Genomic DNA, 55,809 nt, shown 5'->3' on the forward strand with positions numbered 1-55,809 from the left:
ACTATCGGAGCCGCCATTGCCGTTCAGGTTCGTAACGCCGTAGAACTTATACCCGGTGTAAGTGTCGACGCTCAGAGTAGCGTCGGCAGCCAGATCGAAGGATTCCTGGTTCGTTGAACCAGTCAGTGTGCCGGTGGTGATCTCTGTTATGCCGGTAATAACCAGTCCATCGGCGTCCAGCTCACCGGCGGTGTCGGTAAGACTGACTCCCACACTGAAGGCACTAGCGTCAATAGTATCCAGGCCCCCGAGACCATTCACAGCATCGAGATTCTCAAAAATCACGTCATCGTATTCAACTTTCCCATCGACAGATAGGATGAACGCATCGTCGGCAACACCATCAGCTCCGTTATTTCCAAAGAGCGTGACTCCTTCACCAACCACAACGCCATCGGCATCTGTGATAGATGCAATACTTGTTGACGAATCACTTTTAAGGTTTGTTACACCGCCGCTCAATTCAATTTCCGAAATTGAGGAAATGGCGCTGACATCAAAGTGATGATTTCCGCCCAGGTTGGTTATGGCCAGAGTATTTGCGGACTGGAGATCGCCGAGGCTACTAACAGTTGGTGAGCTTTCATCTGCAACATTTAGCGCGCCCACATCCAATGAGAAATTTCCGACATCAACATCTGCGTTGTTGCTGAAACCATTAACTGCTATTACATTCAGGCTGCCATTACTAGCGGTTACTGCCTGACCGGCGGCCAGCGCCACAGTGTTTTCAGATTCGAGTTTAAGAGAGGATTCCCCGCTCCAAACCACACCCGCCTCAACGGTAAGAGCCTCGGCATTCGCATCAATCGTTACCGTTGCGTTGTCATCCAGTGCGCCAACGACTGCGGCAGAGCTGATACAGTTGTCGGCGCAGTCAACACCGTCCAGTGCCACGGATTGGGCGGTAACCTGCCACTCACCACCGTCAGCAGCGTCCCCATCTTCGGTAACCACGGACACCGCGGATGCGCCAGAAATGGACGATTCAGAGATGGTTTTGACGGTACCGCCGGTGCTACCCGAACCATTACCGGTGCTACTGATAGTTCCATCCAGAGTAAGACTCTGAGATGCGCTCACGGTGATATCACCACCATCCGCCACCGTATCAATCACCGTAACCGGGTCGGTATCGGTATTGGTGTAGGTATTTGCGTCCGCAATCAACGCACTATCGGCCCCCAGAACAATTTCCTTGGCGGCAACGTTAATTGTTCCGGCAACGGCATTCTCAACTTCACCGTTACTGACGGTCAGGGATCCATTATTGTCAATCGTTGCAGAACCTGGCCCGTAGGCTCCCAGGGTGATCGTGCCTCCACTGGTATCGATGCCGGTCGCGATTACAGTGCCTGTGTTGTTTACCGCTGCACTTAGCAGTGAATCAGCCGCGCGCGCCTCCATCACCACCTGGACTGCTTCGAGACGGCCGGAGTTTATAACCCCAAAATCAACGCCAAACTCGTTTACGGCAGCCTCTTCGCTGATAGCAACGCCAGTAACAAGCCCCCCTTCCAGGGTAAGGGTCATTTTCTCGCCGGCATGGAAATTGATATTACCGCTGACCAGCTCGCCATTTTCTGCTGCGGTCAGATCGCCGGCATTGGTCACACTGGCGCCAATTAACGTGATACCGCTAGGCGCGAAAATTTCGCCACCCGCGGCCACACTTATCTCGCCTGCGGCTTCGGCAAGAGAGAACTCGAAGCTCCCATCTGGACCAAAATTATCTGCGTCCATCGAAGCCACAGTAAGTGCAGCTACATTAACAGAAGATTTTTCACTAAAAAGTACGCCCCGCGGGTTTATCAATACCACGTGACCATTTGAAGTAATTGCCCCCGCGATATCGGTTGTGCCATTCAGAACTTTGTTTATCACCATCGCGGAAGGATCAAAAGTGGCTCCGTTATTAAACAGGAACTCAACAATTTTTCCTTCTTCAATTCCAAACGATGTCCAGTCGATTTTTGCAAAATCACCATCGATCGTGTATTTCGTTTTGTCAGTAACACTAGTGTCGGTTAGAGCCGTAATAGCATCCGCATCCAGGTCTGCACCGTCGATCGTAAAATTTTCAATGGCACCCGGTTCAGCACTCGCCGACTGGGAGGCGAACAACCCAATTCCCGCCAAACTTACTGCAACAGAAAGCAAATTTCTTTTCATATTCATGATTCTTGCCACTTAGCTCCATGGCGGCGCCGCAGCGCTGCCGATATCATTAAATTCGAAGTCTGATTACTGCAGGAAGTAGGAAAAGTCTGCGTATACCGTGGGATTGTCGGCATCGTCTCCGGTGCCCTCAATGGATGATTTCGAGGTCGTCGGCCAGGCCACTGACAACTGGCTCGCCCAGTTTTCACTCCAGCTGAACTTGAACAGGAAACCGGCGCCCGCGAGGGCTGCCCAGTCGTTGTTCAGATCTTCTTCAAAATTGTTCACGACGCCATAGCCGGCATCGGCAATCACGGCCACCTGCAGCATATCATTCAGGCGGTTACCAAAGATTCTGGGGTTGATTGCATCGGGGAAGGACGGATACCACTCGGCGGAGACCAGACCAGCCTGATCGGCAGAGAAATCGCGTACATCAAACGCGCGCACGCCGTTGGCGCCGCCCAGGGAGAATTGCTCAAACGACGGCAGGGTATTTTCACTGTATTGCCAGCGGCTTTTTACGATCAGACGCGACTGGGAATCGGTCAGCGGCATCGGTAAAAACAGCAGCGAACTAGTTTCCGCTGCGAACTTTTCAAACTCAGAGTCCGATTCCAGATCAGTTTCACCCGAGTAACTGTTCAGCTCACCGTACTGTATTTTGGCGTTGACCACGTTCAACATGGGGATGCTGCCACCGGAGAGGTGATCCACATAGATACCGGCTTCGCCACCGAGCGCCTGATCCCAGCGCTCAAGGATAGGAGTGGCAGCCATTATTTCGGTTTTCTTATCGGTAATTGCGAAGTTGCCGGTGATATTGAAATCTCGCGAACGTCGGAACTTGTGCTCCACATTCAGGCCATAGTTTTCGTTGATACCTTCCAGCTCGAGCAAGTTGATGAAGTCATCTTTATTTTCAGAATTATGGATTTTGAACTTGTTGTAATCAGCAGAAAGCTGCACGCGTGTGCGCGGACTCAACAGCGGCAGACTGTATTTCAACTGCCCCAGATTCGAACCGAATCCGGAGTCGAATTCATCAATACCGGAAGATTTCAGATAACCCACCGTCAGCTCATCACCGATTCCAAGTGGGTTGAACCAGTCGACGGCGGTAAAAATCCGGTTGTCTCCGGTAAAGGTAGACCCGTGGTTATCCATACGGGTAACCAGGCGCCAGTCGCTCTCGTCGCGCACTTTAAGGTTAAGACGGGTCTCACCCGGGTTGTCGCCAGGGCTGAAATAGCCGGTGACGTTCAGTGCCGGCAGGTCATTCAAGAGGTAGAGGGATTCTTCGATACTGTCGTGATTGACCAACTCACCTTTTTGCGAAGAAAAGGCGGCAGCCAGCTGCTTCTCACTGTACTTCTGGTTATCGTGTACCGACACCTGCCCGAGAACGCCCTCCTGGACAGAAAAGGTCACCACGCCATCCTGCACTTCCTGTGCAGGAATCTGTACCTGCGCAAGGAACAATCCCTGCTGGCGATAGAAACGGGTGAGTTCAGCGGCAATATCTTCCAGATCGACATAGCTCAGGCCGCGCTGGGCGTTCTGGCGCTCCAGTGTATTGACCAGCTTGCGCAGCTCCCTCGGCCCCAGGTTTTCCGGCGCAAACCGCGCGCCCATACCGTCGAGCAAAAGCGCGATTTCCTTCAGATTGTCGACGGTGTAACCGGCTGCGACGATCTTGTCTTCCTTCATGTACTGGACGCGCAGCTCTTCGGCTTTCGCTTCCACGGTTTCGCGGTCGATACCGAATTCCGGGTACTCTTCCAGGCGGTGGAAGCGAAATTTCTTGACCGAGATACGCGGGCCGATTTCACGCCCGGAGACCTCTGGAATATCGGTATCCAAGTTCGGATCCCGGGCTTCCTTGGCGCGACGCTCGAATTCTTCCGACACATCCGTGTCGTTTACATGGGGTACATCCTGTTCAAAAGCCTGGCGCACCCGACTGCGGAAACCGCTGTCGCCGTCCTGCGCGCTCGCTTCTGCCGCAGTCAGCAACAATCCCGCCACCGAGACCGCTAATAATCCCTTATTGAACAAAGCCACATTTCCCCCCTTGGAATATGCCAGATGTATCCACAGACTGATTTGCCACTCGCAGCGCTATTCTGTCGTCGGCTGATCGCTATGTTTTTTTGCGGTGCTCAGCGCACCAGATCGCGCACGATACGGAACCCGGTAATCTCGTCACCAGTACCGCTGTGCAGTGTTTTTGAGGTGGCCAGACAGCGGCTCATGGCATCCAGACGGCTGCCGCCCGCCGCAATCAGCTGCTTGTCCATGCCGATAACCCACTCCTGGACGTTACCCACGGCATTGACAATGCCGAAGGGGTTGGCCTTACCTGCGTTGGCGGCAACCAGCTCCAGCCCTCGCTCGATACCGCCATATCGCAGCGAGCAATTGCGGTCGGAAACTTCCGGCTGGCCATTAGCACTGGCTGCCGCAAACCATTCGGTTTCGCTGGGCAGACGGTAGCTACGCCCGGTTTCCGCGCTCAGCCAGCGGATATACTGTTCGGCCTGCTCTCGAGAGATGTTATGTACGGGCAGAGCGCCGTTATCGAGCTGCAGACCAGTACAACTACTGGTGGCCTTACAGAAACGCGCAAACTCACTGTTAGAAATTTCGTAACGGCCGACTGCCAGCGGTCTGCCAGAAGCACCAGCGACAACCACCATTTGCGGCCCAAACCCTCCCGCCTGCATCGGGTCGGCACAGGTGTAACGATCACCGCGTGCGCCGCTGCCCGGGCGCAGATGCGCGCAATAGTCGATATCGAATTCATTCAGGGGGCGCTGCGCAGGCAGAATCGCGCGCGCTTCCTGAAGCAGCCCGGCGGTGCGCTCGGGACTTTTCACCGCCAGTCGCCCGAAGCAGGCGGTAAGCTCGTCAGCCAGTACCGGGCGGAGTACCGCGGCCTTGGCGCTATCCAGCTCGGCGAGACGGCCAAGTGCGCTGTCGATCGCTGAGACCTGCATACCGAACCCACAATTCAGTGCGGACTCCATATCATCAAGCACGACGTCGACCTTGCGCTGCAGGGCGGCGGCGGCGAGTTGCCGCTGCTCACGGAGCTCTTGCTGGCGCAGGCGCTCGGCTTCGCGCTCTGCAGCAATCCGCTCATCTTCGAGACGTTGGCGCAGCTCTTCACGCTCCTGATCCAACTGTCCGCGAATTTCTTCAGCACCTTCAACCTGCTCATTCCAGCTGGCAGCGCGACCAAGCATTTCTTCTGCCGGCTCCAGATTACCGAGGGTCAACTGACCAGTGGCCGCCGAGATAAACAGGTCGGACACCTGTCGATGAATGGACTCGGGGAATGCCACATCGGCAGGGTTAAGATCGACGTACTCATCAAGCTCTACGCGCAGATCGCGCTCCCAGGACGGGGTAAGAACACTGAGTCCCAGCAGGCGATTGATCGCCTCGCGCTTGTCCGCAATACGGCGCTCGAGCAGCTCGCGCTGCAGCTTCTGCTCCAACTCCACCTTCACCCGCTGCTGCTCGGCCACGTTTTCCTGCTCGAGGTGGGAGTAACCGACGCCCCCCGCTACCAGGGTGGCTATGAAGAGACCGCCGAAGGCCCATTTCCAGCCCGCCTTGCCGAAAAACTGATGGACAAATTTATCCACCGTTACCGTGCGGTGCTGCCGCTCGAATGCCAGCGCGGATTCCAGCGCACGCCACTGGCGGCGACTGAGGGAACGAATGCGCTTGGGCTTCAGCTTGCGCTCGAACGCCTTGTCAGCAGGGACCTTGTTATACGGATGCCGGCCACTGAACAGTTCATACGCGACACAGCCAAGTGCATAGACGTCATCTGTGGGTTGCGGCTCACCACCCTTGAGCATTTCATAACTGGCATAGGCCGGCGTCAGGGCACCCAGGGTGCCCGCATCAAATATGGTCTGCTCACCGGCCTTGCTGGCAATACCGCCCTCCGATACCGCCCGTGCGATACCGAAATCAATAACCTTGGCGCCCTTTTTCTCGGTAACAAAGATGTTTCCCGGCTTGAAGTCCGAGTGCACGATCCGGTGGGAGTGCGCATAGATCAGGGCTTGCGATACATCGTGCAATATCGCTGATGCGCGCTCTTTGTCGAGACCCACATCCGCATACTCGCGCAAAAGCTTGTCGAGGGGTGCCCCTTCGAGAAACTCCATGGTCATGAATACCCGGTCGCCTTCGCGGTCGAAGTCGTACACGGTCACAATATTGGGGTGCGCCAGGGTCTGGGATTTACGCGCTTCGCGCTGGAGGGAAATGAAAGCGTCGGGATGTTTCTGGAAGTCTTCGTTCAGCAGCTTGATCGCCACATAGGGATCACTATCACTGGCTTCCAGCTTGCGTCGATCGAGCGCCTTGTAAACAGCACCCATACCACCGACACCCAGCAGCTTGTCCAGCTCGAAGCGGCCTTTGATGACGGTTTTGGTTACCGCCCCTTCCCGAGAGGTGGAGGGCTCGAAGTGTACGGCGCCATAAGGCTTGGCGCGTGCCGACGACGGATTTCCGGAATCAACGATAACGGTCGCATCGGTGCCTGGCGGGGATTCCTCCGGGGCTCCGGAAGGTACCAGCCCCGGATTTGAACCGATCGGGGGATGATCATTCGCCCCGGTATTTTCATGACCGACAAAAACCGTCACATCAGAATCATCGCACGCAGATAGATTCTCGCCGGCTTTCTTGACTATTCGGGTCTTGTCACTCACTACCATCTCCCTGGCGTAAACGTTGCAGAAAATCCCTTTTCCACTTATGCGTGACACCCGGCGCGATCATTTACCGCTTTAAATCGGTAAAGGCTAATGGCACGGGCGGTCCAGACTGCACAAAAGAAGCGCGAAGTATAACGGAGGCATATTGCCGCAACAATTGAAGGACCGCGAGAAACCGTCGAAACCTCATTACATTTTCTTACAGCATACCCACACACCTCCGGAACTGATACGGCCGTACCAATATGAAGGAAAAAACCTTCGCTTTTATGGAAATGCGTACCAAGTATTTTCGTTAAATCGTGCCAGAGTCGGATAGAAGCAGAAATCATCCTAAACCAAACAAGGTCAAGAAAATTAATTCGTGCCAGAGTGCATTTAGCCTACGCCACATACCATGCAGCCCTGTATTAGTAAGCCAAACAATTCGTGCCAGAGTCGATTAGCAAATTGTATCCAACGGTTTTTTTTTGCATTTGCGTCTGCTTAAATCCATCCCGCTTGCCAATTCGGCAATACCCAGGTTACTGCTTTACGGCGGTAAAGGAATATCCACCATCGTGTCCATAAAATATTGAGGGATTAACAATGGCTATTTACATGAACTTCAACAGCAATGCTCCTGCCGGCAACGTAACCGCCAAGGGCTATGAGAACTGGATTGAAGTTGACAGCTTTAACTTCGGTGTAGGCCGCGGCATCAGCATGGAAGCGGGCGCAGTTGCCAACCGTGAAGCTTCTCGCCCGAGCCTGAGCGAAGTAACCGTAACCAAGCGCATCGACGCAGCTTCCGGCGGCCTGTTCAAGGCTTCCGTGACCGGTGATGAAGGCGTTAAGGTAGAAATCCACGTTGTACAGACCGGTGCAAACTCTGTTGAGAAATTTGCGGTTTACACCCTGGAAGACGTCATCATCTCTTCCTACAGCATTTCTGCTTCTTCCGGTGGCGCGCCCCAGGAAGCTATCTCCCTGAGCTTCTCCAAAATTGAAGCCGACCTCAACCACGCCGACAAGACCAACAAGAACCCGAAAAACATGCGTGTGGGATACGACCTGTCTACTGCAACTCCGCTGTAATCGGTTTATCCGACCCGAGCCGGCGTGTGTGGCACTTGCCACGCACACCGGCTTTTGACGTTCGCACGCTTCAATAGTGCAACGATTTACCTGTGCGATTGAATCAAAGTACCTGCTGGCACCTATAGGGATTTGGGGCTGTTATGTCTTCCATAAATCAAGACAAACGCATGATCCGAACAAACTGTTCGATCGGCAAAGACACTTTTATCGCCACTGCATTACACGGCGAAGAGCACATATCCAAACCTTATCGTTACCAGCTAAAGCTACTCTCCAAGAATCACGATATCGAGCAGGCAGATATCGTGGGAAAACCATTCACGGCAAGTATTCACTACGCAGAAAAAGAACGGTATATCGACGGATACGTCACGCACTTCTCAATGCATGACGTGAATTCAGAAGGGATGCGCCTGTATATTGCTGTAATACAGCCTGGACTCTGGTTCACCAACCTTGGCGGGAAAAACAGGATTTTTGAAAAAAAATCAGCGAAGGACATCATCAAGGAGGTCCTCGGTGAATACAGTAGCGTGATCAAATTCAGCGATAAAATGAACGCAGAATACATCACCCGAGAGTATTGCACCCAGTTTAATGAAACAGACTTCCAGTTCATTCACCGGCTGATGTCTCAGGAAGGGATCTCCTACTATTTCACACAAAAAAGTGGCGCACACGAACTGGTTATCTGTGACGACCATAAAGATTACTATGACTGTATCACTGATAAGGTCGAATACGATGGCGGTGGCAGCCATCCGCGCAAGAATTCTGTAAGCAGCTGGCACCGGGACTTCAACTATCACGGCGGCGGCTATGAACTGAAGGACTACAACGAATTCACCCCGGGTAAGGACAACGTTCAGTCGGTCAAAACAGCCAGTAAACTGAATGGCGTGACCGACTACATCCAAAATATATACGGCATCAATCACTTCAAGGTGTCCGGCGATTCCGAGCACGCATTTCAGGACAGCTACCACAAAGAACTCGCAAAGCGGGCGATTGAGGCCCAGGAAAGTCGCTTTGACATCGGACACGGCAGCAGCGACTGCCCGGCGTTGGCCGCAGGCGGTTGTTTTCAGCTCGATCACACCATCAAGTCTGAGAAAGGAAAATACCTGCTCACATCTGTACGTATCACCGCCACGGACAGCAACAGCGATGATACGCACTTCAAGAACACCTTCACCTGTATCCCGGACAAGGTGACCCCACGCCCCGATCCATTTATTGGCACCAAGCAAATACATGCCCCTCAGGTGGCCGAAGTACTCAGTGTGAAAGCCACGGAGGCAGCGAGTTCCAAAGACCCCTATACACAGGTCAAGGTAAAATTCCCCTGGAACTCCAAGCAGAACAGTTGCTGGGTACGGGTAATGCAGTCGTTTTCCGGTAAGAACTGGGGGGCGAACTTTGTTCCGCGGGTGGGCCAGGAAGTTGTGGTCACCTATATCAACGGGGATATGGAACGCCCGCTGGTAACTGGCGCGGTGTACAACGGCGATAATACCGGACCCGGTTATACGGCCACCCAAAGTGGATGGAAAACCCAGTTCGACAGCAGCAAATTCAATGAGCTTCGCTTCGAGGACAAGAAGGACAGCGAAGAAATCTATATGGAAGCAGGAAAAGACCACACCTTCCTCATCCATAATGATCAGAGCGGCAAGATCGAGAACAATCAATCACTGGAAGTAAAGAATGATCGAGAGATCACGATTACCGATGGCAACGAGACCGTCACAGTGAAAAGCGGCAACCAGTCAATCTCGGTCGATAAAGGGAATCAGTCAATCGATATCGGCAAGGGGGACCAGTCTGTCGATATCGGTGGGAAACAGACGATCAAGGCTAACGGAGCCATTTCCGTCACCTCCCAAAAATCAATCGAGTTCAAGGTAGGCGGTAACAGTATCAAGATCGAGCAAAGTGGCATCACTATCAAGGGTATCAAGGTGACATGCAAGGGCACTGCAACTGCTGAAGTCAGCGCCTCGGGAATGTTGACCCTGAAAGGCGGCATTACAAAAATCAACTGATGGATTGCTAGCATGACTGACCTGGTTAAAGTGCAGGCTGCCACTGCCGCCGAGCTACTTCAATTCCTCGAGATCACCGAGGAAGCGGAACACCTACTGGTTCCCGACACAGCGCCCGAGGTGAGTATCAACCGGCTCGCGGACGCCGGATTTTACCCGGACGCTATCAAGCTACTGGCATTGGGGCTACCCAAGCGTGAATCTGTCTGGTGGGCATGCTTGTGCGCCAAAGACAGCCAGAACGCCCAAACGGACGAACTCAATCGCAATGCACTGGCGGCCACCGAGGGGTGGGTGAGAACCCCGAGTGAAGAGAGACGCCAGCTTTGTCGACAGCTGGGAGAGCAGACTCGCCACAAAACGGCAGCGAGCTGGGCGGCCACTGCCGCCGCCTGGTCTCACGGTAGCTTGTCCGCCCCGGGAGAGCCAGCGATTGAGCCGCCGGCGCATCTGTATGCCCATGCAGTGGCCGGTAGCGTTACTTTGGCCGCAGTACATACCGATCCAATCAGCCCGGAGAAACTGCTCGCACAGTTTTTACAGAGAGGCTTGGATCTGGCGCGCGGTGGTACCGGGAAGTCCGCGTAGGGATTATAGAGCGCAGCAGGCTCTAACTTTTTCAATAGAGTGCAGGAGATCATTATGAGTAAACCCGCAGCCAGGCTTACCGACATGCACACCTGCCCGATGGTTACCGGCACTGTGCCGCATGTGGGAGGACCTATCCTCGGCCCCGGCGCTCCCACGGTATTGATCGGCAACATGCCCGCCGCCAATATGGGAACCACCTGCACCTGCGTTGGCCCACCCGACTCTATCGTGAGCGGCAGTGCCACGGTGCTGATCAATAACAAGCCCGCCGCCCGCATGGGTGACTCCACTGCGCACGGTGGTGTGATTATTCTGGGCTGTCCGACGGTATTGATCGGCGGCTGACCCGTAAAAAAAAGCCCTGCAGAGCAGGGCTTTTTACTACCAATCTGACCTCAGCTCAAAGAATAGCTGAAATCGCCTTCCTCTGTGGCTCCCACGTGTACCTGTCGAATATCTTCACCCTTTGCCATTCTATCGAGGCATTCGCTAGCCAGTGCCGGCAGCAGTGTCCGGTTGAGAATTACCTCGATATTCCGGGCACCGGTATCCGCTTCCTGACAACGTGCAACGATATTGACCAGCACATCGTCGTCGTAACTGAAGCCAGCTCCGTAATGCTCCTTAACACGTTTCTCGATGCGTCGCATATTGATCTTGCAGATTTCCACGAGGTTTTCATCGTCCAGTGGATAATAGGCGATCACATTGGCGCGACCGAGGAATGCCGGTTTAAATTTCTGCAAAAGGTGCGGGCGGATATTATCCAGAAGCACCTCGGGATCCGGCTTTTCTTCCACCTGATTAAAGATCGCACGAATCGCATCCTCACCGGCATTTGAGGTCATGATGATCAGCGTATTCTTGAAGTCAATATCGCGGCCTTCACCATCCTTGATGGTGCCTTTGTCGAACAGGTTATAGAAAATGTCCTGCACCCCGGGATGTGCCTTCTCCATTTCATCCAGAAGAATCACAGAGTATGGCTTGCGCCGTGCGGCCTCGGTCAGTACACCGCCCTCACCGTAACCTACATAGCCGGGAGGTGACCCGAGCAACATGGAGACTTTATGCTCCTCCTTGAACTCGGACATATTGATGGTGGTGATATTCTGCTCTCCACCGAACAATTCGTCCGCAAGCGCCAGCGCAGTTTCGGTTTTACCCACACCACTGGTGCCACAGAACAGGAATACACCGACCGGTTTGCGTGGATCGGTAAGGCCTGCACGGGAAGTGCGCACCGCCTGCGCAACGGCATCCAGCGCATGGGGCTGACCGATAACCCGACGGTTGAGTCGTTCAGCGAGAGTCTGCACCGCTTCAATTTCATTGCTGACCATTTTACCGACGGGTATCCCGGTCCAGTTGGCAATAACCTCCGCAATTGACTGCTCATCTACCGCCGATTGCATCAGCGGTGTATCCCCCTGAATCTGCTGCAATTGCTCGGTGAGCGACTGTAACTGCTGCTTGAAATCTTCCAGTGCCGAGGTATCGACAGTGTCTTCACTGCCGGAGAGTTGCTTTGAATACTCTTCGTCAATGCGATCACGCAGGGTGCGGATCTCGGCGGTCAACTCCTGCTCCTGCTGCAGTTGACCTTGTAAGCGGTCAAGCTGCTGCTGCGCTTCCTGCTGCTCCAGTTGCAGTTGCTGGATCGCATCTTCGTATACGCCGCTGGCGGCATTTTCGCGCTGCAGTTTTTCAATGGTGCGTGTAGTGCTGGCAACAATGCGCTGAATATCTTCGATCGCCCCGGGGGTAGAGGATTGACTCAGCGCAACGCGCGCGCATGCCGTATCGAGCAGGCTCACGGATTTATCGGGTAACTGTCTTCCGGGAATATAACGGTGTGAAAGCTTGACCGATGCGACAACCGCCTCATCCAGAATACGTACCTTGTGGTGGGATTCGAGGCTGGGCGCGATACCGCGCATCATATCAACTGCCTTCTGCTCGTCTGGCTCTTCGACTTTAACCACCTGAAAACGACGGGTAAGAGCCGGGTCGCGTTCAAAGTATTTCTTGTATTCCGCCCAAGTGGTCGCGGCGATGGTGCGCAATTCGCCTCGCGCCAGAGCCGGCTTCAGCAGGTTAGCGGCATCGCCCTGCCCTTCCTTGCCGCCAGCTCCGATCATGGTATGGGCTTCGTCGATAAACAGGATAATCGGTGACGCGGAGGCTCGCACCTCTTCGATCACCGATTTCAGGCGGTTCTCGAACTCGCCTTTTACACTGGCACCGGCCTGCAGCAAACCCAGATCCAGGGTCCGCACGGTGACGTCACGCAACGGTGTCGGAACATCACCGCTGGCAATACGCAGCGCGAATCCTTCGACGACGGCGGTTTTACCCACGCCTGCCTCACCGGTGAGAATCGGGTTATTCTGGCGGCGGCGGGTGAGAATATCGATACACTGACGAATTTCCTCATCGCGCCCAAGTACCGGATCAATTTCTCCGTCGCGCGCGCGCTGAGTCAGGTTAACCGTGTATTTGTCCAATGCGGGAGCTTTGCTCGCGGCGACCGCAACCTGGGCGCCGTCCGCGGTATGCTCCGCACCAGCTACCGCACTGGACTCTCCGCTGTGGCCGAACATGGCCCGTGCGGTTTCACGAATCGACTCGGGAGCGATACTTTTCAGCTCCGGGCAGGACTCCAACAACTGACGGCGGGAGGCCTCTTCCAGTAATAGAGCAGCAAGCAGATGACCGGAACTCACCGCGCGGTGGCCGAAGTCAATGGAAGCGAGTATCCAGCAATTTTTTGCCGCCTCTACAATACTCGGCGACAACGCAGCAGGGCGACTGCTACCGGATTTAAAGCGCGCAATCGCAACTGCGAGTTGCTTGGCGAGATTCGAGGGGTTTACATCGTGCTTTTCCAGCAAATGGTAAAAATCGGTATCAGACTGGTCCAGGAGTTTCAGCAGCCAATGCTCAAGCTCGACATTATACTGACTTTGTGCCAGACAGAGACCGGCAGCGCCCTCTAGTGATTCGCGCATGACCGGCGTCATGGTATCCACGAGTCTTTTTAGATCTACGTTGATCATAATATTATTTCCCTCAGTTTATTCCCTGTTATTTTCACAAGTTACCGCTGTCGCAACTGGCTTCCGATTCTAAGCCGCAGGCAACGCCTCTTCCGGTGACATCTGGTCTGCACTCAAACTAACCACCACTTTTTCATCCTGATCCTGGTCGCTGGCCATATGCGTATTCCAGCCAAGGAGTGGTTGATGGCAGTCATCTCCGGTGAGCTGAACCGGTGATACCTGACTGGTATACAAAGTGGCTGAAATCTCGAAATCCATCTCAATACCGGCACTCAACTGGATAAATGATTTCAGCGCTTCCAGTTTTTCAGAACCGGGGGCAATGGCCATATGGTCTTCGTAGTCCAGAGGCTCGATGACTATGCGAAATTTATTCTGAGCCTGGAAGCATTGGGTTCCGAGAATGGTGTCGGTGCCCAGGCGATTATTGACCCCCAACGGATACTGCGGGCCCGGCAGCCGGGTAAGCACGTCCTCCGGCAAATCATCCCACTGCCCCTGGAACTGCTCGACCGAAACCTTCAGACCGAAATATTGGCGAATCATGCTTTCCAGCGCGGCGGCAGAGCATTGTTGCCGACCCAGGTGCCCGGCCATACCGTAAAGTACATCATCCGGGATTGGCATCCGGTATCGGAGTTCACTGGTACCCAGCCCGGCAATGGATGCCAGCGCCTGGCTGAATAAATCCGGCTCTCGCGCCTTGCGCAGTTTCGCCGATTCGAAATTTACGGGTAGCTGGTATTTCTGCCACGCGCGATAGAACAGGGAAATATTGCGGTGGTGAAAGATATCCAGAAAATCCCGCAGCGCCGTGTTTTTTTCCCGAAGCTCACGGTGCACTACCTCGGTCAGGTAGTACGGCATAACCCCCTGGCTACCCACCAGTCCACCGAAGCCGACTTCCATATTCCACTGTTTCTCTGGTGCCGATTCGTCAGCATACAGCGGATCCCGATTACCCTTGTCGCGCTCGCCATCGCTTCTCTGTCGGGTAGAGAATGGTGCCGAGATTTCGCGCTCTTCTATTCGGATCACATCAGAGGCGACAAACGATAGCGAGGTCTGCGCCTTGAAACGCAGCACTTCCCTCGCTGGCGGTGCAGCACTGGCCAAAGGTTCTCGAGCAAATACGGCGCCTGCAGCAGCGTCGGAATCTTCCCGCTGCTGCTCGATCAGAACAGCGCGCTCCAGGGTCCGCACCGCCTGAAAAAACTCAAAGCGATACGGCTCCTCGCGCAGCCGCTGGATTACACTAACGCTTTGTCGCCGGCGCGTGGAGGCCATCTTTTCAGTTCTCCATCTCGATCACTCAACTTGGCAATCAGTCTGGTAAAGGAATTAATTGAGCAATAGAGCCCCAGGAAGCGCTCGATCACACTGGCAAATAGCAGCGGGGATGTACCCGAAAGCATCATCGAATCAAACTCGATCGTCACCTCGGTACCACGACACAAAACCACACTGCTATCCACCTGAATCGGCGCCGTTATGGGACGGGTTTCAAGCTGCAGAACCGATTCAATCATGTTCCTGGTACTGCCGGAATTACGGAAATCGTATAACCGCAGTATCTCTTTCAGCACATCCACACCGCCGGTATTACTTAGGGACAGATGATTCAGGTTTAGATGGGAAATCAGCCGCCAGTAAGCGCGATCGCGTCTCGGGGGGCGAATGGTTGCAGTAGGGGCAACCGGGCAACTGATCCGTTTAGCCGGCGCATCACCATCGACGATAGACAGATACGGCTGGGCATTTCCGGATGGAAGCTTTTTCGGCAGATTGCGATTGGTACAGGTCAGCTTCAGGCCCAGGGTCTGCTGATCAGCGTCGTACGGGTTGAAATCCAGATCCACCAGCATGATATCCACTTCAGAAGCCTGTTCATTGCGGTGCTCACCCTCGACGACATCCCGCCGACGCGAATACCAGAATGCGGACTTTCCATCCGAAGCGTTACTGTGCTGAATCCCGTAAAACGGGCGGTATTGGGTGGTTTCCCCTCCGGCGTTGGTGGAACTCACCTCATCTATTGAATACACCTCGAGGCCATCACTGCGACGTACATCGGGAATAACGTGATAGCTGTACTGTTCCTGAGTCACCGGAATCGGATCGGCGCTGTGGTTGAACAGATTGACCACCGGTGTGCAGCCGAGGCAGAACATGGTCGGCGACAGCTGTTTCTCCAGCTCGTCGTGAGACTCCGACAGGTAGATATACAGGTTCAGGGTATCGCCGTACTTGTCGTTGATTACCCCTTCGAGACCATCTATATCGATAAACTGGAATTTCTCCGGGAACGCGAAGTACTCGGTGAGCAGCCGGTACCCGAGAAATGCCGAATCCGGATAGGGCAATAACCCTTCATCTGCACCCAGCCCAACCTGCTTCAGGGAATCCGCATCGAGAAATACCGGGCTGGGGTCCCCCTCCCCGGTTGCGATGACGAGCTTTACACATTTCGTCAGAATCAGATCGTAGAGATCGTAGATATGACTCGGCTGGCCCTTCAGGAAAAATCGCAGACGGTTTGGCTTGAGCTCACCAAAGCTTACATCTTCGCTGAAAGTTTTCAGCGATAGTTTGAGCACCGCGTTGGCGCCAGCGACATCATTACAGCCCGGTGCGATAAACGGCCTCGGCATCAGACTGGCGCTCTCTGCCTGAAACGGACATACATCTACGGGGTAACGGCTGGTAAATCGACAGGTCTGCCCCTGGAAACTCTCGGATTCCAGTACAAGATCCTTTTCCAGATGGACGATGCCATCCAGGTCGGATTCGGGCTCAAACTGAATGATCGAGCATGAGGGTATCGGGCGCAGGTAATGGGGATACAGCGTCTCCAGTATTGCGTCCGTCAGTTCCGGAAAATCATCGCTCAGCTTCTGCTGCACGCGCGCATTCATATACGCAAATCCGGACAGCAGACGCGCTACCAGCGGATCATCTACCGTGTCCGTATCCAGCTGCAGGCGAGACGCCGCGGCCGGGTGCATACGCGCAAACTCGCCGGCAGTCTGCTGTACGAAAGCCAGCTCGCGCTCGTAAAGGTCTATCAGTTTTTCAGTCATTATCGCACCTCTGACACGTCGACCAGTTGCGTGACCGGATTCAATGCGGAATCGAACACGATGACCTCCGATGCCGGGTTTACATGTAACACGGCCTCAACCCGGAAGCGGATACTCGGATCCTCGACGTCGATATTTTCCTGGGTATTCACCTTCACCGAGCTGATCCTTGGCTCGTAGCGGAGGATGGTGCGCTCAATATCCCGGCAAAATTTTCGGCGACTTTCTCCGGAAGTGAGGTTTACCGTGGATAAATCCGGCAGGCCGTAATTGATATTTGAATCGTCGAGATGCTCGTGTCCCTCCGGGGCGGACAGGCATCGGTAACGGGTATTGAACAGGAACTCCAGGTCTCGCCTCACACCCTCGCGCAGCTGTCTCAGCACCTGATGGGGGCGGTGAATATCCATATTGACTGAGGAATCCAGTAAGCGATCCAGTAGTGGTGCCAACAATCGCTTTTCTTGTGTGGACTGACTCATCAGCTGGTCGCTCCCACGCCGATCTGCGACAACGCAGTGGTCAACTTCAGTTCAGACACCAGGTGATCGACGGTATAGTGGCTCTTCAGGTGAATGACGCTTTGATAACTTCCGGGTTTTCCGGGCTCATCCATTACCCGAACCCGCGCCTCGCGCAACGGATAGCGTGCCAGCATTTCCCATGAGAGATCCTCTCGGCCGGTGGTATACCGATCCATCCAATGCTGCAGTTGTCGCTCACAATCTGCCGCATTCATGTAGGCGCCTACCTTGTCGCGTATCATTACTTTTATGTAATGGGCGAAGCGTGAAGCACACAATATCTGCTGAAGCATCCCGCTGATTCGGGCATTGGCTGTTGCAGATTTGGAGCTGTACCGCTTTGGACGCTGCAATGAAGGTACGCTGTTAAATGCACTGTAAGGCGAGTCATAGCAGTGACACAGGCAGGCAAAACCGAGTTCGCTGAGTTCTCGCTCGGCAAAATCGGTGATCAGGATGGAGGTAGCCATCTTGATGGACTGGGCACTGCTGTCGACACCGTAGGGGACATTCGGTAACTGGGTAACCAGACCGCCCCCCAGATGATCCCGCGCTACGCCACGGATATGCGAAAACCAGCCGACTTCATCAAACTCGCGAATCAGTACGCAGCCCATGGCAAACACCGCATTGCCCCACAGATGGTTTCTCGCATCTGAGGATTGAGCACTTTCGCCAAAGCGAATGCCCCGGTAATTGGAGAAACCCCGGGTATGTGGTTGCCGCATCAGAACCTGCGGTAGTAGTACGCCGATAAACCGGGAATCTTCCAGATCCCGAAGGCTGTTCCAGCGAATGTACTGTTTCTGGCGGAAAACCTCGGAAAAATCGATCGGCCGTGCGACATCATCAAAACTGTCGACGCCGAAAAGCTGCGGCGCCGCGCTACAGATAAACGGCGCGAAAGCAGCAGCCGCAGTATGGGCGATCCCCTGCAGGGTAAATACGTCGTCGTATGGATGGCCTTCAAAGGGCTGATGGGAAATATAGTAGTCACCGATCAGCAGGCCAAAGGGTTCACCACCGGGGGTACCAAATTCTTCGTTATAGACGAGATGAAACAGTCCGGACTGATCGTAATCCGGGGCGCGTTCTATATCCCGAGAGAGATCTTTCCAACTGACATCCAGCAGCTTGATGACAATATTGTCCGCTGCCGGCGTCTCTGAGATCAGCATCGACAAGCCGCGCCAGCGCGCTTCCAGCTCCTGGAATTTTGGGTGATGGAGAATCTCGTTCACCTGATCACTAATCAGGAGATCCAGCTCCGCAATTACCTGATTCAGCCACTCGCGCACAGTGTGCCGACTGGTATCACCAGAGCCGCTGAACGCATCCAGCCAATATTCAAATGCAAACAGATCGTCCGGTTCGTCCAGAAATTTCTGCAGCGGGTTTCCACCACCCTGAAGCAATGACTCGGCGAACAGGATAGGGTCACCTGGCTTCTGGTGGGAAGACATCGAAGGCAAGGCAGGCACTCCCCAGTGGGTATGAGAGGTGTGTTAACAGACGGAGGCTGGTGGAAAAAGGGCCGATCAAAGGATCGGCCCTTCGCCAATTACCCTGCGCTCGGGATATTGGCCACCATACGCATGGAAGTGGTGAGCTCTTCCATCTGCAGCCAGGGCTTCAGGTATGCAACGGCGCTGTAGCAACCGGGCTGACCTGGTATCTCCTTCACCTCTACCCGCGCCTCTGCCAGGGGATACTTCGCCTTCATTTCGGCACTCGCATCCGGGTTGGAGTTGGTGTACTGGGAGATCCACTTGTTCAGCCAGCGCTCACAATCGCCAGCTTCCATAAAGCTGCCCACTTTGTCGCGCGCCATTACCTTGAGGTAGTGGGCGATACGCGAGGTTGCCATCAGGTAGGGCAAGCGAGCGGAGATGGAGGCATTTGCGGTCGCATCCGGGTCGTCGAATACTTTCGCCTTCTGGGTGCTCTGAGAACCAAAGAACACGGAGTAATCGGTATTCTTGTAGTGACACAGCGGCAGGAACCCCTGGGCACTGAGCTCCGCTTCACGACGGTCGGTGATACCGATTTCGGTCGGGCATTTCTGGTCCAGGTCGCCATCATCACTTTTGAACAGGTGAGTGGGCAGGCCTTCTACCTTACCGCCACCTTCGGCACCGCGAATCGCCGTACACCAGGAGTTTTCAGCAAATGCCTTGGTCATGGTGGTACCCATCACGTATGCGGCATTCATCCAGCAATACTGCTCGTGATTGGCCGGACGGGAGACACCGTCCTCGTCTACCTCGAACTCTTCGTAATTGAAGGATTCAACCGGCTTGGTATTGGCACCGTACGGGGTGCGCGCCAGGGTGCGGGGCATCACCAGGGTAACGAAACGGGAATCATCGCTATCGCGGAAGCTGCGCCACTTGATGTATTCACCGGACTCGAAGATGCCGCCCAGATCGCGGGGCTTGGAGAGCTCGGTGAAATCATTGAAGCCGAACATACCCGCACCAGCAGCGGAGACGAACGGACAGAAACCGGCCGCCGCCACGTTGGACATTTTGCTCAGCAGCTCGATGTCTTCCGGGTGACTGGTAAACTCGAAGTCGCCAATCATGCAGCCGAACGGTTCGCCACCCGCAGTACCGAACTCTTCTTCGTAAATCTTTTTGAAGGTCTGGCTCTGGTCGAACTCAACCGCCTTGTCCAGATCGCGGAACAGCTCGCGTTTGGTAATGTTCATCATGCGGACCTTGAGGGTCGCGCCGGTTTCGCTGTTCATTACCAGATGGTTCAGGCCACGCCAGGAGCCCTCAAGCTTCTGGAACTTCTCATCGTGCATGATTGCAGCGAGCTGCTTGGACATTGCCGCATCAATTGCCGCCACTGCTTTATTGACGGTCTGGGTAAGGTTGCGATCCCAGGTGACGGTTCCCTGCAAAACCTGCTGAGTCAGGTTGGCGATCAGGTCCTGAGCTTCGTCTGGCTGAGTCTGCTTGGTCGCAGAAATAGCCTGTTCCAGCAGGCTTACCGACTGCTCTTCCGCTTCCTGTTCCGCTACATTTTCAACTTCGGTGCTCATTACGCGTCCTCTCCCTTGTCTTCTCCCAGCCCCAGCTGCTCGGAGATTGCAGTGACGTTTTCAGTACTCTGGAGAATGTCTTCCAGAACTTTTTCCAGTTCCTCAGAGCGGTCGGCTTTGCTCAGCAGGTCACGCAGTTTGCTGCGCGCTTCCAGCAGTTGTTTCAGGGGCTCAACCTGTTCCACGATCTGCTCTGGAGTAAAGTCATCCATGTGATTGAAATCGAGGTTTACCGCCATCTTGCTGCCGTCGTCAGACAGGGTGTTTTCCACCTGCAGCTCGAGTTTCGGATTTACCTTGGCCATCACATCGTTGAAATTATCGCGATCGATCTGAACGAACTTACGCTCTTTCAATGCCTTGCGGTTTTCCATGTTGTCGCCGGAGTAATCACCCATGACGCCAGTCACGAAAGGCAGCTCTTTTTTTACTTCCGCACCATTGGTTTCAACATCATAGGTAATGTGGACACGCGGCTTACGCACACGCTTCAGTTTGTTGTGAATACTCTCGGACATCTGGGTCTCCTTTCCTCAATACAGGAATCGTGGTGTTTTCTAGGGATTTACCAACTGGGTTCTGCGGTCGGCTCCGGAGCCCCCCAGCCCGCATCTTCCTGGGCGGGTTGAGACTCGGTGCTGGCAGCAGGCTGCTCGGCAGGGGTAGATTGGGTAACAGGTGGTGCCACGTAGCGCTGGCTGTCGGAGCCATCCAGTCGCACACCGGTCAGCTGTGAATACATGGCGCGGGACTGGTCGTCCGGCAGGAGTTCGCCCATCAGCTCAGCCACGGTCATCCGGCCCCAACCAATCAGTCGTTCGAGGCCAGGCGCCAGCGGTGTATGTGGTTCGTATGTGCGGAAGTACTTCGCGGCCTTTTCCAGCAATTTCAGGGCATCTTCCCTCGAGGTGATAGCACCGGTGGGTACAGCGACCATCTGCATCGCGACTCCTCCATTCTCAGCAGCGGCAGCGGGTGTCTGCCCGGCATCCGCCTCAACGGGTTCAGGCTCTTCGGCCGCGGCAAGTGACTCTAACTGCGGTTTGTAGACAAAACGGACGGTGCGCAACACCTCATCCAGAAGGCTGGTGATATTGGTCGAGGGCGGCGCATCGCTGCCGCAGGATTCCCGCAGCACAGCATTGGTGGCCTTGAAACTGGTGAGACACTCTTCCAGCGTCTCCACCAGATCCGAGGCCCATTGCGGCGCCGCCGGGGTGGCACAGGCATCAAACTCACCAATGCTGTAGCCGAGCGTTTCCACCCGCGCCGCCTTGGCATCCGGGTCGGCGATCTTGTCTGCATCCCGGGCTTGCTGGTAGTGGAAGAAGGAGTAGCTACCGTAATCCCCTTCCGGAGTGATATCTGCGTTGCGGATCGGCATCAACAGGGTGCCATCTGCGCCATCGCCGTTGAGGCCGGTAAGCGGAGCTACCTTTGTTTCGATGCCGTCTTCATCGGGTTCGGGATAGAGATCATCCCAGTATTCCGCAATCAGCCGTTCGATGAGAGTAAATCCGTCGCGCAATCCGGGAAAACCGTGCAGTCGAATGAGCGCTTCGGTATACCAGCTGGCAACCTCGAGATCCTTGCTCTTTTCCTTGAGAATTTTTTGCGCTGTCTTTGCCACCTCGCGCCATGGTGCAAGCAGGTCGGCGTCGCTCTCGTCGAACATCGCCGAGCGCTCGGCGGCACGCGCGCTGTTTCGGGCATCCTTGATGGTGTAGTAATCGGAGGTGGGAGAGCGATCTGCGCGGATATCCTCACCCTGCCGCTGCTCGCCAGGAATATCCTGCAGAAGAGAATCCAGTTCTATCGCATTCGGAAATGCCATGAAAATTCCTTTTCATTATCGGGCGTAGACAATTTTTTCTACGCGCCTGTTGTTTATCTATTTTTCAGGCCAGAGCCACCCGAGAGGGGACATCGTCTGCAGCGATCTCCGGATTTTTTGCTGTTTTAGGCGAATCCGCTTCCGTTATGAACGAGAAGCTGGAGATCAATTGATCGAATTCGTGCTTGCGCTCTGAAAATACACTCTGTTCACTCCACAGGAACAGGGTATAGATTTTTTCACCACCGCCAATACAAGCAACCAGGTATTGAACCGGTACTGTGTCGACTTCGGCAAGTAATTCGCCAAAAAAACCTGTACCGCCATCGACCTGCAGTTGCTTCGCAGGGCTACTAACCGATGCCAGATAAAGTTGCGCAGCACACTGGGATAACTGCGCCTGACAGTACTCCTCCACCGTTGGTGCAGAAGGAAAGTCTTCCACTCTCTGTGGGAGCACCACTAAAAATTCATTCTTATCCAGGCTACCCGCCTGCAAAACTGCCCGCTGGTTCAGATCGTCAAATACCTGCCAGTCATTCGGCACGTGAACGGAACAACTACCATCCGTAGCGTTCAGCCTGACCGTTGTAGATGGAGATCTGACGGCTGTGGATTCCAAAACGGTTTTATCGGTGCATCGGATCTCAGCGCACCAACCGGCTGCCCAGAAGGCCCGCACCAGTTTCTCGCCTTCTGCGACCTGGTCACAGACTTTTACGACGGTAGATTTACCATTCAACAGTTTTTTTATCCGGGTAAAATCCAGGCCGAACTTCTCGGCCAACAACCGGATTCCCTGCCGACGATCAAACCCTTCCCTTAGAACACCGGTAAAGACTACCTGGCATTGCCTCGCTAACATTTTCAATCCCTGAACGTGCTGCCACGGGTGCCTGTCGGCGATCCCCGGCGAGGTCGCACATCAATGTCCGACCTGAAAAAGCTTCCACAAACCACACAGTAGTGTTTGCGTTATTTGGTAACGACGCACAACGAATGCAATCCCGCAATCCGGCCGTGCAAACGGTACGCCCGTACCGATTACTGAAACACCAAACCATTATTTTATCGGAATAGAATTCCGCTTGAACACCGATTTAAATGTATCTACTCAGAAAAACCGAGTTTTTATTGGTACGCTAATACCAACTAGACAGAAGACTCTGCTAATTCCCTCACCAGTGCAATTTCGGCGCACCGAGCATTGCGCAATAATTCCCCGGGTCTGGCAGTCCCGGGCTCAACAGAGAGGTCGGGGCAAGGTGCTGTGAACCTTCACACCACCAGAGGCTAAAGCTGTTATGTTTTTCCTTCACGAGAAATTCGAGCATCGACGGATAATGCTGTGAAATCCTCGAAGCACCACTCAGGGATAACAGATCGCCATCATTGTCTGCAGCGAGTGCATTGCCCGGCAAATCCACCAGTGGCGGAAACCTGTCCAACACCTGGTCAGCAGAAAGTGCGTTTTGCAGTGCGTCTATCGCCAGTGCGGAGGCCTGCTCATACCACTCCCCTGCATCGATCTGTACGGAAAATAGATTCGCGCCATTTTCCAACGGTGCCGCCAAGGTGACAGGAAAATAGCGTCCTACACTATCCACGCTGGGAACCAGAATGCCTATCCAGCCCTGCTGGTTGAGGACACCGGGACTCATTGCGAACCGCCAGATTGGACTTGTCAGGTAATACTCCAACCAGCGATCACCTACCAACTCCCGGGAACCGTGCACTGCGCGCTGCAGCCATTCGTCCCAGGGAGTGACAAAACTTGCCGGCAACTCCCGCTGAATGAAGTCGCCATGTCCCGGAAGTTTTCCAAACAATCCGCTGTGTGACATATCTGCACCGCTTAAAGTACTTGCGGGCAGCGATAGCCGCCCAGCAAACCTTGATCGAAGGGATTACTCACACCGGCAGCAGAAAGCCTGAACTGTGCCGAGCGGCCGGATTCGCGGAAAGTAACCAGATATTCAGAGCCATTGCGAGAAGACTCGAGCTCCGAATTCAGCAACAAGCGGTACCAGGCCCAGTCGCCCTCGAAATGTTGTCGATGCACAGTTTCATTCAGATCCTCAAATAGAATCCGCACGCGGTTTGTTTCCCCACCACGCCAGTCCAACTTGGAGCGAGTACGCGGACCATGTGAGTAGGGAACTCGCTGACTGCCCAGCTCAAGGGCAAACAACCTCACGCTGGAATCCAGTTTTGTCGGCTCTATACGGAAACTGTATCCGGCCTCTTCGCCCTGGCTGAAGAGGGTTTTTCGAATGCGCTCCGCACGCTGCATCTGGCGCAGTGCGCCACTGGAAATCCCCAGGGTTTGCCCTTCCAGAGCCTTGAGTTTCCAGTTGCGCGTATCCACGAACGGCTTCAGGTATTCCTGAACAAACTGCTGCTCGATACCACCGGGCTTGAAGTACTTGTTGAACTCCATCACCGGTGTTTCCTGATTACCACCGGCTCGGAGAGGGAAGCGATCCGCCAGGCTTCGGCTGTACACGCTGTACACTTGCTCCCGCCATACGCGATCGGTGTGGCGTTTGGCTTTGGCCATTACCAATCCCCAGGTGCTATCTGCAATCTCTTCCAGCCAATCATCAAAGGGTGCCGGTGCATTGGCGGCCTTTACCCGCAGCTGCTTGATTGCATCTCCGGCGCCACTGAAGCGTGCTTTGGCCTTGTTGAACGCAACCTCATCGGTATCTACACCGCTGTCGATTTCCGCCAGATACTCCTGCAGCTGAGTGATACTGGACAGGTAATCCTGTACACGAGCCGGTCGGCCTTTTTCACTGCGCGTCAGTCTCTGCAGCTCCTCAAACCTGAGGTCTACCACCGTCGGCTGGAATTTTTCTGCCAGTTTGCTGGCAGCGCCACTGACCGCAGCAGAGCCGAGGCGACGGGTCGTGCTGGAAACCGGTAGCGGTACGCCACTCGCATCTACGGGCACTTCTGGACGCGGGGTCAGCGCCGTGTTGTCCGACGTGATTTCAGCAATGGCCAGCAGGGGTGAATACACCGGATCGGAGAGTTTAGACAACACATCCAGTGCCTCAGAGGTAGACTGGAATCGCTGAATTGAAAAACCGGAAACGAACTGCTGCCAGCGCTGCTGGTATTCACCGAGATAGATGCGCTTGACATCCTCACCCAGTCGCTTGCGGTCCTCCTCATTGAAATCTTCCCCGCTTAGATCGCCACCGTATATCCAGCGTTCATCCGCCAGCTGATCCAGCAGCGGGGAATCCGCATCGAAGTCCAGTTCTTTATAACCGGCCTTGGTATACAGGTAGGGGATATGAAAACGGCTGTCACCCGGGTCAACACCGAACAGTTGTGCAGTGTCTCCACCGACTTCACCGTAGAGGTCAATCTGTGTCTGTCCCAGGTCGCTGCGCAGCATCTGCGCATAAAGGCGCTGCGGTACCGGAATACGGCGTAATTGCTGTCGCGCCGTTGCAATTACCCGCTCATTGGGCTCGAGATTTTCCGGCAGCGGCCGGGAGAAAAGACGCTCCAGATGTGCCAGCATCTGCTGCTGTTTAGCGGCCTCGCCAGACAGTGTCTGCGACCACTCATCACTGAAATACGCGGTCAAATCCTCGAGGCTTCGCTTTTCCGGATTAAACAGCATCAGGTAGGTCTTCAGCGTCTGGGTAAGTGCCGGATCTGCACTGTCGAGTTTTACCAGTCGCTGCTCCAGTGCACGCTGCAATGCGGGCAGGAAGGTGAGCTCCAGTTGCTCGCGATAAAGGCGATCCGCCGCGGCATCGACTCGTTCATCGTACAGACCGAGATTATTCAGCCAGGGGTGCTCTTCTTTCTGATACACGCGAGAAGCCGCCTCCAGTGGCTCGAGCAGCTCCAGGGTTTGCAATGGTGAGATTTTGCGGTCCCCCAGTTTTTCCCTGGCTTCCTCGTAAAGCGCAATATTGTCGCGGACCTCCCCCATATACCGCTTGTTCTGCGCAATACTGCCGGTCCACAAGAATAGAGCACCGACAAAAGCCGCGGCGGATCCAACGTAGACCGCGCCGCGCAGCCAACGGGTAACACTTTCAACCTTGCGGTTCACTCCGACCAGATCGGCTTCCGGGAAAATGACATCTTTCAACAGACGATGCAGAAAATAACTCTTGCCCACCCCCTGGAATCGCTGCGCCACGTCGCGCTCGAGGCCGAAATCGGAGCTCACTGAGGCCATCATCCGGTCAATCGGACTTCCCTCCTGAGTGCCACTGGTAAAGTACACACCGCGTACCATGGGTACGGTGTCGTAGCGATTGGCACTGAATGCCTGCTTCACAAAATCGGACAATACGTTTTGCAGGCTCTCCATACGCGCAGGGAAACCCTGTAATAGAGCGCGCTTCTCTACATTGCGCTCCTGATGCACACGCCACAGGACCCGCTGATTGAGCCGCTGGATCAACGCCTGGAACTCGCTGACAAAGTCATCCAGTGGTGCACCCGCCCCCGTGTGTGCCTCTGCCGGAAAACTGATTCCCCACACCTGCTCGCGCTCGGCCTGCGAAAGGTTGTCGAAATATTCGCTGAAGCCGGCAACGAGGTCACACTTGGTGAAAGTAAGATAAATCGGGAAGCGGATTCCCAGCTGCTGCTGCAGATCATTGATACGCGCGCGGATAGTCTTGGCCTGATGTACGCGCTGCTCGGTAGTCTGCACCATCAGATCCTGCAAACTGACCGCAACCAGCACACCATTGATAGGACGGCGCCGACGATATCGCTGCAGCAGGTTCAGGAAGGCTTTCCAGGCACTGTTGTCGTATACGCGGTGGCTATCCTGTGTGGTATAGCGCCCGGCGGTATCGATCAGCACCGCATCGTTGGTAAACCACCAGTCGCAATTCCGCGTACCGCCTACACCACCCAGAGCCTCTTTGCCATGACTCTGTGCGAGCGGAAATTCGAGGCCGGAATTGACCAGCGCGGTCGTCTTACCGGATCCGGGCGGGCCGATGATGATGTACCACGGAAGCTGATAGAGGGACACGTTACCGCGCTGGGATTTGAAACGCGCCTTGCGCAGCACCTGCATGGCATCGCGAAAACGTTCGGACAGTGCATTCAGCTCTTCACGGCTGCGCTCCTGATCCGGATCCGCTTCGTCCTCCTGCGACTCTTCAATACCCTGGATCAGCGCCTGGTTCTGACGGCGCTCTACCAGCCACTGGCTCAGGTTCCATACCAGCCAGATCGCAAATATAAATACGATGATGGTAAGCCGGACGCCCGTGGACAGGGTCGCATTATCGCTGCCAAATTTTATGTAATCGGCACCAAACCAGATCAACAACGAGAGCGCACACAGGCCGATCAGGCCCAGCACCCATTTATTGGTAAAAAAATTCGCCAGTCGTTTCATGAATTACTCCAGTCCCCGCGACCATTCTGCGCCGGGCAATCAGCAACCGTGTTCAGCGCGGCTGCGCAATGTTTTCCTGCGATTCAGGCATCAGCGCCTGTATCTCTTCTGCTACCGGCGTTGCGCTCTGGTACAACCACCAGCGGTACCCGCTGAAGGTTGCCGCGAGCACACCGAGTACCACACTGGCAATGACCCACAGGGGCACGTACTGGATCAGCTTTGTCTTGCGATCCACACATCCCTGCCAGCGCGGAGAGAGATCCCGATCCATGGCCGGGCGATGGCTTTCAATGGTGCGATACAGGTTGTCCCGGATCTGTTCCAGTTGCTCGTGACCGCGCTGCGCCAGACGATACTTTCCCTGGAAGCCGAGACTGAGGCACAGGTAAAACAGCTCCAGCAATTCAATATGCGACCCTGGGGTTTCCAGCGTGCGCTGAAGGATCAGGAAACATTTTTCACCGCCGAACGTTTCCTTGTGGAACAGGCTCAACAGGGAATGCTGACTCCAGCCACTCGCGGTCCCCCAGGGCGTGGACAGCACTACTTCATCGACCACCGTGCACAGCAGATATCGCGCGGTCAGCACTGTCTCCTGAGACAGCGAAAGCTGCCTGGCTTCCCGCTCAAAACTCTGGATCTCGCGCGTCAGGCGTTTGTGCAGGTCCGGCACATTGGCGTGATTCATGGTGGTGCGAAGCTTGACGATGGCCCCGAGTACTTTGGACGCGGCGGAAATCAACGGGTTCAGGCTGTTGCGGATACGCAGGTCACCTGCGGCCATGTCCGGGGCAGCGGGTTGCTGAGGCTGAGGGGAGCGTCCACCCGCGGGGGCAGCTGCCCCCGGCGTTGGGATCATCACTGTGCGATCTGCAGCGCCCGGCGCTGAATAAGCATCGTTACTCATTTTCAGTTATTCCTTATCGCCCACAGTTCCATGGTCAGGCCCGGAAACTCCGCTCCCAGATGTACCGCAAAACCACCGGAGCGCTGCATCGCCTGCCACAGTTCTCCGGTGCGCTCGAGTTCAAAATAGGTAAAACCGGCGTGGTAGGGAATCTGCCGCGGTGCGACCGGCAATGCACGAATAGAAAGACCCGGCAGCTGCGCGGAGATAAGTTCGCGAATGGCCTCCACCGGAGCGACTTTTGCCTGGCTGGGGAAACGGCTGCGCAGCAGGTCTCCGGGCATATCCGCTTTTGCCGCCATCACAAAGCTCGCCGTCTTGACCAGGGATGGATCGGTAATCGGCGCCACATAAATACCAAACTTGCGCTGCACCAGATCCATGGCGATAGCGGTTTGCTCGAGTACCGTGGAGAGAGATTGTCGCAGGGCGGAAAAAAGCCCCACATAGCTCTGTTGCAGGTTTTCGTGCATGTAACGCGGGATTTCCGGCGGCCGCTTGTTGGCGGCGGTAAATGTCGAGAGCTCACCGGCGAGCTGCAAAAGCTCCAGGAACAGGCTATGCGGATGCAGCCGCGGCTGGCCGGTAACCTGTTTGAGCAATGGCTCGAATCGGTTGATTACCTGAAGTAACAGATAATCCGCGATCTCGGCGGAACCGCTGCGACCACTGTCCGCCAGGCGGTGCCCCAGTGCGGTACCGCGGTGATCCAGCAAACCCTTAACTTCTTCGATATACGCCTTGATGACTGGAGATGCATCGGCGTTCAACAGTGGAGGAATGTAGTCGGGATCCAGCTCAACCGGCTTTTCCGGCTGACGCTCGCGAATGCGGGTGATACCGATTGCCGCATAGCCACTGAGGTCATCGCTGCCGAGTTTGAGGCAAGCCCGCAGTTTCCCCACCTGAATTCGCGCGGCCTCACCGGAAGTAGAGGCACTGTTGCGTGCATCGAAGTTATTTGCCTGGTAGCGCGCCTGCGGGAAATCTTCCTGATCCCTGACCGATTCCTGGCTTCCCGGCCGTTTCATCGGCACGCACAGGTAGACAATTTCATCCCGGGTATTTACCGGAACATCCAGTACATCCGGAAGGTTTTCATTTTCTGGCGCCAACACCGGAGTACCATCGGGGAAAATACCGCTGATCCGGGACAGCGAAATTTTTCCCATTGCCAGTGGCTCGCTGTCGATGGCCAGTTCAATCAGTCCCCAGGTATAGGGCCCCAGGGCGCCCGTGCGGGCCTCTACCAGCTGCTCCAGGTAGCGGTCCTGTTGCTGGAAGTGCTGCGGACGAAGGAACATTCCCTCGCTCCAGATAACCTTATTATTCGCCGACATACGCTGTCCTTGTTGCGGCGCCAGGCTGAAGCCTTGCGGATTGTATAGGATCGATTTTCAGAATTATTTTCCGGACTGCTGCAGTTTACGCAGACGTTCGTACTCGGCACTGGAAATGGTTACTGTTTTGTCTTTTTTGGGCTCCTCGCGTGCGGCGCGCCGACGCATATCGAGAGCTTCGGTGGAGGCCATGCGCGTGCCCTCAAGGGTGATCGCGTATTCATTTTTTTTGTGGTCGGTAATCGGCAACAGCATCAGCGCATCGGCATCCTGGTACTGGACAAACTCCGCCAGCAGACCAATATATTTGACCTCGGGGGTCAATGCCAGCTGCTCGATCCGCTGTTCGCCCGGAGCAAACTCCTTGAGGATGATGGTATCGATCAGGTCTTTACCGAGACGGGAATCGGCATTCTCGTACAGATTCAGAAAGTCTTCCCGCGAAAACTGCCGGTCATCGGCAAGCATGAAAACCCGTAAAACTACCGGTGATGCACGTCCGTCACTATCCGGATTTACGTCATTTTCTATCTCCACCGCCAGGGCAATGCTGGTATCCAGATTCAGTGTGCGGCGCGTTGTCTGGCAGGCCGCAAGTCCGACGACCAGAGCCACGACTACCAGTAGTTGAACAATCTTTTTACTTTCCACAGCGATCTCCATATTCTCTTCTGGCAGCCCTTCGCGGGTACCTTTTGGTTATTACGGCCTTAGAAAAAGCGTTTCTTCTGTTACTAACTTTTGCCAAAACTGCGTGCGCTCTTGAGCTCGGATAACTGACTTTCGTAAGTCGATGCGAATTCATCACCAAACAGACGCCGGTAGCACGCTTCTGGATCGCTCACCAGCTGCCGGTACATCTCTACGAAATTGTCCCAATTGCGCGCCCCTTTACTGGAAAAGACACCGCCCTGGGCACCATTGCGTCGCTCTATACTCTCGGGGCTGAAAAAGCGCAGCATTGCATCGTATCCGGCACGCATCCCGGCGAGCACCGCTACCTGGTGATCCGATAGATCGTCGAAACTGTCACGCACCGCTTCCACGGGCTGCAGGAATGCGCCATTGCCCGCAAACATCGCGGCCAGTGCATCACCCGCACTGGCACTGAACTTGAGTGGATTATTGGCTTCTGTCTGGATCATGGTGCGCTGTACACGCAGTTCATTTTTGATACTGGTCCTTGCACGCAACAGGTCGATCAGGCGCGATACCGTTTCTTCGATAATCTCTGCGGATTGCTGGTCCAGGTGCTCGAGCTGCTCGGCGCTCAAATTAAGACCGAGCTTTTCCACCAGCTTGCTTCCACGGACGGCGCCTTGCGGCTGCGGCTGCGGCTGCGAAGCCTGCGATGGCGCCGGCACAGGCGCAAACTGCTGGGAAGCTCCCGCGAATCCACCAGCTGCCGGCGGTGCGGCAACAGCAGGGGCCACTGGTGGCTCCATCGCAGGTGTCGCCGGCGCATCAAAACCCGGCGCACCCTGTACCTGCTCGCTTACCAGTGCCGAGAGAGAATCAGCGAAGGGATTGTTCGCTGCGGGAGCCGGGGCGGCCGACTCCGGCGTAATGGAGGGCTGCGGGGTCTCCGGTGCGGTACCGAAAGATTGATGTTGCTCGACTCCTCCCATGGGGTTCGCATGTGCGGGCGCTACCGGGGGTGCTTGCACCGGGGCCACATCGGGAACCAATCCGCTCGGTGGCGCTGCGGGAGGGTTTTGCGGCGTGGCCTGCGCAGGCTGCTGTATGGAAAACTGCATCGCGTGATTGTGCGCGGGAGCGTGATCCTCCGAGCTGCCCTCTTTCCACCAGGCATCATCATCTCCCCACTGATCACCCGAGCCTGCGGCCGGCGCACTGCCAGGGAAAGCACCGAGGGGATCTGCGGCGAGACCGCCCGCACCAGAAGCATTCAACATCTCCAGCGGATCACTGGGCGCATCCTGACCGAGAAAGCCATCCATCGAATCACCGGAGTTTCCACCGGTCAGATATCCCCATTCACCACTTGGATTACCATTACCACCCGTGCTGGTGCCCGGGCTTGACCTGGTATTACCCGCCGCGGGTTCCAGCCAACTATCGAGCTGTTTGGCCTCCTGAGCGGTTTGCATTTTTGCCGCAGCCGCGGGGCTGAATGTGGTCCGATCCGCACTATCAAGGAAGTCAGCGCCACCAAGGCCATCGGGCAACCCCGCGTCGGCCTTGTCCTGCCGAATACTCACTTTCAGCTGGTAATCACCCAGGGTAATTGCATCGCCATCGTTCAGGGCAATACGGTTCCCCTTGCCCAATGGGTCGCCAGACTGGTTGTGATAGGTTCCATTGGTACTCTGATCCACCAGATAGAACTGGTTGTCTGCAAACTGTATCTCCCCATGGCGCGAAGAAACCACACGCTGTGGATCGGGCAGCACCCAGTCGTTGCTGTCGGCACGCCCAAAGCTGCCTCCGGCGCTACTGAACAATTTGGTGTGCTTGATCATGTTGGCGCCTTCCGGGTCGGCAACCACAGATAGCATTAAATCCATGACGTTCAACTCCAAGGCCCGCTGAGCGGGGTTCCGGCAAGGGACTGTAGTTTTGGCAACAGGATTTCATCCCGGCCCTGCACTGAGCGCAGGGTAGAAAGTCCGGCAGACTGAAAACGCGCCGCGCCTGTATCTGTCATCAGCGCTTCCGCACAGGGGGTCATCCACTGCCCCTGGGGCAGGCGCCGCAAGTGCAGGGGAAGATCCGAGTAGATGTCAGAAGCGACGGCACCGGGCTGGCCGCGGGTGACAAATTCGCTGCACAGGGACAGCGCCAGCAGATAGGCACCGTTGCCCCACAGATAGTACTGATGCCCCAGCTCCGGGGTGAGTTCTTCAAATTTGAAAGTCTCGGTACGGGCGGTGTCCGCGCCGTAAGGCAGGCGCAACATGAATCGGGGCGCGGCCAGCGCCACATGTGCGCAGGCATCGTATTCGCGCACGGCCTGCCAGCTGCTGGCAAACTCTTCTGACAGCGGATAGTGCCAGTCGTCGGGATCCATGGAGCCTGCGAGACTTGCACAACCGGCGAGGCGACTGTCGCCACCCATCACCAAAGCGCTGCCTGCCGCCTGGGCGATGGTGGCCAGGTCGATCAGCATGTGCAGATCCCGCTCTTCATCCTCGATAAAGAAATCTCCCAGGATCAGGTTGTAGGGCATTCCCCCCGCCACCGCCTCGCGTGCGACCAGGCGCTGGAATAACTGCGATTCTTCCAGGTCATCTTCCGCCTGGGCCAGGTCCGCCAGAATTTCTTCTTTGCTGATATCAATCAGGTGGAGCTCGAGGCCCGGATGATCTTCAAGACGGCGCAGCAGCAGATGCAGGCTTCTCCAGCTGGCTTCTATCTGGCGAAAATCACTGTGATGCATGATCTTGCGCATGGCTTCCGAGGCAGCCTGGGCAACCGCTTCCAGATATACGCTCTGGTTGGCATCGGGTTTTTGCTGCACATAAGGGGCAACGATGTCTTTGATCAGTTGATCGATTTGCCCCGTGGCACTGGACTGGTATTCCTCCTGGTATGTCTGCCCGGAGAGAATGGCATCCAGCATTGAGCGCGCTGACAGTCCACCTGCCGCACTGGGCGAAGGTGTATCCAGTGCCGCAAGCTCCGGTCGCCACTGTTGAATTTCATCGGCGGCACGGGAAAAGTCCGCTGGTGTCAGCAGCTGCTTTTCCAGCTCGATAAATTTCTTGAACAGCGGCACCCGCTGATACAGATAATCCGGGTGCAGGTCGTCGAACTCCAGCAGATGCAATGGCTGATCCATCAGCGGAAGGCGGATGCTTACCTGTAACTGCTCGAACAGCAGTTCAAAATTGTCCTTGCGCAATCGATGCGCGCTACGCGTGGCAATACTGCCCGAATCACATTGCTTACAACTGCCGCGTCCACTGAAGTCACCCAGTATCGCAACCTTTAATTTGGCACCATGGTGCAAAGTGGAGCCGTGATCGCCCTCACTGTGCTCGCCAAAAATCGTTCCCGAGGTGTTTAACGCCGCCCTGCTCATACGCCGGTATCCATAGTCACTGCTTTTCCTTCCCCGGTGGCACGTCCCACCTCTTCTGACTTTTCTTTTAGCGGCGGCATCAACTCTGCATTCACGGCCGGAGCGCTATCGGCACGAGCGGTAACCGGAGTATCTGCGGTGCTATTGCGCTTGCTATTTTTCCGCGGCCTACCCCGCTTCAGAGGTCGCACCCGCTGGTTAGCGATCTGTTCGATCTTGTCTTTGAACACGTCGCCTCCGAGTATCTGCCCCAGCTTGATGGTTTCGGCAATGTACTCGAGCAGCCGTCGATCGAAGCGATAGCGGAAAAGTTTGCGATAGGCCTCGGCACGCTGCTGTGGAGACTCTCCCAGCTCATGGTAAAGACGGTGATCGGTAATTACGTCACTTTCTTCATTGCTTGCGTGATGATTGAAGCTAGACCACTGATAAGCACCCAGGGAATCTGCCAACCCGAGGTACAGGGGCCGCAACTCCACATAGCGATAGCAGGTAAGAAGGTACGCATCGGAATCAATCAGGCTGGACTTGTAGCGCCCCGCCCAGAGCGTACCGGAACGTTTGTACTTGTGATTTACGAACTGCACGTAGCGCCGACCCAACGATTGCATCATCGACGAAATACCGTCGGGCACTCGCGGGGTAGCAATGATCTGGACCATATTCGGCAACAATACGTAGGCGTGCACCTCGACCCGATACTGGTCTGCTGCATTGCGCAGGCTGGTCAGATAGAACTGATAATCTTCCTCACCATAAAAACAGGGCAGGTTGTTGTGGCCTACCTGAACGATATGCTGGGGAATATCAATCAGATTGAGTCTCGGGAGACGGGGCATCTTGCCGATAATTCCTTTTAATTTGCACAATCGTACCAATTGCGCATCCGTTACTGGGTAAGGGTTGGCATTATTGCAAATCCACTAAAAAAAATTCAAACGTTACTCGTTAGCAAGTTAACATTAAGTGATTACATTTATGGAATTTCGCTCGCGAGCAGAACGGAATCTCGTTTTTACGGACAGGTCATGGAGTAATGACAGACATGGAGCCCATCAGGCTGGCTGTCAACGGACGCACCGATATCGGCCAGGTGCGAGAGGAAAATGAAGACAGCATCCGCTGCCACAGTAGCGATGAACACCCCTTTGCCTATGTCGTCGTCGCAGACGGCATGGGCGGATACAGTGGCGGCGCTATGGCGAGCGGTATTGCAGCCGACACCCTTCAGGCCCAGCTCGAAGACCTGCTCAACTCGACTTTTCTCTCCTGCTCCCCTCAGCAAAAACAGCTGATGCTGCGCGCAGCCCTGGTGGACGCCATTGGTGTTGCCAATCGGAAAATTCTCGAAAAGAAAGAGACCCATCCGCAGTTCTCCCATATGGGAACCACTCTGGTCACCGCTGTAATCTGGCAGGATTTTCTGGTGGTGGCGCATATCGGTGATTCTCGCGCCTACCTGTGGAACAACTACGGCCTGCAGCCATTGACCAAGGACCACAGCGTGGTCCAGGAGATGATCGATTCCGGGCAATTGACTCCAGAACAGGCACTATCGTCCCAAGTGCGCAATCATATTACCCGCGCACTGGGTGTTTCCGATAAAGTGGAAGCCACCATCAACAGCTGGACACTGAAGGAGAGCGCGCTACTTCTACTGTGTAGTGACGGCCTGACGGAATACCTGAGTGACCACGCCATAGAACGCGTCATGGCGACCTATCGTCCTGCACTGGAATGTGTGTACCACTTTATCGATGATGCGAACCAGCGCGGTGGGCGCGATAATATCAGCGCGGGAATTATCGAATTCTGTAATCGTACGGATGCGGTTGTTGAATTCTCCGGGGACCCGATAACGCTAAAACCGAAGCAAAAAGAAGATATCACTGTCAGAAAGACACAGCGCTGAGCGCCCTTGCCTCAAGCTTCGGCCCACTACGTATTAAATGAGCAAACCAAATGACACCGGAAAGTCTGGTCGGTTTTATTCCCTCTGTTCTCGCTGACATCGCTCCGCCGCGACAGCCCGGATCGCCCGGCGATGTTTTTGGCATATGCCGGTGGCTGCGCACCCCCAAAACCGGAACGGCAGTACCAACTGAAGTAAAAAACCCGCTGTGGCCGAATGCACCAGCTATCAGACCGACTGATTACAGCCTGGCAAACTTTTTCAGCCCGGCTATTTTTCATCTTCCCGATACCACACCAATCCAGTTCTGCAATTATCCGGGCACCAACTTTCGCGGGGAGCTCCTGCCAACAATTTGCCAGAGCACTTCCGTTTGTGGTCATGTGATTGCAACCAATGGAGAGGTCGCTTTTTCACGCACTGATTTTGTTCTGCCGGGGCCGTTCAGATTTTCCTGGCAGCGCTTTTACCGGCAGAGTGCCGATGACAATCAGGGGCTAGGTAACGGATGGCGGCATACCCTCAGCGAGCACCTGCAACTGCCGGAGAACGGCAGCGACAGTAATAACAAGGTCATACTGAACACTGCCGAAGGTCGCAGCATCGCTTTTGACCTCCCTGCTATCGGACACGGTAGTTTCAATCGTAGCGAGCGACTTTGCCTGCTTCGCCAGAGTCTGCACAGCTTCCGTATTTCCGCATTCGATCAGCCTGATAAAATTTTTCGTGCAGATGGTGCCGGTCGCAATGTGCCACTGAGCGAGATCAGGGATGCCTTTGGCAACACGCTGACGATCGATTATCAGGACGGACGACCACACAAGATCGTGACATCCTGGGGACGCACCCTCGACTTTGTTTACCGGGAAGGTGTTCTCCAGGGAATTACCGATTTGCCCGGAAATGCAGATCATGCGCCTTTGTGCCGTTACCAGTTTGACGAAGGGCAGCGACTATGCACTGCCACCAGCAGTTACAGTCCCGCCAAAAATTGCGCACCAAGCAGTACTGAAAACTACGGCTATCAGGGGGATCAACTCTGCGAGTTACACGGCGCAGATGCTGGCCACCTCACATTTACCTATGATCGTATAGATCGCTGTCACCTGCTCGGAGTGGATCAACAGCAACACCAGTTGCGCTGGTCCGCCGGTCGACGCACGTGCACACTTGCAAGTGACGATCAGCACGATATCCAGTGGCAGTTTGACACTCTCGGTAATGCCATCTGCCGCCGACAAAGTGGGCGTGAAACCCGCCGGCGCTACGATCACTACCGCAACCTGTGCCTGCAAGTGGACAGCGCTGGATCAGACACCGTATTTCGTCATGACGAGTTTGGCAGGATGGTGCGCCGTACCTGCCACGGGGTAGACCAACATTATATTTACGATGTTCAGGGTCGATTGCAGGCTGCCGGTGTAAGCAGCTCCGACGGCCCCACTGCCATCTGGAAATTTTCCTATCAGGATCACCCGCTGCCTGCACAGGTGATCGACCCAGCGGGTAACCACTGGCACTGCGACTACGATGAAAAGGGCCAGCTGCGACAGTTGAAAGACCCGGAAGAGGGATGCGTGAACCTGCACTGGGACGCACAGTCGCAACTGCGGGAATTACAACGCGGTGACACGCAATATCACTGGCAGTATGACGAGCGCGGAAGGCCAACGGTATTTAGTGCCGGCGTAGCAGTCTCGTGCCGCTGGGAATACGATGCCGACGGCACCCTGTACGGCGCCACGCAGGGGACAAAAACCTATACCTTACGTTGCGATGACAACCACCGCCCCTGTGCTATCGAATGCGACGGAGAAACCCGACTCCAGTGGCAATACGACGAGCGCGGTCTGGTACGACACATCCGTTTTGCTGCGGGCCTATCCTGGGATTTGGATTACAATCCGCGCCGACAACTTACCGGTCTGCGCACCGGCGAATCGCATTTCCGCTGGCATTACGATGCGTTCGGCCAGCTGAGCCAGTTTTTTGGCGATGGGGATCATCAGCAGCGGGAATGGCAGTACGACCACAGTGGCCGCGTTACGGAATACCGCGACAGCGATAACCATTGGTATCTGGAGTACAACACCACCGGCACCCTGCATCAGATCCGCAACAATAACGGGCAGCAGTGCAGCTTCCATTTCGATATTCACGGACGCCTGCTTCAGGCGACAAATGACAGCTGCACCCTGCGCTACCGCTATGACCAGCGCGATTTATTGATCGCCGAACACCGTGACCTGCAACAGGACAACCGCCGCGAAAGCCTCAGTATCAACCACCAGTACGACAGCCGCGGGTGGCTGCGAAGCTCAAGTTCCGACAGCCTCAACGTCACCTACACCTTTGCCGCTTGCGGGGACCTCTACGGTATCGATGCCAATGGCAAGATGGTGCTGCGCTGCGAGCGACAGGAAAGCCAAGAGACGTGGAGCCTGGGCGAGCACGAGGTCGTCAAGCAATATGAAACCGGCCGCCTACAGGTAATCACACTGAACGGGCGGCACCAATTGCAAGCTCTGCAGCCCGCTCGCATACCATCCCTACCGGGACAGTTTGTGGTGCGCGCCGCCGACGGACAGACGCAACTCGACCCGCGTGGCAATGTGGTCGAAGAAGTTCGCCATGGCCAGCGCGAGGCGCCGCACTACCACTACCAGTACGACGGCTGGGGTCTCCTGCACAGTGCCGAATGCGGCGACTTCAAAACCTATTTTCACTACGATCCATTCGGGCGCCGGGTTGGCAAAATCAGTACTCACCGCCGCTCGCGGCGGCAACAGCGGGTATTCAGCCACTGGTCCGGCCTCAGCCTGTGGGGTGAAGTGACCCAGCGCGACGGACACCAGAGTAGCTGCCACTACCTCCACCACCCCACCAGGACAACACCGGTGGCACGCGCGCTCGATACTTCGGATAGCACCAGCGAATCAGATAGTGCGCTCAACCAGCTGCAGTACTATGTCACGGATGATTGCGGACGGTTACTGGCGCTGTTGGACGATGGTGGACAGAGCGAACCAATCTGGCAAAGGGATACATCAGAACCGGCAGCGAATGCAGTACGCAGCCCCGGTAGTTACCGCGGCCAGGAGGGTATCTTCGATGTGGAAACCCAGCTCGTATATCGCGCGTTCTGCTACTGGCACCCCACCGATGGACCCGGAGACAGCAGCCTCTCGCCGACTGTCCTCTCACCTGCCACCATTGCGCCCCTGGATATTGGCCAGGGCCGCTTGATGGCCCTGCACCGGGACACAAGGGCCGCCCGGAGCTCGAGTGCGGATCTGGCCCCAAATACGGAATCCCTCACCGACCAGAGCCTTTGACTTCAGCGCACCGCGGATCCTAGTCGACGATTCCGTACCCCCTATAAAACTGGCACCCCGTCACACAACTGGTCCGCACCAGTCGGGGTGCCACAAGTTTTGACGCCCCATTCCCCAACCGTGCCGACAAACTCCTTTAGCATGGCAACGCCAAGACAGCGCTGTCATTTATGCTGCATGGACCGCACTGCCTTTGCCCCGAAAACATAATCAACAATAAATCTGAGGAAATCTGTCATGAATCACACCACCGTGTTTTCGCGAACGCTAGCCCTGTTCACACTGTGCACCCTTTCCGGTATCGATGCCCACGCCCATGGCACCATGGAAGTGCCGGAAAGCCGTATTTACAACTGCTTCCTGAACAATCCGGAAAACCCATCCGACCCCGCCTGTGCCGCGGCCAAGACTATCGGCGGCACGCAACAGTTCTATGACTGGAACGAGATCAATCAGGCCAATGCCGCCGGTGACCACCGCGCACTGATCCCGGATGGCCAACTGTGTTCGGGGGGACGCAGCAAATATGCTGGTATGGACCTGGCACGCAGTGATTGGCAGGCAACGCCGATCACCCCCAAAGCGGATGGCACCTTCGATTTTACTTTTTGGGCAACTGCGCCCCATTCGACCAATGAATGGGTTTTCTACATTACCCGCTCGGGCTATACCGGTGACGAGCCCCTGAAATGGGGAGACCTGTTTGAATTCTGCCGCCTGGGTAATGTACCGGTGGGCGCGGACAAGCGTTACACCCTGAATTGTCCCCTGCCGCAGCTGACCGGCAAACATGTGATCTACACCACCTGGCAGCGATCCGACAGCCCGGAAGCGTTTTATACCTGTACCGATGTGATTCTCGGAGACGGCAGTCCCAGCATGTGGGCCGACGAAGGGGCTTTGCAGGCATATTCTGACCTCGCGGCGGGCAGTGAGGTCCGCCTGCGGCTGTTCAATAGCAGCGGCAATGACCTCGAAACCATCACCCTGCAGATAGACCAGGATGCCACCGCCGATGCCTGGGCCCTCGCCTTCGCCAATACCGTCAATTCCCAGTCCCAGTACGCACGCATCGGTATTCTCAACCCGTCCAGCGACACCATTACACCGGTGCAAAGTGCATCGGAAAACCGCGTGTATACCCAGGCGGATTTGAACCTGAACCATGAAGTGGATATCCAGCCAGCAGATACAAACCGGGCCCCCATAGCAGTAATCAGCACCACTCCTGACAGCGTAATCGGCGCGGGCACGGTCAATCTGTCGGCAGCCGATTCCAGCGATCCCGACGGCGATACACTCAGCTACCACTGGCAGGTGGTCAGTGGCAACGGCGCCGCCCTCAGCGCGGTTGGCGAACAGGATGTGGTACTGGACCTGAGTGCACCTGCCGCGACCCAGGATGTGGTGGTAGAGCTCACCGTATCTGACGATCAAGCCAGTGCCAGCAGCAATGTAAGCATCACCCACACACCGGAGTCCTCCGGGGGTAATGACTACGATCACGTTTACCCGGAGGGTATTGGTAGCTATACACCGGGGCAAACCGTTGTACTGGGTAGTGATGGTATACGCTATCAGTGCCGCCCTTTTCCCGAGGGCCAGTGGTGCAATATCAACAGCCCCTATCACTATGCGCCGGGCACCGGCAGCAATTGGGGAGATGCCTGGATCAGACTGTAATAGCCTCGTGAAATTAGGCTCGAAACGAAATCGCCCGGCATTTGCCGGGCGATTCCCATTCAGGCCATGAAGGTTCCCTCAGGTCGTAATCGCCTGGGGAGACTGCCGCAACGTCAATGCAAACAGCAACGCAGCACCCGCACCACAAATGGCGATTGCGGCCACCAAAATCAGCGGCGAACCATCGAACACCGCGCTCACGATACCAATGGCTGCCACTCCAAGCATCATCTGCATGGTGCCACCGAGCGCGGCGGCGGTACCGGCAATAGGTCCGTGATCATCCAGCGACAGAACCATGGTGGTCGGCACAACAAGGCCGAGAAAAGAATTTCCCAGTAACAGCAATCCCACCAGCACCACAAAGTTATCCACACCGGCGAGGTTTACCAGCAGGTTGGCTGCCGCACTCAGGGAAAAGCCGATCACCGCCCATTTCACTACCGCGACACCGCCAAAGCGCTCACACAGGTTGGCGGCAAACTGGCTGGCCAGGAAAAAGCCCAGGGCGTTGAGTGCAAATGCCAGACTGAACTGGGTCGGAGTCAGCCCATAATGGTCTGTATACAAGAACGCAGCAATGGACAGGAAGGAGAAAAAACTCGCCATCCCCATGCCGCCAATCAGTGTCATTCCCATGAAGTAGGCGTCCCGGAATAGCACCCTGAAAGCATCCAGCATGGCGGAAACTTTCAGCGGTACTCTTTCGGCGACGGGCAGGGTTTCCGGCAGAGCGAAGCGAATCAATAGCAGGCTGGCCACAGTTGCCATGGCGACCGCATAGAACACCGATGGCCAGCCGAAAGGCGCCATCAACAGGCTGCCAACCAGCGGTGCCAGCATCGGTGAAATAGAGATTACCAGCATTACCGTGGTCATCAGGCGCGTGGCCTCGGTTCCGGTATAGCGGTCGCGGATAATCGCCCGTGGAATCGACATTACCGAGGCCGCCCCGACCCCCTGCACAAAACGCAGGGCGATCAGCCACTCGATGGTGGGTGCCAGGGCACAGCCGATGGAAGCCAGCAGGAAAATTCCCAGGCCAAAATACAGCGGTGGCTTGCGCCCGAACATATCCGCAGCCGGGCCGTAAAACAGCTGGCAGACACCAAACGCCACGAAAAAAGACACCAGGGTGTACTGGGACATGGCCGTGGGCACGCCGTAGTCTTCCGCCATTGCAGGCATGGCTGGCAGGTACATATCGATGGCAAAGGGACCGACGCAACTGAGTAGGCCTAGCATCAGGGCCATCTTGATCAATTCGGGTTTCATGGGCTCTCGTATCTCGGCTGGCAATAGCCAGTAGAAGGTAGAAGGTACCGCCGGACCGCACTGCCCGAACATGCCCCGATTCTAACAGTACTCGGCTGCAGTCCAAGGGGGCGTAAAATCCTGACTTCCACGAATCACAGGGTCACAACTACAATAACCCGCAAGTCATTATTTTTCGTTGAAGTCTCCATGCCAGATCCCTTTGAAATCGCCGGCGTCGAAGTTCCCCGTGGCGAAACCCGCAAAATCGAACTGCCTATCGTGCGCCTGTATACCGATACCGAAATGGCGATCCCAGTTTATGTTCATCGCGGTAAAAAGGCCGGTCCCACCATGTTTGTGTGCGCCGCCATTCACGGAGATGAATTGAACGGGGTGGAAATCATCAGTCGCCTGATCAATAGCAAGGCCTTGAAGTCTCTGCGCGGCACTCTGATCGCCGTTCCGGTGGTGAATGTTTACGGCGTGTTGCAGCAGTCCCGCTATCTGCCCGATCGTCGCGACCTCAACCGCTCTTTCCCCGGTTCCGCCCGCGGCTCTCTGGCGGCACGTATGGCCCATGTATTTCTCGAAGAAGTCGTCGCCAAATGCGACTACGGTATCGACCTGCACACCGGCGCCCTCCACCGCAGCAATCTGCCGCAGATACGCGCCAACCTCGACGACAGTGAAACCCGGGAAATCGCCAGTGCCTTCGGTGTACCGGTACTGCTCAACGCCACTCTGCGCGACGGTTCCCTGCGCCAGGCCGCCGCAGACCTCGGCGTGCGTATATTGCTGTACGAGGCCGGGGAGGCCCTGCGCTTCGACGAGCTGTGCATCCGCGCAGGCGTACGCGGTGTATTGAATGTACTGAGAAAATTGCAGATGCTGCCGCCGAAAAAGGGGCGTCAGGGCATCGAACCCTTCGTAGCGCGACGCAGTGGCTGGTTGCGCGCCGGTGACAGCGGCATCGTTAATCACAAAAAACAGTTGGGGGATCATGTAAAGAAAGGCGACATCCTCGCCACCATCGCCGATCTCTACGGTAACGAACTGGATACAGTGCTGGCGGATGCCGACGGCATCATTATCGGCAAGCAGAATATCCCGCTGGTACAGGAAGGTGAAGCGATGTACCACGTGGCGTATTTTCAGGAACCCAATGAGGTACTCGAAAACCTGGAACTATTGCAGGATACGCTGTTGCCCGAGGAAAATTTCTGACACCGGGCAGCATTGCTTTGGAACGGAAAATTTTTCGGGAAGGGAAGGATTCGGGAGAGAGCTTTCCGCAGTGTCGACGACATATCCGTCGCCGACACCGGTACAAGAAAGCAAGATTACTCGATTCAATTTTTGCGTAACAGGTCCAGTACTTCTTTACTCGGGAATCCCTGCAACTCAACCCCGGCCTCTTCCTCAAACTTGAGAATGGCCTTGCGAGTGCCACCACCGGCCTTGCCATCGATTTCACCGTCGTAGAAGCCTTTCTCTTTCAGTTTGGTCTGCAGCTCGATGACCTCATCGTGATCCAGTTTGGTAAACGGACGCTTCCAGTCTTTGGTAAGCGGTTCGGCGCCGCCAATCTGATCGGCAAGAATGCCCACGGCCGCCGCGTAGCGATCCGAGTTGTTGTAACGCTTGATCACAAAGAAGTTCTTCAGCATCAGGAATGCCGGCCCCTTGCGGCCTGCCGGGACCTTCAGCTCGGCGATATCGTCCGGACGCGGAAACTTCTGGCCGCGCACGCGTTTTACCCCGAGTTTTTCCCACTCGGAAATCTTCAACTTGCCCGCCGGCAGCTTGTGATCTGGAATCGTCACCTCGTAGCCCCAGGTCTGCCCCGAGACCCAGCCATTTTTCTTCAACAGGTTTGCCGCTGTCGCCAGCGCATCGGGTACCGAATTCCAGATATCCCGCTTGCCATCGCCATCCATATCCACGGCATAGGCCTGGTAACTGGTGGGGATAAACTGGGTGTGCCCCATGGCACCGGCCCAGGATCCGGTCAGGTGGCTCTCATCGATATCACCACTTTGCAGGATCTTCAGCGCCGCCAGCAACTGGCTGCGGCCAAACTTTTTGCGCTTGGGATCCGCATAAGCCAGGGTCGCCAGGGACCGTACCACACTGCGCATTACCGTCTGGTTATCCAGGATTGCGCCGAAGCTCGATTCCATCGACCAGATAGCCAGCAGGATATTCGGGTTCACTCCCGACTGTTTCTGGATTTTGTCCAGCCACGGTTTCAATTCCTGCTTCTTGGCGCGACCTCGCTGTACCGCATACTTGGTAATACGATTGTCGAAATACTGCCAAGCCGGCGCCTTGAATTCCGGCTGGAAACTGGCTTTATCCAGCACCCACTGATCGGGAGAGTCGATGCCCTTGAATGCGCGATCGAAGGTCTCGGCGGTGATGCCCTCCTTCATCGCAGTCTTGCGGAATTCCTTTTTCCATTTTTCAAAACCGGGATCCGCAGCGGCACTGGCGAAAGCCGGTATGACCAGTAGTGGCAGGACACATAAAAAAGAAACTAGAACGGAAAGAAAACCGGTGCGACGCGCCGGCAGAAAGGCAACCTGGCCCATAACGACTCCTTGGCAGTAACAGCTCGCTCAAGGGTAGAACGGATGACAGGTAACGGAAAGGGAGGATTGACGCCAGTCACTCAGGCTGTGACCGGCACGACACTCTTTTCAACCAAGCCGAAGCCGGGAGTTGGCCCGGCGCGACTCAGTTCGCCGGGGGGATCACGTAAAACAGAATGGCAAAGAAGTGCAGCGCACCACCGGCCAGCACAAACAGGTGCCAGATGGCGTGGTGAAACCGCAGGCTGCGCCACAGATAAAAACCGATGCCACCGGTATAACACAGACCACCCAGTACCAGCAGCCAGAGACCGCCCGGCGCGAGGTTATCCATCAACGGCTTGATCGCGGCAATCACCACCCAGCCCATCAATGCGCTAAGGGTAATCGACAGCGCGCGGATTTTCTTCAGCGGGGTGAACTGAATAATCAGCCCAAGCAAAGCCAGCCCCCAGATAACACCAAAGATGGACCAGCCCCAGGGACCGCGCAGGGTAACCAGGGTAAACGGGGTATAGGTACCCGCGATCAGCAGGAAAATTGCCGAGTGGTCCAGCGTGCGCAGTACCTGCTTGGCGGAAGCGTGGGTGATGCTGTGATAGAGCGTGGAAGAGGCAAAACACAGGATCAGGGTAGCCGCGTAAATACTGCTACTGACAATATGCCAAACGTCGCCGCGTAGCGCGGCAAATCCGCACAGCACACCAAGGCCGGCGATAGCGAGCAATGCGCCCACACCGTGCGTGATGCTGTTGGCGAGTTCTTCCGCCAAGCTGTATCGGCTGCCGACACCGGCGGACAGGCTACTGGACATAGTGGTTCCCCGATCTGCACACCAGTGCCAGTATGGCAGAGGATTGTGACCGTAAATTGAATAACAGTCTCATGATCGAGGTTTAGGTGCCGCGAGGCAAGCACTGTCCGGGACCAGAGAGTACTGGAATCCCGGACCGCGCTCAGATAGGAGGGAGGTCAGACGCTGGGGCTGTGGATACCCATTTCGCACAGGGCGGAAGATTCGCGCACGATGGTCTGCACGCGATCCGGACCGGTAGAAATGATATCGATGGGCGCGCCCACCAGCTCTTCGATACGGGCAATGTAATCGCGCGCAGCCTGTGGCAGCTCGGCTTCGCGGCGCACGCCGAAGGTGGTCTCACTCCAGCCTGGCATGGATTCATACACTGGCTGCACACCTTCCCAGCCCGCGGCATCAAACGGCACCGGCACTTCTTCGCCCGCACTGTTGCGGTAACCGACACAGATCTTCACTTCTTCCAGGCCGTCCAGTACATCCAGCTTGGTCAGGCACAGGCCGGAAATACTGTTGATGCGGATCGCGTGGCGTACGGCAACGGCATCGAACCAGCCGGTGCGGCGCTGGCGACCGGTAGTGGCACCGAACTCGTGGCCCTTCTCACCCAGGTGACGGCCCACGTCGCAGCCCAGCTCAGTCGGGAAAGGTCCGCTGCCCACGCGAGTGGTGTAGGCCTTGGTGATGCCTAGCACGTAGTCCAGGTAAAGCGGGCCGAAACCGGAACCGGTGGCGGTACCGCCAGCGGTGGTATTGGAGGAGGTAACGAACGGGTAGGTGCCATGGTCGATATCCAGCAGGGAACCCTGGGCACCTTCAAACAGGATGTGTTCGCCGTTCTCACGCGCCTTGTGCAGCATGTCTGCCACATCAGCGATCATCGGTACCAGGTCGTCGCGCCAGTTTTCCGCCAGCTTGAGGGTCTCCTCATAACTTACCGGATCAACCTTGTAGTATTCGGTCAGCGCGAAGTTGTGGTACTCCAGCAGCTCTTTCAACTGTGCGCAGAAGTTGTCCCAGTTGCACAGATCGCCGAGACGCAGACCGCGACGGGCCACTTTGTCTTCATACGCCGGGCCGATACCGCGACCGGTGGTACCGATTGCCTTGGCGCCGCGGGCTTTCTCGCGCGCCTGGTCCAGAGCCACGTGTACCGGCAGGATCAGCGGACAGGCCGGGGACAGGCGCAGGCGCTTGCGCACCGGAACACCGGCGGCCTCGAGCTCGCCCATCTCTTTCTGCAGGGCTTCCGGGGACAGCACCACGCCGTTGCCGATCAGGCAGGTCACATCGGGGCGCAGTACACCGGAGGGAATCAGGTGCAGGACGGTTTTCTCACCGTTGATCACCAGCGTGTGGCCGGCGTTGTGACCGCCCTGAAAGCGGACTACCAGCGCGACTTTTTCGGTCAGCAGATCGACGATCTTGCCTTTGCCTTCATCGCCCCACTGGGTGCCCAGCACCACTACATTCTTGCCCATGTGCGTAAATCTCGTGTCGTCAGTTCAGTAGACGGGCGGAAAGAAATGTCGGCCGCGCCCGTCGTGCGGCCTCAAATTCGGTTCAACTGGCACGGGGCCAATTGCCAAGCTTAGGGTTCAAGCGCGTGGCTTCACCACCCAGGTTGCCCCCTCCTGCACCAGCTCGCGGTCACAGCGGGACAGGGTTTCACTGTCGTCGCTGCCAGCGTCGGTCATCAGGGTAATTACCACCTCGCCCCCGGCACGCAGGGACTCGACGGTCTGCCACAGCTGTTCACAGTCGCTGGCCGGTGCGAGGATAGCACCGGCTTCACTGTGGCCATTGCCACCCAGCGCGTTGATCGCCGCCAGGTCAGTACTGAAACCTGTGGCCGCACGGTCGCGCCCGAATACGGCACCGATCCCGTTATAGCGACCACCGTTGGCCAGGGCCTGGCCGTGGCCGGGAGAGTAAGCGGCAAATACCAGCCCGGTTTCGTAGTCGTAACCGCGCATTTCGCCGAGATCAAAGAACAGCGCCACCTGTGGGTAACGGCGCGCGACGGCGTCGGCCACCTGCTGCAACTCTTCCAGTGCGCCCTTCAAGGCTTCAGGACCATTGGCAAAAACTTCCCGCGCGCGCGCCAGGCACTCGGTGCCCCCGGCCAGTCGCGGCAAGGTGCGCAGCCAGTTGGCCGCGTCCGCCGAGGCGATGTTTTCATCCACCCAGCGTTCGATATCCGCTACCGCCTTGCTCTGCAGCAGCGCGATCAGGTCGCTCTTCTGCTCCTCGTCGAGACCGGCGGCCTGCGCCAGGCTGCGGAAGATGGCCACATGACCGAGATCCAGGTGGATTTCGCGGATGCCGGCAGTGCGCAGGGTCTCGATCATCAGGCTGATGACCTCGATATCCCCCTGCAGACTCTCGACACCGTATAGTTCTGCACCGATCTGAATCGGCGCACGGGGTCCCATGGGCGCCCGGGGTCGGGTGTACAGCACCTGCCCCGCATAGCAGAGGCGGTTGGCGCCGCTGCGGGGAAAGCTGTGAGAGTCGATACGCGCCGCCTGCGGTGTGATATCCGCGCGGATAGCCAGGCTGCGACCAGACAACTGGTCGGTCACTCGAAAAGTGCTCAGGTCCACGTCCCGCCCCATGCCAATCAGCAGGGAATCGGTAAATTCCACCATCGGCGGAATGATCAGCTCATACCCCCAGCGATGATAGAGGTCCAGCAAATCTCTGCGCAGGGTTTCCACCCGTTTGGCGTCTGCGGGCAAAATCTCAGCGATGCCATCCGGTAGCATCCAGCGTTCGGCTTGGGTCATGGTGTGGGCGTTCGACAGTTAACAGTGCGGCACTGGGCCGATTTGAACCTCTGTGATCACGCTGACGACGTGCCGCCGATCAGCATTAGCAGGGCTGTGCCGACGAGCATGGATACCAGCCCCGCCGTGCGCAGGCTGCGATTATCCACAGATGCCAGCTGCTGCACCAGTGCGCGCCAGCGGCGCGGGTATAGAAAAGGCAAAATACCTTCAATGATCAGTACCAGGCCGATAGCCCGGGCCAGCTCTTCCCACACCTTGGTAGCTCCAGTCAGCATTTCGCTTTCGGGTTCAACAACAGGGATTCAACAAATCGGGCCGGCACAAAAAAACCGGGCGCCGGCCCGGTTTTGGGGATTTTACCACTATTTGGCGGGAGTGTGGCCACAATCCGGGGTGCCAAGACCACTCCCCTGCCGCCAGCACCGCCTTTGGAGCGGCGCCGGGGCTGGCATCACTTGCCAGACGGATCCTTCAGGTAGCGGAAGAACTCGCTGTCAGGCTCAACCAGCAGCATGTCGCTCTTGTTCTTGAAGGACTCCTTGTACGCAGTCAGGCTGCGGGAGAAACGATAGAACTCCGGGTCTTTACTGTAGGCCTCGGCATAGATTTTGGCCGCCTCGGCATCACCGGCACCGCGTACCTCTTCCGCCTTGCGGTAGGCCTCGGACTCAATCACCACTTTCTCGCGATCTGCATTGGCGCGGATACGCTCACTCGCCTCCTGACCTTTCGCACGGTGATCCCGCGCTTCCAGCTCACGACCGGCGCGCATACGCTGGAATACCGATTCGGAAACCTCCGGCGGCAGGTCAATGCGCTTTACCCGCACGTCGACAATTTCCACACCCAGGTCCTTGCGCGCGGTCTCGTTCAGGTTCGTGGTGATCTCGGCCATCAGCTCGTCGCGCTGGCCGCTCACCACTTCGTGCAGGTCGCGCACACCAAACTGGTTACGCAGACGGTTATTGATCTGCTCTGCCAGCAGGCGCACCGCATTACGCTCGTCACCGCGGGTAGCCACGTAAAAGCGGCCCACATCAAAAATGCGGTACTTCGCGTACGAGTCCACCATCATGAACTTGTTTTCGCTGTTCAGCATGCGGACTGGCTGCGAGTCGACAGTCTGGATACGGGCGTCAAACTTGCGCAGCTCATGCACCAGCGGGATCTTGAAGTAGAGCCCGGGACCGTAATCCGTGCGTACTACCTCACCGAAGCGCACCAGTACCGCTTTCTCGGTCTCCTTGACCACGAAAGCACTTCCGGACAACACCAGCAGGCCGACCAGTATCAGCGCGATGATAAAAAGTGATTTGTTGTTGTTCATTGCAACCCCCTTTTAACGCACTTCGCGGTTGCGACGATTGTTGTTAACTTCCGTGCGCAACTGGTTGATCACCCGCTGGGAAATCTCGTCGATCACCTGCGGGGAAATCTGCGGGCGCTGACTGGCACTTGCGGCGCTGCCCTCGGCCAGCTTATCCAGTGGCAGGTACATCATGTTGTTACCGCCTTCCACGTCCACCATCACTTTGGAGGTGTTGCTCATCACTTCCTGCACCGCATCCAGGTACATACGCTCGCGGGTAACTTCCGGTGCGCGCTCGAACTCGGACAGCAGGGCGGTGAATCGCGCCGCCTCACCGCGGGCACTTTCCACCACACGGGATTTGTAGGCTTCCGCCTCTTCAATCATCCGCTGGGCCTGACCGCGGGCGACCGGTATCACCTGGTTAGAATAAGCCTGGGCTTCGTTCTGCAGACGCACTTCATCTTCACGGGCGCGTACTACATCATCGAATGCGTCCTGCACTTCGCGCGGCGCCTTGGCGTCGGTGAGGTTGACCACGTCAACGCGAATACCGGTCTGGTACAGATCGAGGTATTCCTGCAGGCGTACCTGGGTATCCGCGGATACCTGGGTACGATTCTGGGAGATCACGCCGTTCAGCGTCTGCGAACCGACCACGTGGCGCAGGGCACTGTCCGTGGCTTCCTGCAGGCTCTTCAGGGGATCGCGCACGCGTAACACGAAGGACTCGGCGTCGTCGATATGCCACTGCACCTGCAGCACCACATCCACGATACTCGCATCTTCGGTCAGCATCTGGCCGGTGGTGCGCTCGGTACGCACCTCCGTCATGTTCACCTTGGTGACGTGATCCACCAGCGGCGGATTCCAGTGCAGACCGGAGGTTTCGGTGCTGTGGTATTTACCCAGCCGCAGCACCACGGCGGATTCGTTCGCGTCCACCTGATAGAAGCCCCACAGGCCGTAGACCACCGCCAGTACGATCATCACCAGCGACCACGGGAAGCTGCCACCGCCGGGACGTCCGTCCGCAGAGCCGGAGGGCTTGCCGCCAAACAGGCCATTCAGTTTTTGCTGCATCTTGCGCAGCAGCTCGTCGAGATCGGGCGGGCCGTCATTGTTGCGATTGCCGCCACCCCAGGGATCTTTGTTGTTACCACCCGGTTCGTTCCAGGCCATTTATTTACTCCAACTCATTCAACTTATTAATCGTTAGCTGTCGCGAAATTCTAGCATTTCACTGACCAGGCAGTATGCCTATCGACGGCGATTGCTCAGTCGACTTCCCAATCTTCAGGTTTTGGTTCTGCGTCGGGATCTTCCGGCAACCACTGCGGCGGGTTGCCCACATCCCGGAACTGCGCCATCAGGCGCTGCAGCTCTGAACGCGGCAACAGCACCTTGAGTTCAATGTCACCATTGTCGCGATAATCCTCACCCTGCACGGCATTACCTTCAAACAGCTGCGCGCGCAGGCGGGCATGTTGCGGCGGTATCACCAGTGCGCCGCTCACCATCTGCTGGCCGAGACGCTCAGCAACGGCTTCCACCAGCAGGTCACAACCAGCACCGGTGGCCGCCGACAGCCATACGGCGCGCGGCACACCCTGGTCGTCCCGATCGATACGCGGCTCGGCGTCGGCCAGTAGATCCAGTTTGTTGTACACCAGCAGATGGGGCAAATCCGCCGCGCCAATTTCCTCGAGTACCGTCTGCACCTCTTCAATAAGGTGCAGGCGATTTTCTGCCGCGGCATCCACCACATGCAATAACAGGGTGGCGTTAGCCGCCTCTTCCAGGGTGGCGCGAAACGCCTCAACCAGGCGATGCGGCAGATGGGATACGAATCCCACGGTATCCGCCAGAATCATCGCCCCGACGTTCGGCAGCTCTACCCGCCGCATAGTGGGGTCCAGGGTCGCGAACAGCTGATCGCGCACATAGACCTCAGCACTGGAAATACGATTGAAAAGGGTCGACTTGCCGGCGTTGGTATAGCCCACCAGTGACACTGTAGCCACTTCCGCCCGCGAGCGGGCGCGGCGCCCCTGCTCCCGTTGACGACGCACCTTGTCGAGGCGCTTTTCGATGGAGTCGATACGAGCCCGCAGCAACCGGCGGTCGGTCTCGAGCTGGGTTTCACCCGGACCGCGCAGGCCAATACCGCCTTTCTGACGCTCCAGGTGGGTCCAGCCACGCACCAGGCGCGTGGACATGTGACGCAACTGCGCCAGCTCGACCTGCAACTTACCCTCATGGGTACGCGCACGCTGGGCGAAGATATCCAGAATCAACCCGGTGCGATCCAGCACCCGACACTTGAGCTCCCGCTCAATATTGCGCTCCTGGCTGGGCGACAGGGTATGGTCGAAAATCACCAGCTCTGCACCGTGCTTTTTTACGGTTTCCTGGATTTCTTCCAACTTGCCGCGACCGACAAATGTCTTGGGATCAGGGGTGGCGCGCTGGCCGAAGATAAATGCCACCGGGTCAGCACCTGCGGACAGTGCCAGCTCTTCGAATTCCCGCGGGTCGTCGGGGCTGTCGATGGCGGAAAGCTCCAGGTGGACCAGGACGGCCAGTTCACCGGATTCCGGGCGATCAAAAAACAAGGATTATTCTCTTGGGCTCTATCAATGCGCCAGTGTTCTGACGCCGAACAACAGACGCCCCGGACGGGCCGGGGCGCTGTGAGTAACTACTTTTTATACAACGGCTTGCCGCGCGCCCCATAAAAGCCCCGAGTGCGCAGATGTAAAGCGCGCGCAGAGCCTGCTGAAACACAGCGGCAGAATCAAACTCAGCCGAAAGTATCGCGCTCACCGCCCTCAGGAGCTGCGCCTTCACCACCCTGTGCAGCCGGATTCATCAGCGGCACACGTACGGCGCGGGACGGGACAACAGTGGAAATTGCGTGTTTGTAGACCATCTGGCTCACAGTGTTTTTCAGCAACACTACGAACTGGTCGAAGGATTCGATCTGGCCCTGCAGTTTGATGCCGTTCACCAGATAGATGGAAACCGGGATACGTTCTTTACGCAGAACATTAAGGTAAGGGTCTTGTAAGCTGTGCCCTTTTGACATCTTTTTTCTCCTTGCCAAAAGATAAGTCGCCAGATGACGCACGATCGCGCCCGCGAAACCCGCGGACTAAGAAACGGCCATGGTGATGCGGCGTATAAAATGAGCCAAAAGTAACCAGGCTCTTGTGAATAACTGACTGAACTGGGACGGATACACCGGCCCACTCACGTTATGGCTGCTGTACCGAGAAATTTCAAGGCCTCAACCAACATTTCATCGATTTTGCGGACTTTGCCGCCAGGTTCCTGTGCGTGGATAGGCGTCAGGTCCGGCCAGCGGCGTAGCCAGGTAAGCTGGCGCTTGGCCAGCTGGCGGGTGGCGGCGATTCCCGCGGCCACCATCTGATCGTAATCGGAATCGCCCTCGAGGTAGTCCCATACCTGACGGTATCCCACCGCGCGGATCGCCGGCAGGTCACAGTGCAGATCACCGCGCGCGCGCAGAGCTTTCACTTCCTCAATAAAGCCATTATCCAGCATTCGCTGGAAACGCTGCGCGATACGTTCGTGCAATATGGCCCGATCGCGGGGCACTATGGCCAGCTGACAGATTTCGTAGTGTGTATGCAGCGACTCACTCTGCTGCTCAGCGCGCAGCTGAGTCATCGTCTTCCCAGTAAGGTGGTATACCTCCAGTGCCCGCTCAATACGCACGGAATGATTCGGGTGCAGTTCAGTGGCGAGTTCGGGATCCACTTTTGCCAGCTCCGCGTGCAGCGCGGGCCAGCCCTGTTCGGCCGCACGCGCTTCGGTCTGCGCACGCCATTCCGGGTCGGCCTCGGGCATCTCTGCCATGCCCTGCAATAGAGCCTTGAAATAGAGCATGGTTCCGCCAACCAGCAACGGAATTTTGCCGCGCGCAGTGATTTCCTGCATTGCGCTCAGCGCGTCCTCGCGAAAGCGGCCAGCGGAGTAGCTCTCGGAGGGGTCACAGATGTCGATCAGGCGATGGGGATAACGGGCAAGCTCTTCCGGTGAAGGTTTGGCGGAGCCGATATCCAGCCCTCGATACACCAGTGCGGAATCAACACTGATCAGCTCCACCGGCAGGTGGTCACTGATCGCCATAGCCAAATCCGTTTTGCCGGAGGCTGTGGGGCCCATCAAGAAAATCGCGCGGGGCCGTTTTTTTCCGGGGGCACCGGGACTACTCATTCTACTGACCACGCATAAACCACTTATCCATATCTGCCAGTTTAACCTGCGTCCAGGTGGGTCGGCCGTGATTACACTGACCGCTGCGTTCGGTGCGCTCCATATCCCGCAGTAGCGCGTTCATTTCCGGGATTGTCAGCTTGCGATTGGCGCGTACGGAACCGTGGCAGGCCATGGTGGAGAGAATCTCGTTAATCTTGTTGCCGATACGGTCGCTGCTCCCCTCCGCCAACAGGTCGGAAAGGACATCCCGTACCAGCTGCTCGACCGGCGCACTGTGCAACATGCTCGGAACCTGCCGCACCATCAGGGTTTCGGGTCCACCGCGCTGCAACACAAAACCGAGAGCCGTAAACACTTCCTCACGCTCCTCGAAGCAGTCCGCTTCCCCCTCGCTCACCGCGAGACTCACCGGCACTAGCAACGGCTGCGCCTGGATTCCACCAGCGGCATGAGCGGCCTTCATCTGTTCGTACACAATCCGCTCGTGGGCTGCGTGCATGTCCACCACCACCATGCCGTGCTGATTCTGGGACAGGATATAAATCCCATGCAGCTGGGCGATGGCAAATCCCAGCGGCGGCGTTTCCTCGTCAGAGGCCGCGGGGATCGACTGCGCCCACGAGCCCTGGGCGCCTGTCGCTACCGCAGGCGCTTCCTGTACGCCACCGCCATAGGGTTTGTGCAGTTCGCCATATCCCTGCATCTGCTGCTGCAGGCGCTCGGGAGAGCTGCGTTCGCCGTACATGGACGATGAGAATCCACCCCCTGACGGCGATGTCGGCGCCTGGGGTGCTACCTGGGACAGGGGCATGCGCTCCTGACCGGCAAATTCACCGGCACTGACACCAGACACCTGCGGTGCCACTTCTTCATTCTCGTCTTTCTGTCCCGGGCGCACATCCGCCAAAGCGCGATGTAGGGAGCCGAACAGGAAATCGTGTACCAGACGGCTATCGCGGAAGCGCACTTCGTGTTTGGTGGGGTGCACGTTCACGTCCACCGAGGCCGGGTCCAGCTCCAGGTAAAGTACAAACGCGGGATGTCGACCGTGATACAGAACGTCGGCAAAGGCGCGACGCACTGCGTGGCTTACCACTCGATCGCGGATGGCACGTCCATTGACGTAGAAAAACTGCAGGTCTGCCTGGGACCGGGAGAAGGCGGGTTCCGCCACCCACCCCCACAGGCGCAGGCCACTGCGCTCCATTTCTATGTGCAAGGCATTCTGCATAAATGCCGGCCCGCACAACTGGGCGACACGCCGTTCCTTTTCTGCACGACTGGTGCCGCCGCGCAGGTTGTGCACACCCTTGCCGTTGTGACGCAGGCTGATGGAGACATCGAAACGCGATAGGGCGAGCCGCTTGATGGTGTCGTCGACGCGGTTGAATTCAGTTTTTTCTGTGCGCAAAAATTTTCGCCGCGCGGGGGTGTTGAAGAACAGGTCACGCACTTCCACGGTGGTGCCGCGGGGATGCGCTGCAGGCGCGAGCTGGGTTTCCATTTCTCGCCCCTCGGCGGATACGACCCAGCCTTTGCCGGTTTCGTCGCGGCTGCTGGTAAGCGTGAGCCGTGCCACGGAGGAGATACTGGCGAGGGCCTCACCGCGAAAGCCGAGGGTGGCTACCGCTTCGAGGTCTTCCAGTGCGTGGATTTTCGAGGTGGCATGTCGGGCCAACGCCAGGTGCAGGTCTTCTTTTTCGATGCCCTTGCCGTTGTCACGCACCATGATGCGCTTGGTGCCACCCGCATCCAGGTCCACTTCCAGCCGTGTTGCACCCGCGTCGAGACTGTTTTCCAGCAACTCTTTGATTACGGATGCTGGCCGCTCGACCACTTCACCGGCGGCGATCTGGTTGGCGAGTCTTGGGGATAGTAACTGGATATTTTCAGGCATTGGGATCTTGGTGTTTGGCGTTACCCCGCTGCCACATACTTCGGGGTTCTTTTAGAGTCAGTGGCGCCGGCGCACCGAGATGTTGTTTCTGGAACCGCTGTAAACCCATCCCTG

The 55,809-nt window shown here is 56.5% G+C and carries 40 protein-coding genes; 8 read left to right on the plus strand and 32 right to left on the minus strand.

Annotated elements, in window-relative coordinates:
- The 3 genes from B4U49_RS14650 to B4U49_RS14660 all read right to left on the minus strand — a co-directional run.
- Positions 1-2,178 (minus strand): filamentous hemagglutinin N-terminal domain-containing protein (locus B4U49_RS14650; RefSeq protein ID WP_158078633.1); only part of this gene is annotated, 2,178 nt, incomplete at its 3' end.
- Between the two features lie 66 nt (positions 2,179-2,244).
- Positions 2,245-4,224, minus strand: coding sequence for a ShlB/FhaC/HecB family hemolysin secretion/activation protein (locus B4U49_RS14655; RefSeq protein ID WP_143735683.1), 1,980 nt, complete (start codon positions 4,222-4,224; stop codon positions 2,245-2,247).
- A 98-nt stretch (positions 4,225-4,322) separates the two neighbouring features.
- Positions 4,323-6,899, minus strand: coding sequence for a protein kinase domain-containing protein (locus B4U49_RS14660; RefSeq protein WP_158078634.1), 2,577 nt, complete (start codon positions 6,897-6,899; stop codon positions 4,323-4,325).
- 594 nt (positions 6,900-7,493) lie between these two features.
- On the opposite strand from B4U49_RS14660, the gene B4U49_RS14665 reads away from it, so the two are divergent.
- The 4 genes from B4U49_RS14665 (at position 7,494) to B4U49_RS14680 (ending at position 10,966) form a co-directional block, all read left to right on the plus strand.
- Complete coding sequence (locus tag B4U49_RS14665) at positions 7,494-7,982, plus strand: Hcp family type VI secretion system effector (protein WP_078085355.1); 489 nt, start codon at positions 7,494-7,496, stop codon at positions 7,980-7,982.
- A 170-nt stretch (positions 7,983-8,152) separates the two neighbouring features.
- Entirely contained in the window at positions 8,153-10,030 is a 1,878-nt protein-coding gene (locus B4U49_RS14670) for a type VI secretion system Vgr family protein (RefSeq protein ID WP_239692652.1), read from the plus strand.
- Positions 10,031-10,042: 12 nt separating this feature from the next.
- Positions 10,043-10,618, plus strand: a complete 576-nt coding sequence (locus B4U49_RS14675) for a DUF6931 family protein (RefSeq protein ID WP_078085357.1) — start codon at positions 10,043-10,045, stop codon at positions 10,616-10,618.
- A gap of 54 nt (positions 10,619-10,672) precedes the next feature.
- Positions 10,673-10,966: a PAAR domain-containing protein gene (locus B4U49_RS14680; RefSeq protein WP_078085358.1), complete on the plus strand. Its 294-nt coding sequence runs from the start codon at positions 10,673-10,675 to the stop codon at positions 10,964-10,966.
- Between the two features lie 50 nt (positions 10,967-11,016).
- On the opposite strand, the gene tssH is transcribed toward B4U49_RS14680, so the two are convergent.
- From tssH to B4U49_RS14765, 17 genes are all read right to left on the minus strand, one after another.
- A complete protein-coding gene (tssH, locus tag B4U49_RS14685) occupies positions 11,017-13,680 on the minus strand; it encodes a type VI secretion system ATPase TssH (RefSeq protein WP_078085359.1) in 2,664 nt (887 codons plus the stop codon).
- Positions 13,681-13,749: 69 nt separating this feature from the next.
- Positions 13,750-14,970, minus strand: coding sequence for a type VI secretion system baseplate subunit TssG (gene tssG, locus B4U49_RS14690; RefSeq protein ID WP_078085360.1), 1,221 nt, complete (start codon positions 14,968-14,970; stop codon positions 13,750-13,752).
- Positions 14,934-16,763 (minus strand): type VI secretion system baseplate subunit TssF, encoded by a 1,830-nt coding sequence (gene tssF, locus B4U49_RS14695; protein ID WP_078085361.1) that lies wholly within the window; start codon positions 16,761-16,763, stop codon positions 14,934-14,936. Before tssF ends, tssG begins: the two co-directional genes overlap by 37 nt.
- Positions 16,763-17,245 (minus strand): type VI secretion system baseplate subunit TssE, encoded by a 483-nt coding sequence (gene tssE, locus B4U49_RS14700; protein WP_078085362.1) that lies wholly within the window; start codon positions 17,243-17,245, stop codon positions 16,763-16,765. The genes tssF and tssE overlap by 1 nt, the downstream gene beginning before the upstream one ends.
- Positions 17,245-18,750 (minus strand): type VI secretion system contractile sheath large subunit, encoded by a 1,506-nt coding sequence (tssC, locus tag B4U49_RS14705; protein ID WP_078085363.1) that lies wholly within the window; start codon positions 18,748-18,750, stop codon positions 17,245-17,247. Before tssC (B4U49_RS14705) ends, tssE begins: the two co-directional genes overlap by 1 nt.
- A gap of 98 nt (positions 18,751-18,848) precedes the next feature.
- A complete protein-coding gene (tssC, locus tag B4U49_RS14710) occupies positions 18,849-20,336 on the minus strand; it encodes a type VI secretion system contractile sheath large subunit (protein WP_078085364.1) in 1,488 nt (495 codons plus the stop codon).
- Positions 20,336-20,854: a type VI secretion system contractile sheath small subunit gene (gene tssB / locus B4U49_RS14715; protein ID WP_078085365.1), complete on the minus strand. Its 519-nt coding sequence runs from the start codon at positions 20,852-20,854 to the stop codon at positions 20,336-20,338. Before tssB ends, tssC (B4U49_RS14710) begins: the two co-directional genes overlap by 1 nt.
- Before the next feature lie 47 nt (positions 20,855-20,901).
- A complete protein-coding gene (tssA, locus tag B4U49_RS14720; protein WP_078085366.1) occupies positions 20,902-22,170 on the minus strand; it encodes a type VI secretion system protein TssA in 1,269 nt (422 codons plus the stop codon).
- A gap of 64 nt (positions 22,171-22,234) precedes the next feature.
- Complete coding sequence (locus B4U49_RS14725; protein WP_143735685.1) at positions 22,235-22,957, minus strand: hypothetical protein; 723 nt, start codon at positions 22,955-22,957, stop codon at positions 22,235-22,237.
- A gap of 391 nt (positions 22,958-23,348) precedes the next feature.
- Complete coding sequence (gene tagF, locus B4U49_RS14730) at positions 23,349-24,014, minus strand: type VI secretion system-associated protein TagF (protein WP_078085368.1); 666 nt, start codon at positions 24,012-24,014, stop codon at positions 23,349-23,351.
- 11 nt (positions 24,015-24,025) lie between these two features.
- Entirely contained in the window at positions 24,026-27,565 is a 3,540-nt protein-coding gene (gene tssM, locus B4U49_RS14735) for a type VI secretion system membrane subunit TssM (protein WP_078085369.1), read from the minus strand.
- A 52-nt stretch (positions 27,566-27,617) separates the two neighbouring features.
- Complete coding sequence (gene icmH / locus B4U49_RS14740) at positions 27,618-28,475, minus strand: type IVB secretion system protein IcmH/DotU (RefSeq protein ID WP_078085370.1); 858 nt, start codon at positions 28,473-28,475, stop codon at positions 27,618-27,620.
- 2 nt (positions 28,476-28,477) lie between these two features.
- Entirely contained in the window at positions 28,478-29,815 is a 1,338-nt protein-coding gene (tssK, locus tag B4U49_RS14745; protein WP_078085371.1) for a type VI secretion system baseplate subunit TssK, read from the minus strand.
- Positions 29,816-29,878: 63 nt separating this feature from the next.
- Positions 29,879-30,466: a type VI secretion system lipoprotein TssJ gene (tssJ, locus tag B4U49_RS14750; protein ID WP_239692653.1), complete on the minus strand. Its 588-nt coding sequence runs from the start codon at positions 30,464-30,466 to the stop codon at positions 29,879-29,881.
- An 83-nt stretch (positions 30,467-30,549) separates the two neighbouring features.
- Positions 30,550-32,343 carry a type VI secretion system-associated FHA domain protein TagH gene (tagH, locus tag B4U49_RS14755; RefSeq protein WP_078085373.1) on the minus strand — a complete coding sequence of 598 codons (1,794 nt, stop codon included), beginning with the start codon at positions 32,341-32,343 and terminating at the stop codon, positions 30,550-30,552.
- A gap of 5 nt (positions 32,344-32,348) precedes the next feature.
- Positions 32,349-33,860, minus strand: a complete 1,512-nt coding sequence (locus tag B4U49_RS14760; protein ID WP_078085374.1) for a type VI secretion system contractile sheath domain-containing protein — start codon at positions 33,858-33,860, stop codon at positions 32,349-32,351.
- Positions 33,857-34,699 (minus strand): transposase, encoded by an 843-nt coding sequence (locus B4U49_RS14765; RefSeq protein ID WP_239692654.1) that lies wholly within the window; start codon positions 34,697-34,699, stop codon positions 33,857-33,859. The genes B4U49_RS14760 and B4U49_RS14765 overlap by 4 nt, the downstream gene beginning before the upstream one ends.
- Before the next feature lie 197 nt (positions 34,700-34,896).
- Here B4U49_RS14765 and B4U49_RS14770 point away from each other — a divergent pair, with 197 nt between their 5' ends.
- The 3 genes from B4U49_RS14770 (at position 34,897) to B4U49_RS14780 (ending at position 40,790) form a co-directional block, all read left to right on the plus strand.
- Positions 34,897-35,772, plus strand: a complete 876-nt coding sequence (locus tag B4U49_RS14770; RefSeq protein WP_239692655.1) for a Stp1/IreP family PP2C-type Ser/Thr phosphatase — start codon at positions 34,897-34,899, stop codon at positions 35,770-35,772.
- A 383-nt stretch (positions 35,773-36,155) separates the two neighbouring features.
- Positions 36,156-39,107 carry a DUF6531 domain-containing protein gene (locus B4U49_RS14775; RefSeq protein ID WP_143735686.1) on the plus strand — a complete coding sequence of 984 codons (2,952 nt, stop codon included), beginning with the start codon at positions 36,156-36,158 and terminating at the stop codon, positions 39,105-39,107.
- Positions 39,108-39,344: 237 nt separating this feature from the next.
- Entirely contained in the window at positions 39,345-40,790 is a 1,446-nt protein-coding gene (locus B4U49_RS14780; protein ID WP_078085376.1) for a lytic polysaccharide monooxygenase, read from the plus strand.
- Between the two features lie 78 nt (positions 40,791-40,868).
- Here B4U49_RS14780 and B4U49_RS14785 read toward each other — a convergent pair whose 3' ends face one another.
- Positions 40,869-42,065: a multidrug effflux MFS transporter gene (locus B4U49_RS14785; protein ID WP_078085377.1), complete on the minus strand. Its 1,197-nt coding sequence runs from the start codon at positions 42,063-42,065 to the stop codon at positions 40,869-40,871.
- Positions 42,066-42,254: 189 nt separating this feature from the next.
- Between B4U49_RS14785 and B4U49_RS14790 the strand changes: the two genes are divergently transcribed.
- Positions 42,255-43,271: a succinylglutamate desuccinylase/aspartoacylase family protein gene (locus B4U49_RS14790; RefSeq protein WP_078085378.1), complete on the plus strand. Its 1,017-nt coding sequence runs from the start codon at positions 42,255-42,257 to the stop codon at positions 43,269-43,271.
- A 125-nt stretch (positions 43,272-43,396) separates the two neighbouring features.
- On the opposite strand, the gene B4U49_RS14795 is transcribed toward B4U49_RS14790, so the two are convergent.
- From B4U49_RS14795 to mutL, 11 genes are all read right to left on the minus strand, one after another.
- Entirely contained in the window at positions 43,397-44,638 is a 1,242-nt protein-coding gene (locus B4U49_RS14795) for a lytic murein transglycosylase (RefSeq protein WP_078085379.1), read from the minus strand.
- A gap of 145 nt (positions 44,639-44,783) precedes the next feature.
- A complete protein-coding gene (gene trhA, locus B4U49_RS14800) occupies positions 44,784-45,452 on the minus strand; it encodes a PAQR family membrane homeostasis protein TrhA (protein ID WP_078085380.1) in 669 nt (222 codons plus the stop codon).
- Between the two features lie 158 nt (positions 45,453-45,610).
- Entirely contained in the window at positions 45,611-46,933 is a 1,323-nt protein-coding gene (locus tag B4U49_RS14805; protein WP_078085381.1) for an adenylosuccinate synthase, read from the minus strand.
- Between the two features lie 117 nt (positions 46,934-47,050).
- Positions 47,051-48,241 (minus strand): ATP phosphoribosyltransferase regulatory subunit, encoded by a 1,191-nt coding sequence (locus B4U49_RS14810; RefSeq protein WP_078085382.1) that lies wholly within the window; start codon positions 48,239-48,241, stop codon positions 47,051-47,053.
- A 56-nt stretch (positions 48,242-48,297) separates the two neighbouring features.
- Positions 48,298-48,498, minus strand: coding sequence for a DUF2065 domain-containing protein (locus B4U49_RS14815; RefSeq protein ID WP_078085390.1), 201 nt, complete (start codon positions 48,496-48,498; stop codon positions 48,298-48,300).
- A gap of 197 nt (positions 48,499-48,695) precedes the next feature.
- Positions 48,696-49,571, minus strand: a complete 876-nt coding sequence (hflC, locus tag B4U49_RS14820) for a protease modulator HflC (protein WP_078085383.1) — start codon at positions 49,569-49,571, stop codon at positions 48,696-48,698.
- A 12-nt stretch (positions 49,572-49,583) separates the two neighbouring features.
- Positions 49,584-50,735 (minus strand): FtsH protease activity modulator HflK, encoded by a 1,152-nt coding sequence (gene hflK, locus B4U49_RS14825; RefSeq protein ID WP_078085384.1) that lies wholly within the window; start codon positions 50,733-50,735, stop codon positions 49,584-49,586.
- Between the two features lie 95 nt (positions 50,736-50,830).
- The gene (gene hflX / locus B4U49_RS14830; RefSeq protein ID WP_078085385.1) at positions 50,831-52,168 is read right to left on the minus strand and encodes a ribosome rescue GTPase HflX; all 1,338 of its coding nucleotides are present in this window, start codon (positions 52,166-52,168) and stop codon (positions 50,831-50,833) included.
- Positions 52,169-52,356: 188 nt separating this feature from the next.
- Complete coding sequence (hfq, locus tag B4U49_RS14835) at positions 52,357-52,641, minus strand: RNA chaperone Hfq (RefSeq protein ID WP_078085386.1); 285 nt, start codon at positions 52,639-52,641, stop codon at positions 52,357-52,359.
- A gap of 164 nt (positions 52,642-52,805) precedes the next feature.
- A complete protein-coding gene (miaA, locus tag B4U49_RS14840; RefSeq protein WP_275078291.1) occupies positions 52,806-53,744 on the minus strand; it encodes a tRNA (adenosine(37)-N6)-dimethylallyltransferase MiaA in 939 nt (312 codons plus the stop codon).
- A gap of 52 nt (positions 53,745-53,796) precedes the next feature.
- Complete coding sequence (gene mutL / locus B4U49_RS14845; RefSeq protein ID WP_078085388.1) at positions 53,797-55,695, minus strand: DNA mismatch repair endonuclease MutL; 1,899 nt, start codon at positions 55,693-55,695, stop codon at positions 53,797-53,799.
- Between the last annotated feature and the right edge of the window lie 114 nt (positions 55,696-55,809).

Source organism: Microbulbifer mangrovi (genome assembly GCF_002009015.1).
In the GTDB taxonomy this organism is placed as follows: Bacteria; Pseudomonadota; Gammaproteobacteria; order Pseudomonadales; family Cellvibrionaceae; genus Microbulbifer; species Microbulbifer mangrovi.

Bases quoted from the DNA above. Each gene is read 5' to 3' on its own strand.
- B4U49_RS14665 (WP_078085355.1), top strand. From the start codon at position 7,494: ATGGCTATTTACATGAACTTCAACAGCAATGCTCCTGCCGGCAACGTA.
- B4U49_RS14670 (WP_239692652.1), top strand. From the start codon at position 8,153: ATGATCCGAACAAACTGTTCGATCGGCAAAGACACTTTTATCGCCACT.
- B4U49_RS14675 (WP_078085357.1), top strand. From the start codon at position 10,043: ATGACTGACCTGGTTAAAGTGCAGGCTGCCACTGCCGCCGAGCTACTT.
- B4U49_RS14680 (WP_078085358.1), top strand. From the start codon at position 10,673: ATGAGTAAACCCGCAGCCAGGCTTACCGACATGCACACCTGCCCGATG.
- tssH (WP_078085359.1), bottom strand. From the start codon at position 13,680: ATGATCAACGTAGATCTAAAAAGACTCGTGGATACCATGACGCCGGTC.
- tssG (WP_078085360.1), bottom strand. From the start codon at position 14,970: ATGGCCTCCACGCGCCGGCGACAAAGCGTTAGTGTAATCCAGCGGCTG.
- tssF (WP_078085361.1), bottom strand. From the start codon at position 16,763: ATGACTGAAAAACTGATAGACCTTTACGAGCGCGAGCTGGCTTTCGTA.
- tssE (WP_078085362.1), bottom strand. From the start codon at position 17,245: ATGAGTCAGTCCACACAAGAAAAGCGATTGTTGGCACCACTACTGGAT.
- tssC (WP_078085363.1), bottom strand. From the start codon at position 18,750: ATGTCTTCCCACCAGAAGCCAGGTGACCCTATCCTGTTCGCCGAGTCA.
- tssC (WP_078085364.1), bottom strand. From the start codon at position 20,336: ATGAGCACCGAAGTTGAAAATGTAGCGGAACAGGAAGCGGAAGAGCAG.
- tssB (WP_078085365.1), bottom strand. From the start codon at position 20,854: ATGTCCGAGAGTATTCACAACAAACTGAAGCGTGTGCGTAAGCCGCGT.
- tssA (WP_078085366.1), bottom strand. From the start codon at position 22,170: ATGGCATTTCCGAATGCGATAGAACTGGATTCTCTTCTGCAGGATATT.
- tagF (WP_078085368.1), bottom strand. From the start codon at position 24,014: ATGTCACACAGCGGATTGTTTGGAAAACTTCCGGGACATGGCGACTTC.
- tssM (WP_078085369.1), bottom strand. From the start codon at position 27,565: ATGAAACGACTGGCGAATTTTTTTACCAATAAATGGGTGCTGGGCCTG.
- icmH (WP_078085370.1), bottom strand. From the start codon at position 28,475: ATGAGTAACGATGCTTATTCAGCGCCGGGCGCTGCAGATCGCACAGTG.
- tssK (WP_078085371.1), bottom strand. From the start codon at position 29,815: ATGTCGGCGAATAATAAGGTTATCTGGAGCGAGGGAATGTTCCTTCGT.
- tagH (WP_078085373.1), bottom strand. From the start codon at position 32,343: ATGGATTTAATGCTATCTGTGGTTGCCGACCCGGAAGGCGCCAACATG.
- B4U49_RS14760 (WP_078085374.1), bottom strand. From the start codon at position 33,860: ATGAGCAGGGCGGCGTTAAACACCTCGGGAACGATTTTTGGCGAGCAC.
- B4U49_RS14765 (WP_239692654.1), bottom strand. From the start codon at position 34,699: ATGCCCCGTCTCCCGAGACTCAATCTGATTGATATTCCCCAGCATATC.
- B4U49_RS14770 (WP_239692655.1), top strand. From the start codon at position 34,897: ATGACAGACATGGAGCCCATCAGGCTGGCTGTCAACGGACGCACCGAT.
- B4U49_RS14780 (WP_078085376.1), top strand. From the start codon at position 39,345: ATGAATCACACCACCGTGTTTTCGCGAACGCTAGCCCTGTTCACACTG.
- B4U49_RS14785 (WP_078085377.1), bottom strand. From the start codon at position 42,065: ATGAAACCCGAATTGATCAAGATGGCCCTGATGCTAGGCCTACTCAGT.
- B4U49_RS14790 (WP_078085378.1), top strand. From the start codon at position 42,255: ATGCCAGATCCCTTTGAAATCGCCGGCGTCGAAGTTCCCCGTGGCGAA.
- B4U49_RS14795 (WP_078085379.1), bottom strand. From the start codon at position 44,638: ATGGGCCAGGTTGCCTTTCTGCCGGCGCGTCGCACCGGTTTTCTTTCC.
- trhA (WP_078085380.1), bottom strand. From the start codon at position 45,452: ATGTCCAGTAGCCTGTCCGCCGGTGTCGGCAGCCGATACAGCTTGGCG.
- B4U49_RS14805 (WP_078085381.1), bottom strand. From the start codon at position 46,933: ATGGGCAAGAATGTAGTGGTGCTGGGCACCCAGTGGGGCGATGAAGGC.
- B4U49_RS14810 (WP_078085382.1), bottom strand. From the start codon at position 48,241: ATGACCCAAGCCGAACGCTGGATGCTACCGGATGGCATCGCTGAGATT.
- hflC (WP_078085383.1), bottom strand. From the start codon at position 49,571: ATGAACAACAACAAATCACTTTTTATCATCGCGCTGATACTGGTCGGC.
- hflK (WP_078085384.1), bottom strand. From the start codon at position 50,735: ATGGCCTGGAACGAACCGGGTGGTAACAACAAAGATCCCTGGGGTGGC.
- hfq (WP_078085386.1), bottom strand. From the start codon at position 52,641: ATGTCAAAAGGGCACAGCTTACAAGACCCTTACCTTAATGTTCTGCGT.
- miaA (WP_275078291.1), bottom strand. From the start codon at position 53,744: ATGGGCCCCACAGCCTCCGGCAAAACGGATTTGGCTATGGCGATCAGT.
- mutL (WP_078085388.1), bottom strand. From the start codon at position 55,695: ATGCCTGAAAATATCCAGTTACTATCCCCAAGACTCGCCAACCAGATC.